The 55,572-nt window shown below is 61.8% G+C and carries 57 protein-coding genes, 1 tRNA gene and 1 pseudogene (2 of these 59 only partly in view); 30 read left to right on the forward strand and 29 right to left on the reverse strand.

The genetic code is table 11. The features are described 5' to 3' along the window. The 10 genes from HAQ05_RS08010 to flgA all read right to left on the reverse strand — a co-directional run. Positions 1–370, reverse strand: the 5' portion of a protein-coding gene (locus HAQ05_RS08010; protein ID WP_190419194.1) for a flagellar basal body rod protein FlgF. Its footprint begins 371 nt before the window's first position; 370 of the gene's 741 nt are visible here — the first part of the coding sequence; its start codon is at positions 368–370; its stop codon lies off the left edge, out of view. Positions 371–573: 203 nt separating this feature from the next. Further along, a complete protein-coding gene (locus HAQ05_RS08015) occupies positions 574–831 on the reverse strand; it encodes a hypothetical protein (protein WP_190419464.1) in 258 nt (85 codons plus the stop codon). Positions 832–835: 4 nt separating this feature from the next. Next, complete coding sequence (flgE, locus tag HAQ05_RS08020) at positions 836–2,134, reverse strand: flagellar hook protein FlgE (RefSeq protein WP_194718521.1); 1,299 nt, start codon at positions 2,132–2,134, stop codon at positions 836–838. A gap of 29 nt (positions 2,135–2,163) precedes the next feature. Next, positions 2,164–2,889 (reverse strand): flagellar hook assembly protein FlgD, encoded by a 726-nt coding sequence (gene flgD, locus HAQ05_RS08025; protein ID WP_190419196.1) that lies wholly within the window; start codon positions 2,887–2,889, stop codon positions 2,164–2,166. A 15-nt stretch (positions 2,890–2,904) separates the two neighbouring features. Next, a complete protein-coding gene (gene flgC, locus HAQ05_RS08030; protein WP_190419198.1) occupies positions 2,905–3,348 on the reverse strand; it encodes a flagellar basal body rod protein FlgC in 444 nt (147 codons plus the stop codon). Between the two features lie 3 nt (positions 3,349–3,351). Beyond that, on the reverse strand, positions 3,352–3,762 hold the full coding sequence (flgB, locus tag HAQ05_RS08035; protein ID WP_190419444.1) for a flagellar basal body rod protein FlgB: 411 nt from the start codon (positions 3,760–3,762) through the stop codon (positions 3,352–3,354). Between the two features lie 440 nt (positions 3,763–4,202). Further along, positions 4,203–4,949, reverse strand: coding sequence for a flagellar regulator YcgR PilZN domain-containing protein (locus HAQ05_RS08040; RefSeq protein WP_190419200.1), 747 nt, complete (start codon positions 4,947–4,949; stop codon positions 4,203–4,205). Positions 4,950–5,030: 81 nt separating this feature from the next. Beyond that, a complete protein-coding gene (locus tag HAQ05_RS08045; RefSeq protein ID WP_190419202.1) occupies positions 5,031–5,498 on the reverse strand; it encodes a flagella synthesis protein FlgN in 468 nt (155 codons plus the stop codon). A 51-nt stretch (positions 5,499–5,549) separates the two neighbouring features. Next, a complete protein-coding gene (gene flgM, locus HAQ05_RS08050; RefSeq protein WP_190419204.1) occupies positions 5,550–5,861 on the reverse strand; it encodes a flagellar biosynthesis anti-sigma factor FlgM in 312 nt (103 codons plus the stop codon). Positions 5,862–6,045: 184 nt separating this feature from the next. Continuing rightward, entirely contained in the window at positions 6,046–6,795 is a 750-nt protein-coding gene (gene flgA, locus HAQ05_RS08055; RefSeq protein ID WP_190419206.1) for a flagellar basal body P-ring formation chaperone FlgA, read from the reverse strand. A gap of 92 nt (positions 6,796–6,887) precedes the next feature. Between flgA and HAQ05_RS08060 the strand changes: the two genes are divergently transcribed. From HAQ05_RS08060 to pdeM, 12 genes are all read left to right on the forward strand, one after another. Next, complete coding sequence (locus tag HAQ05_RS08060) at positions 6,888–7,814, forward strand: chemotaxis protein CheV (RefSeq protein ID WP_190419208.1); 927 nt, start codon at positions 6,888–6,890, stop codon at positions 7,812–7,814. A gap of 169 nt (positions 7,815–7,983) precedes the next feature. Beyond that, positions 7,984–8,811 (forward strand): protein-glutamate O-methyltransferase CheR, encoded by an 828-nt coding sequence (cheR, locus tag HAQ05_RS08065; RefSeq protein ID WP_190419446.1) that lies wholly within the window; start codon positions 7,984–7,986, stop codon positions 8,809–8,811. Positions 8,812–8,886: 75 nt separating this feature from the next. Continuing rightward, entirely contained in the window at positions 8,887–10,224 is a 1,338-nt protein-coding gene (locus tag HAQ05_RS08070) for a nitrate regulatory protein (protein WP_190419210.1), read from the forward strand. Positions 10,225–10,427: 203 nt separating this feature from the next. After that, on the forward strand, positions 10,428–11,660 hold the full coding sequence (locus tag HAQ05_RS08075) for an acyl-CoA dehydrogenase family protein (RefSeq protein WP_190419212.1): 1,233 nt from the start codon (positions 10,428–10,430) through the stop codon (positions 11,658–11,660). 52 nt (positions 11,661–11,712) lie between these two features. Further along, entirely contained in the window at positions 11,713–13,410 is a 1,698-nt protein-coding gene (locus tag HAQ05_RS08080; RefSeq protein WP_190419214.1) for an ATP-dependent DNA ligase, read from the forward strand. A gap of 244 nt (positions 13,411–13,654) precedes the next feature. Continuing rightward, positions 13,655–14,437 (forward strand): transporter substrate-binding domain-containing protein, encoded by a 783-nt coding sequence (locus HAQ05_RS08085; RefSeq protein WP_190419216.1) that lies wholly within the window; start codon positions 13,655–13,657, stop codon positions 14,435–14,437. Positions 14,438–14,504: 67 nt separating this feature from the next. After that, complete coding sequence (locus tag HAQ05_RS08090; RefSeq protein WP_190419218.1) at positions 14,505–15,233, forward strand: ABC transporter permease; 729 nt, start codon at positions 14,505–14,507, stop codon at positions 15,231–15,233. Then, entirely contained in the window at positions 15,230–15,940 is a 711-nt protein-coding gene (locus HAQ05_RS08095; protein WP_190419220.1) for an ABC transporter permease, read from the forward strand. The genes HAQ05_RS08090 and HAQ05_RS08095 overlap by 4 nt, the downstream gene beginning before the upstream one ends. Before the next feature lie 11 nt (positions 15,941–15,951). Then, entirely contained in the window at positions 15,952–17,082 is a 1,131-nt protein-coding gene (locus HAQ05_RS08100) for a succinylglutamate desuccinylase/aspartoacylase family protein (RefSeq protein WP_190419222.1), read from the forward strand. A gap of 13 nt (positions 17,083–17,095) precedes the next feature. After that, complete coding sequence (locus HAQ05_RS08105) at positions 17,096–17,860, forward strand: ABC transporter ATP-binding protein (RefSeq protein WP_190419224.1); 765 nt, start codon at positions 17,096–17,098, stop codon at positions 17,858–17,860. A gap of 132 nt (positions 17,861–17,992) precedes the next feature. Next, positions 17,993–20,461 carry a ligase-associated DNA damage response DEXH box helicase gene (locus HAQ05_RS08110; protein WP_190419448.1) on the forward strand — a complete coding sequence of 823 codons (2,469 nt, stop codon included), beginning with the start codon at positions 17,993–17,995 and terminating at the stop codon, positions 20,459–20,461. Then, entirely contained in the window at positions 20,458–21,114 is a 657-nt protein-coding gene (gene pdeM, locus HAQ05_RS08115) for a ligase-associated DNA damage response endonuclease PdeM (RefSeq protein WP_190419226.1), read from the forward strand. Before HAQ05_RS08110 ends, pdeM begins: the two co-directional genes overlap by 4 nt. Before the next feature lie 216 nt (positions 21,115–21,330). On the opposite strand, the gene HAQ05_RS08120 is transcribed toward pdeM, so the two are convergent. Both HAQ05_RS08120 and dcd read right to left on the reverse strand, forming a co-directional pair. Further along, positions 21,331–21,564, reverse strand: a complete 234-nt coding sequence (locus tag HAQ05_RS08120; RefSeq protein WP_190419228.1) for a hypothetical protein — start codon at positions 21,562–21,564, stop codon at positions 21,331–21,333. A 115-nt stretch (positions 21,565–21,679) separates the two neighbouring features. Next, positions 21,680–22,246, reverse strand: a complete 567-nt coding sequence (dcd, locus tag HAQ05_RS08125) for a dCTP deaminase (RefSeq protein WP_190419230.1) — start codon at positions 22,244–22,246, stop codon at positions 21,680–21,682. A 260-nt stretch (positions 22,247–22,506) separates the two neighbouring features. Between dcd and HAQ05_RS08130 the strand changes: the two genes are divergently transcribed. After that, positions 22,507–22,716 (forward strand): cold-shock protein, encoded by a 210-nt coding sequence (locus HAQ05_RS08130; RefSeq protein ID WP_190419232.1) that lies wholly within the window; start codon positions 22,507–22,509, stop codon positions 22,714–22,716. Between the two features lie 135 nt (positions 22,717–22,851). Here HAQ05_RS08130 and apbC read toward each other — a convergent pair whose 3' ends face one another. Next, the gene (gene apbC, locus HAQ05_RS08135; RefSeq protein ID WP_190419234.1) at positions 22,852–23,946 is read right to left on the reverse strand and encodes an iron-sulfur cluster carrier protein ApbC; all 1,095 of its coding nucleotides are present in this window, start codon (positions 23,944–23,946) and stop codon (positions 22,852–22,854) included. Between the two features lie 122 nt (positions 23,947–24,068). Between apbC and metG the strand changes: the two are divergent. The 4 genes and pseudogenes from metG to HAQ05_RS08155 form a co-directional block, all read left to right on the forward strand. After that, positions 24,069–26,117, forward strand: a pseudogene (gene metG, locus HAQ05_RS08140) (methionine--tRNA ligase); the annotation flags it as partial. Between the two features lie 46 nt (positions 26,118–26,163). Next, a complete protein-coding gene (locus HAQ05_RS08145) occupies positions 26,164–27,114 on the forward strand; it encodes an RnfABCDGE type electron transport complex subunit B (protein WP_190419238.1) in 951 nt (316 codons plus the stop codon). Then, positions 27,111–27,749 carry an endonuclease III gene (gene nth, locus HAQ05_RS08150; protein ID WP_190419240.1) on the forward strand — a complete coding sequence of 213 codons (639 nt, stop codon included), beginning with the start codon at positions 27,111–27,113 and terminating at the stop codon, positions 27,747–27,749. The genes HAQ05_RS08145 and nth overlap by 4 nt, the downstream gene beginning before the upstream one ends. Before the next feature lie 103 nt (positions 27,750–27,852). Beyond that, on the forward strand, positions 27,853–28,032 hold the full coding sequence (locus tag HAQ05_RS08155; protein ID WP_190419242.1) for a PA3496 family putative envelope integrity protein: 180 nt from the start codon (positions 27,853–27,855) through the stop codon (positions 28,030–28,032). Positions 28,033–28,394: 362 nt separating this feature from the next. Here HAQ05_RS08155 and HAQ05_RS08160 read toward each other — a convergent pair whose 3' ends face one another. Further along, positions 28,395–29,024, reverse strand: a complete 630-nt coding sequence (locus tag HAQ05_RS08160) for a response regulator transcription factor (protein WP_190419244.1) — start codon at positions 29,022–29,024, stop codon at positions 28,395–28,397. A 367-nt stretch (positions 29,025–29,391) separates the two neighbouring features. Here HAQ05_RS08160 and HAQ05_RS08165 point away from each other — a divergent pair, with 367 nt between their 5' ends. Then, complete coding sequence (locus HAQ05_RS08165) at positions 29,392–29,817, forward strand: hypothetical protein (protein WP_190419246.1); 426 nt, start codon at positions 29,392–29,394, stop codon at positions 29,815–29,817. A 91-nt stretch (positions 29,818–29,908) separates the two neighbouring features. Here HAQ05_RS08165 and HAQ05_RS08170 read toward each other — a convergent pair whose 3' ends face one another. Further along, positions 29,909–31,126 carry an argininosuccinate synthase gene (locus HAQ05_RS08170; RefSeq protein ID WP_190419248.1) on the reverse strand — a complete coding sequence of 406 codons (1,218 nt, stop codon included), beginning with the start codon at positions 31,124–31,126 and terminating at the stop codon, positions 29,909–29,911. Positions 31,127–31,354: 228 nt separating this feature from the next. Continuing rightward, on the reverse strand, positions 31,355–32,335 hold the full coding sequence (locus tag HAQ05_RS08175) for an OmpA family protein (protein ID WP_190419250.1): 981 nt from the start codon (positions 32,333–32,335) through the stop codon (positions 31,355–31,357). A gap of 127 nt (positions 32,336–32,462) precedes the next feature. Between HAQ05_RS08175 and pyrC the strand changes: the two genes are divergently transcribed. The 4 genes from pyrC to bfr all read left to right on the forward strand — a co-directional run bounded on the left by pyrC (position 32,463) and on the right by bfr (position 35,271). Further along, complete coding sequence (pyrC, locus tag HAQ05_RS08180) at positions 32,463–33,509, forward strand: dihydroorotase (RefSeq protein WP_190419252.1); 1,047 nt, start codon at positions 32,463–32,465, stop codon at positions 33,507–33,509. Further along, the gene (gene rnt, locus HAQ05_RS08185; protein WP_190419254.1) at positions 33,506–34,183 is read left to right on the forward strand and encodes a ribonuclease T; all 678 of its coding nucleotides are present in this window, start codon (positions 33,506–33,508) and stop codon (positions 34,181–34,183) included. The genes pyrC and rnt overlap by 4 nt, the downstream gene beginning before the upstream one ends. A gap of 188 nt (positions 34,184–34,371) precedes the next feature. Beyond that, positions 34,372–34,593, forward strand: a complete 222-nt coding sequence (locus HAQ05_RS08190; RefSeq protein ID WP_190419256.1) for a bacterioferritin-associated ferredoxin — start codon at positions 34,372–34,374, stop codon at positions 34,591–34,593. 198 nt (positions 34,594–34,791) lie between these two features. Then, positions 34,792–35,271 (forward strand): bacterioferritin, encoded by a 480-nt coding sequence (gene bfr, locus HAQ05_RS08195; protein ID WP_190419258.1) that lies wholly within the window; start codon positions 34,792–34,794, stop codon positions 35,269–35,271. Positions 35,272–35,364: 93 nt separating this feature from the next. Here the strand turns inward: bfr and grxD are convergent, their stop codons facing one another. The 4 genes from grxD to HAQ05_RS08215 form a co-directional block, all read right to left on the reverse strand. After that, complete coding sequence (grxD, locus tag HAQ05_RS08200) at positions 35,365–35,709, reverse strand: Grx4 family monothiol glutaredoxin (RefSeq protein ID WP_190419260.1); 345 nt, start codon at positions 35,707–35,709, stop codon at positions 35,365–35,367. An 85-nt stretch (positions 35,710–35,794) separates the two neighbouring features. Then, the gene (locus tag HAQ05_RS08205; protein ID WP_190419262.1) at positions 35,795–36,091 is read right to left on the reverse strand and encodes a hypothetical protein; all 297 of its coding nucleotides are present in this window, start codon (positions 36,089–36,091) and stop codon (positions 35,795–35,797) included. Positions 36,092–36,304: 213 nt separating this feature from the next. Further along, positions 36,305–36,703: a response regulator gene (locus HAQ05_RS08210; protein WP_190419264.1), complete on the reverse strand. Its 399-nt coding sequence runs from the start codon at positions 36,701–36,703 to the stop codon at positions 36,305–36,307. A 46-nt stretch (positions 36,704–36,749) separates the two neighbouring features. Then, positions 36,750–36,893 carry a hypothetical protein gene (locus HAQ05_RS08215; protein WP_190419266.1) on the reverse strand — a complete coding sequence of 48 codons (144 nt, stop codon included), beginning with the start codon at positions 36,891–36,893 and terminating at the stop codon, positions 36,750–36,752. A gap of 616 nt (positions 36,894–37,509) precedes the next feature. Here HAQ05_RS08215 and argF point away from each other — a divergent pair. Both argF and HAQ05_RS08225 read left to right on the forward strand, forming a co-directional pair. Continuing rightward, positions 37,510–38,430, forward strand: coding sequence for an ornithine carbamoyltransferase (argF, locus tag HAQ05_RS08220; RefSeq protein WP_190419268.1), 921 nt, complete (start codon positions 37,510–37,512; stop codon positions 38,428–38,430). Then, the gene (locus tag HAQ05_RS08225) at positions 38,427–39,476 is read left to right on the forward strand and encodes an ABC transporter ATP-binding protein (protein WP_190419270.1); all 1,050 of its coding nucleotides are present in this window, start codon (positions 38,427–38,429) and stop codon (positions 39,474–39,476) included. Before argF ends, HAQ05_RS08225 begins: the two co-directional genes overlap by 4 nt. Here HAQ05_RS08225 and HAQ05_RS08230 read toward each other — a convergent pair. Both HAQ05_RS08230 and ybaK read right to left on the reverse strand, forming a co-directional pair. Continuing rightward, positions 39,418–40,248 (reverse strand): PhzF family phenazine biosynthesis protein, encoded by an 831-nt coding sequence (locus HAQ05_RS08230; protein WP_190419272.1) that lies wholly within the window; start codon positions 40,246–40,248, stop codon positions 39,418–39,420. The genes HAQ05_RS08225 and HAQ05_RS08230 overlap by 59 nt on opposite strands. Positions 40,249–40,284: 36 nt before the next feature. Further along, positions 40,285–40,755: a Cys-tRNA(Pro) deacylase gene (gene ybaK / locus HAQ05_RS08235; RefSeq protein ID WP_190419274.1), complete on the reverse strand. Its 471-nt coding sequence runs from the start codon at positions 40,753–40,755 to the stop codon at positions 40,285–40,287. Between the two features lie 252 nt (positions 40,756–41,007). Here ybaK and HAQ05_RS08240 point away from each other — a divergent pair, with 252 nt between their 5' ends. Both HAQ05_RS08240 and glpK read left to right on the forward strand, forming a co-directional pair. After that, positions 41,008–41,859, forward strand: coding sequence for an MIP/aquaporin family protein (locus tag HAQ05_RS08240; protein WP_190419276.1), 852 nt, complete (start codon positions 41,008–41,010; stop codon positions 41,857–41,859). A 44-nt stretch (positions 41,860–41,903) separates the two neighbouring features. Beyond that, complete coding sequence (gene glpK / locus HAQ05_RS08245) at positions 41,904–43,394, forward strand: glycerol kinase GlpK (protein ID WP_190419277.1); 1,491 nt, start codon at positions 41,904–41,906, stop codon at positions 43,392–43,394. An 869-nt stretch (positions 43,395–44,263) separates the two neighbouring features. Here the strand turns inward: glpK and HAQ05_RS08250 are convergent. Next, positions 44,264–44,353, reverse strand: a tRNA-Ser gene (locus HAQ05_RS08250). 200 nt (positions 44,354–44,553) lie between these two features. On the opposite strand from HAQ05_RS08250, the gene HAQ05_RS08255 reads away from it, so the two are divergent. From HAQ05_RS08255 to HAQ05_RS08265, 3 genes are all read left to right on the forward strand, one after another. Beyond that, positions 44,554–45,249 (forward strand): crotonase/enoyl-CoA hydratase family protein, encoded by a 696-nt coding sequence (locus HAQ05_RS08255; RefSeq protein ID WP_190419279.1) that lies wholly within the window; start codon positions 44,554–44,556, stop codon positions 45,247–45,249. 67 nt (positions 45,250–45,316) lie between these two features. Then, on the forward strand, positions 45,317–46,060 hold the full coding sequence (locus HAQ05_RS08260) for a lysophospholipid acyltransferase family protein (RefSeq protein WP_190419281.1): 744 nt from the start codon (positions 45,317–45,319) through the stop codon (positions 46,058–46,060). A 30-nt stretch (positions 46,061–46,090) separates the two neighbouring features. Continuing rightward, complete coding sequence (locus HAQ05_RS08265; RefSeq protein ID WP_190419283.1) at positions 46,091–47,062, forward strand: magnesium and cobalt transport protein CorA; 972 nt, start codon at positions 46,091–46,093, stop codon at positions 47,060–47,062. An 81-nt stretch (positions 47,063–47,143) separates the two neighbouring features. Here HAQ05_RS08265 and HAQ05_RS08270 read toward each other — a convergent pair whose 3' ends face one another. The 6 genes from HAQ05_RS08270 to HAQ05_RS08295 all read right to left on the reverse strand — a co-directional run bounded on the left by HAQ05_RS08270 (position 47,144) and on the right by HAQ05_RS08295 (position 52,782). Further along, a complete protein-coding gene (locus HAQ05_RS08270) occupies positions 47,144–47,866 on the reverse strand; it encodes an amidotransferase (RefSeq protein WP_190419285.1) in 723 nt (240 codons plus the stop codon). Positions 47,867–48,327: 461 nt separating this feature from the next. Then, complete coding sequence (locus HAQ05_RS08275) at positions 48,328–49,116, reverse strand: transglutaminase family protein (RefSeq protein ID WP_190419287.1); 789 nt, start codon at positions 49,114–49,116, stop codon at positions 48,328–48,330. Further along, positions 49,113–50,063: an alpha-E domain-containing protein gene (locus HAQ05_RS08280; RefSeq protein ID WP_190419289.1), complete on the reverse strand. Its 951-nt coding sequence runs from the start codon at positions 50,061–50,063 to the stop codon at positions 49,113–49,115. The genes HAQ05_RS08275 and HAQ05_RS08280 overlap by 4 nt, the downstream gene beginning before the upstream one ends. Positions 50,064–50,104: 41 nt before the next feature. Further along, entirely contained in the window at positions 50,105–51,514 is a 1,410-nt protein-coding gene (locus HAQ05_RS08285) for a circularly permuted type 2 ATP-grasp protein (protein WP_190419291.1), read from the reverse strand. Positions 51,515–51,863: 349 nt separating this feature from the next. Further along, positions 51,864–52,205, reverse strand: coding sequence for a ribonuclease E inhibitor RraB (locus HAQ05_RS08290; protein WP_190419293.1), 342 nt, complete (start codon positions 52,203–52,205; stop codon positions 51,864–51,866). A gap of 340 nt (positions 52,206–52,545) precedes the next feature. Next, positions 52,546–52,782 carry a hypothetical protein gene (locus tag HAQ05_RS08295; protein ID WP_190419295.1) on the reverse strand — a complete coding sequence of 79 codons (237 nt, stop codon included), beginning with the start codon at positions 52,780–52,782 and terminating at the stop codon, positions 52,546–52,548. 304 nt (positions 52,783–53,086) lie between these two features. On the opposite strand from HAQ05_RS08295, the gene HAQ05_RS08300 reads away from it, so the two are divergent. Then, positions 53,087–55,572, forward strand: partial view of a penicillin acylase family protein gene (locus tag HAQ05_RS08300; protein ID WP_190419297.1) — the 5' portion only. It continues 49 nt past the right edge of the window; 2,486 of the gene's 2,535 nt are visible here — the first part of the coding sequence; its start codon is at positions 53,087–53,089; its stop codon lies beyond the right edge, outside the window.

Here is a 55,572-nt window from a genome sequence, read left to right on the forward strand (position 1 = left end):
TGCCCAGCACCGGCATGCCGGTGCTGGTGCGCAGCACGCCCAGCGCGTCGATGTTCAGGCTGGCGGTTTTGGTATAGGCCTCGGACCCGTCCGGGGCCTGCACGGCGATCCACCCTTCGCCACCGATGGCCACGTCCAGGTCACGGCCGGTTTCGATCATGGGGCCAGCGTCCATGTCGGTGGCCGGGTTCTCGGTCATGGCATAGGCGCGCGACGGAAACGTATCGCCGAACACCGGCATGGAACGGGCCTGTTCCAGGTCTTTCTGAAAGCCATTGGTTGAAACGTTGGCCAGGTTGTTGGCATGGGCCTTTTGCGCGTAGGCGTTTTGGCTGGCCCCGGTCATGGCCACGAAAAGCATCTTGTCCACTGGTGGTCTCCCTCGACGAACCCTTGCCGCTTGACTGTAAGTTGCTATGGCTTTAGCAAGGGCCGGGCCAACTTCAGGTTTATTCCTAAAGGCCTTGTATCACGGGGGCTACAGCCGGGCGGGAGAAAATTGACGCGAGCAAGGCGCCGAAAAGTCGGCGCGGATTTGCCGCTGTAAGGCAATGGCGTAAGGCAGGAGGTTCGTCAGCGCCGGCAACCGGCATTGCGGAAGGGGCCGGCAAAACGAATAAATGGCGGCCCAGGGTCGGTCTGGGCGCAGATCACATGGTTATCGGCCAGGCTGCGGTAGCTGTACCAAGGCGCGGGAGCAGCCTGAACGGTAGCGGCGGCCAGTGCCAGGGCAATGGCCGCTAATCGACGAAGAAATAACCCGGCGACCACCCTAAAACCTCCCCCGCCGCGTGCCACACCGTCGGCGATGCGGCATCCTTGCCGCGTCACGGCATCAGGTCATCTGGATGATGGTTTGCATGATGGTGCTTTCGGTGGAAATGGTCTTGGCGTTCGCTTGGTAGTTGCTCTGCGCCTTGATCAAGTTCACCAGCTCCGCGGTCAGGTCGACGTTGGAGTCCTCCAGGGAGCCCGCGGTCAAGCTACCGAGGGTGCCGCTGCTCGGCGTGCCGACCACCGGCACACCTGAAGCACTCGACTCACGCCAACCGGTATCGCCGGCGGGGGTCAGGCCTTGCACGTTGGCGAAGTTAGCCAACGCGACTTGGCCGATGTTCTTCGACTCGCCATTGCTATAGGTGCCAAACAAATTACCTTGGTCGTCGATGCTCAGCGACGACAGGGTGCCGGTGGCATAGCCGTTCTGGGTTTTGGCGGTGACCGCCGACGTGGTGTTGTACGAGGTGGTGCCGGTCATGTCCAGCGTGACCCCGGCGCTCGCCGCGACGGCACCGTTGCTGGCCATGACGCCACTGGCATTCTGCGCCGCCGGCACCCAGTTGGTCAGGGTGAATTTGCCGGTGTCGTCTACCGTCAAGTCGGTGCTGCTGGTACCGGTCAGCGAACCGTCCGAACCGAAACTCAAGGTAGCTGTGTAGGGCGTGGTGGACGTAGGGTCGGAGGGGTTAACGCCATCGACGGTGGTATACATCGTCCACTGGTTGGTGTCGTCCTTCACGAAGTACTGGGTCATGGTATGGGAGTTACCCTGACTGTCGTAAATGTCGGTGCTGAACGTGTAGTTGTAAGTGTCGGTGTCAGAGGCATCGAACGGGGTCACCGTGGGCGTGGTGGCGCTAGAGTTTAAGTTAAGCGTTTCGGACATCGCGTCGGTCGGGCTCGGCGCCAGGGCCGAGGTGTCGACCGTCAGATTGGTCAGCACGCCGTCGATAATGTTGCCATCTTTGTCGGCGGCATAACCCATCAGGTTGTTGCCACTGGCGTCAACGATGTTACCGGAGCTGTCCGTGCCGAATGCGCCGGCACGTGTGTACACGAGCGAGCCATTATCGCTGGTGATGAAAAAGCCATTGCCATCAATGGCCATGTCGAGGCTGGCGCCGGTGCTGGTGATCGTGCCTTGAGTGAACTGCTGGCTCACCGCCAGGGTGTCTACGCCAGAGCCCACGCTGGCACTATTGCCACCGAGCAACAGCGAATTGGAATACACATCGCCAAACTCGGCGCGCGAAGACTTAAAGCCAGTAGTGGCCACGTTGGCAATATTGTTGCCGGTGACGTTAAGGGCGGTGTTGGCAGCATTAAGCCCGCTGAGGCCGACGTTGAACGACATGATTGACTCCTAGGTGCCGATAAGCCGGCTTACAGTCCGATAGTGGTAACGTCCGACAGCTTCACACTGGAGCCGTCGGCTAATTTGAGGGTCATGTCACTTGCCGTACTTCCCAGGGTCACACTGGTGACGGTAGAAGGCAGGTAAGTGGTTTGCGCAACTTCGCTACCGTCGACCGTGGCATTGGCGGCAAACGTGTAGGTTCCCGAGGCCAGCGTATTGCCGTCGTTGTCGGTACCGTCCCAGGTGAAACTCACCGTCCCGGCGCTTTGCGAGCCCAAGTCGATGTTCTTGACCAGCGTGCCGTCCGCGTCATAGACGCTCACACTGGCATCGGTTGTGGCCGAACTCACGGCCACTTGGCCGGTCAACCCGCTGCTGGTATCTACAGCGGCACTGGTCGCCTCGGCCAGCACGCTGTGGCCCACCAGCGACGAAGCCTGCAGCGCCTGCGAAGAGGTGTAGTTACTGGCCAGGCTGTCGACGGTGTCGTTGAGGGTATTGATGCCTTCCAAACTGCTGAACTGGGCCAACTGCGCGACGAATTCGGAGTTATCCTGCGGGTCGAGCGGGTTCTGGTTTTGTAGCTGGGTCACCAGAAGCTTCAGGAACGTGTCCTCGCCCAGCGAGTCGGTGCCGGTGGAAGAAGAACTCGACGAACTGGAGGTGCTCGAAGTACTCGAGGTGCTCGAGGAACTGAGCGCATACTGCGACAGTATCGACGATGCGCTGGTGCTATCAGAGGTAGTGGTCATGGTTTATCCGTCCGGTTACTGACCCAGCGTCAGTACTTTTTGCATCATGGTTTTGGCGGTGTTCATGATGTCGGCGTTGGTCTGGAAAGACCGGCTCGCCGAGATCATGTCGGCCATCTCTTCAACGGTGTTCACGTTCGGGTAATACACATACCCGTCTTTGTTCGCCGCCGGATTGCTCGGTTCGTAGCGTGCTTCGAGGTTGCTCTGGTCTTCGACGATACCGGCCACTTGCACACCCTGACCGCCATCGCCACCGTCATCGAACAGCGAGCCGCTATCACCGCTGGCCTGGCCGGCCAAAACGGTAGAAAACACCGGGTGGCGGGCACGGTAGGTCTGGTCGAGGCTCGAAGACACCGTATCGGCGTTGGCCAGGTTGCTCGCCACGGTGTTCAGGCGGGTGGTCTGGGCGCTCATGCCGCTGCCGGCGATGTTGAAAACATTGGAAAGCGACATGGCTTATTCTCCTCGGATGGCCGTGACCAGCCCTTTGAACTTGCTGTTGAGCAGCGTGAAGCTGGCCTGGAAATCGACCGCGTTCTGCGCGTAGTTAGAGTTTTCGATCTGAGCATCGACGGTGTTCTGGTCGAGCGATGGCTGCGTCGGTACCCGGTACTTCAGGGTACTGTCGGCGCTGTCGTCAAAACCCTCAGCCGCGATATGCCGCGTATTGGTCCGCTCCAAGGAAAACGAATCGCCTGCGGTTTTTTGAGCCTGGGCGGCCAGCACGGACGAAAAGTCCAGGTCGCGCGCCTTGTAGTTAGGGGTGTCAGCGTTACTGATGTTATTGGCCAGCACCTCAGCGCGCTTGGCTCTGAAGTCCAAGGCTTGCTCGTGCATACCGAGCGCCTGGTCGAAACTGATGCCCATGGTCGGAAAACCTCTGACGGCGGAAATTCGTATCACTGCAAAAGTATTAGCAAAGGCTGTGCCATCTTTATAAGCATATTGATTAATAACGTTTTTATTGTTTATGAACGCCATATCTGCCAGAAAAGCGGCAAGGCTTTTCCGCGACGGCGGCAAAAGCGGCAATGCCTGCGCCGACCGCCCAAAGGGGGCGGCGATAAGCGCCACGGAGGTAAAGAGGGTTGCCCAGCAGGGCCCAGCCAGGCGGCGTAAAACTCAAGGCGGCGTAGTGTGTTGTTTCAGACATTCACGTAAGCATTGGCGGGTGAATGTTGCCGTTTAAAGGCACCGTGACGCGCCATAGCCGGGCTATGGCGAGGAGCGGCGACACCGCCCAGCAGCAAAAAGCACCGCCAAAAGGGTCCAGTTAACTTCTGAAACACCACACTGGGGGCCGCCGCTTAGAAAACGTCTTTGTCGAACCGGCGCGCTTCACGCTGCAGTTGGTAAACGAAACGCTCGACGTTACGCCCCGCCAAACCGCTCATGTTATGGAAGCGCACACCGGCAAACGTGGCATCCAGGCGTTCTTCAAAGTGCAAATAGCGCAGTTCGACCGCCGTGGTGATGGGGCCGAACGGCAAGGCAGCGCTAAAGCGTTCGTAGACCTGGCCTAATTGCAGGCGCTCACTGAGGTCACCGTCGAAGCGCAGCTTGCAGCCAGTGGCAGAGAGGTCGAGTAACTTGCCACGCAGGGTTTGTGCCGGCAATTTGTCGCCGGCCAGCGCCACATCGACCAGGGCCGAGAGCTTTAACGGGGCACGAAAGGCATTGCGCCGTTGGTGGTAGATAATTGCGCTGGGTAGCCGGCCTTGGTAGCCGCGGCCATTGTCGTTGTCGACCAGGGCGATGGGGCCCACGGCGTCCCAAGCAATGCGTACCCCATCGTGAAACCCTTCGACCTTGAAGGGCTCGCCGGCGAGCAGATAACGCTCGCCCTCACGGGGGATCATTTCATCCAGCACCAAGCTCCCGGCGTCGCGGTCAATGCCGATCACGTAGCTCTGAAAACGCTGGTTTCGCTCGGCGAAGGTGATGATCAGGGGATCGCGGCCCTCCTGAAGCGAACGCAGGTTGGCGATGATTTCCAGGGGGGTGGTCAGCACCTTGGGAGGGTGCGCAGCGTCATCGGCCGAATGGTTGAACACGATGTAGAAACTCCAGGCTGAACGCGACGCATGCGCCCATAGCAATATGCCACCTTTGTAGCATGTGAGAGTACCGCCCCGTCAAGCTTGGCTGAAAGCGCGAAGGGTCCCCAGCTTGGAGGTAGCACCACGCGCGGTGTACAGCGACGGTGCCTCGCCCCCGTTGAGAATGCGCAACTGGTTGGCCGTGGCGTGCTGCTGCAGGCGGATGGCTTTGCCGTTTTCTTCATTGGCCTGCTTGCACTGGCCCAGCAGGTCATTGAGCTGGTCGCCCTTGGCCAACAATTCGGCACCTATCGGGGAGACCTTCGCCAATTGCTGCAAACCTTCGCGGTCAGTGCTCATGCCCAGTAGCGCCAGCGCCTGGCTACGCTTGCGGCCCTGTTGCTGCAACTGCACGATCAGCGATTGCTTCTGCGCCAGGATATTCTCCAGCAAGGCCATGTCCCGCCCACGCAGTGCATGGCCCTCCAGCCGCAGCCATTCAAGCAGTTGCTGGGCCGGGCCGAGGTCGCTTTCGATCAATTGAAGCAATGCGGTGTCTTGCATGGCGGCTTGAACTCAGTGGTGGATACCAGGAAGCCTGGCAAGGCACGCGCCTTAGCGGTCGGCTTCGAACTTCAGTATGTTGCCGGCAGTTTTCGTCGGGTCGACGTTATAGCTGCCATTGGCAATCTTTTCTTTAACTTCGGCCACTTTCGCGCTGTCGACCACAGGCTGGCTCTGCAGGTCACTGCTCACCTTTTGCAGAAATTGCGCGCTGTCGCTCAGGTGCACGGTGTCACCGGCGGCGCTGCTTTTGCTTACGCTGGTGTCGGTGCTTGCCGCCTCGGTGGTGCGGGTGTTGCTGGTACCGGTAGTACCGGTAACGGGCGTGGTGCCGCCGTTCACCCGATTGAAATCGATAACCATGATGTAAAAACCTCTGGGATTCTGGACGCTTGCCCTGTTTTCGGCGCCGGGGCGAAAACCTTTAGTTTTTTTTCGCCATAGCCTGCAACGCGGTCGAACAGGGCCAGAGTATAGTGCGAGGCGCCATACATTGGCTGCAATTTAGGCGACGCTGCCGGGTTGCGGTGCAGCCCAGCCTGCGGCTTTACATCGCTACCTCCACTTGCCCAGGCCCCGTTACCCGGGCTTTGACCACACGGTTTGAGCGCAAGTTGCGCACCCGTATCTGCTCACCCTCGCCGCCGTCGGCCAATGCCTCGCCCGGCATGCGCACGGCGATCCCGGCGTTACCGGCACTGATCACCACCTGGTCGCCCTTGCGGATCACCTCGGGCCGCTCCACCTGCACCGGCGACAACACCTGGTCCATCACCGCGGGCCTGGTGAGCTTCAGGCCCAGCGCTTGGTCCAACTCGGTCAGGTAACCCTGGCTGAGCGGGCCGACATCGCGCTCGCGCAGCGCCACGTCACCCTGGCCGATCACATCGTTACGCTTCATTGGGCGCGTAGCAGTGACCACTTGGCGAAACAAATGCACCTGGGCCGGCACGAATACCGTCCAGGGTGTCGGCCCTTCACAGCGAACCTTTACCACTACCCGCCCAACGGGCGTGGCCGGGCTTTGCAACGACGCGGCCAAAGGCTGCTCGCAGCCGGGCAGGCTTAACCGCGGGTCAAGGTCGTTAACTTCCACCTGCGGCCGGCCTTCGATTTGCGCGGTGGCCAAATAATCTTCGACCGTGAACTCAAGAAACCCCTGGGTGGCACCGATAAGCTGTTCGGGTAATGTGGCTTCATCGGCGGGTAAGCGCCCAGAACCGAAGAGGCACAGGGCGGTAACCAGCCCGGACAGCGCATGTAACAGGTGTCGTGAAAATGGCGTTTTTACGTTCATGGCAGGGCCTGAGCAAAGCATGTGCCAAGTTGCCCTAAGAGCTGGCCAGCGGCATACCGCCGGCCCGACAGTTTAATGCGGAGGTTTCGAACATGGCTGGTGTGATGGATGCAGTGAACCGGCGCACGCAATTAGTAGGGCAAAACCGCCTTGAACTGTTGTTGTTCCGTCTCAACGGCCAGCAGTTGTATGGTATCAACGTGTTCAAGGTCCGCGAGGTGCTGCAATGCCCCAAACTGACCCTGCTGCCCAAGGCCAACCCTGTGGTGCGCGGTATCGCCAACATACGCGGCGCGACCATCCCGATCCTCGACCTGGCCCTCGCCACGGGCGGGTGCAGCCTCGAGAACAGCAGCAATGCGTTCGTGATAATTACCGAGTACAACACCAAGGTTCAGGGGTTTTTGGTGCATTCGGTGGAACGTATCGTCAACATGAACTGGGAGTCGATACACCCGCCACCCAAAGGCACCGGGCGTGACCACTACCTTACCGCGGTCACCCGGGTCGACGAGCGGCTGGTGGAAATCATCGACGTGGAGAAAATCCTTTCGGAAGTGGCGCCGATGTCCGAGAGCATCAGCGCTGGCGTGATAACCGAAGAGGTACAACGAAAAGCGGTATCGCTGCGGGTACTGACGGTCGATGACTCCGCTGTGGCGCGTAAACAGGTTACCCGCTGCCTGGAAACCGTCGGGGTTGAGGTGATCGCACTCAATGACGGCAAGCAGGCACTGGACTACCTTAACAACATGGTCGCCGAGGGGCAGGACCCTTGCCAGCAGTTTCTGATGCTGATTTCCGACATCGAGATGCCCGAAATGGACGGTTATACCCTGACCGCCGAAATACGTAATAACCCACGGCTGAAAGACCTGCACATCGTGCTGCACACCTCACTGTCGGGGGTGTTCAACCAGGCGATGGTGAAAAAAGTCGGTGCCGATGATTTTCTCGCCAAATTTCGCCCCGATGATCTCGCCTCGCGGGTTGTCGACCGCATCAAGGCACGGGGTTGAGTGCCTGGCATGGTGCTCCCGCGGCTCTCACAGGCGTTGGCGCATAATTTTTATTGCCGGCCCAGCAAAAGGCGCCGCCAAAATTGGGCAGCCCGCGGTTGCAACACCACACCCGCTTCACGCCAGGGGCTTGGCCCCGGCTACATTCACGACTCAAGGGGCACCCATGTTGTCAACGGCCAACTTGGATTTCGAACACTTCCGGGTTTTCCTGGAAAAAGCCTGTGGCATTTTGCTGGGGGATAACAAACAGTACCTGGTGTCCAGCCGGCTCAATAAACTGATGGAACAAAACGGCATCCTGTCTCTGGGTGAATTGGTGCAACGCATTCAAAGCCAGCCACGCAGTGGCCTGCGCGAACAGGTGGTCGACGCCATGACGACCAACGAAACCCTTTGGTTTCGCGACACCTACCCGTTCGAAGTGATGAAAAGCCGAGTGATCCCGGAGATGCTCAAGGCATCCCCCGGCCAGCGCTTGCGGGTGTGGTCAGCCGCCTGTTCATCGGGCCAGGAACCCTATTCGTTGTCGATGACCTTCGACGAATTCGAACGCAGCAACCCGGGGCAACTGAAGGGGGGGGCCCAAATCGTCGCGACCGACTTGTCCCCCTCGATGCTCGCCAACTGCAAGAGCAGCGAGTACGACAGCCTGGCCATCGGCCGTGGCTTGTCGCCAGAACGCCTGCAACGCTACTTCGACGCCAAGCCCGGCTCACGCTGGGCGGTCAAGGCGCCGTTGCGCGCCCGGGTGGAGTTTCGCCCATTCAACCTGCTGGACAGCTACGCCGTGCTGGGCAAGTTCGACATCGTGTTTTGCCGCAATGTACTGATCTACTTTTCGGCCGACATTAAAAAAGACATCCTCACACGCCTGCACGCTGTCCTCAAACCGGGCGGCTACCTGTTCCTTGGCGCCTCCGAGGCACTCAATGGCCTGCCGGACCTTTACCGCATGGTGCAGTGCAGCCCTGGCATCATCTACCAGGCCAAATAGCCGCAAGGCGAGCTTGCGGGCTGGCCGCGTACAGCCGAAACTTTAGGGGCGCCCCCCTGCCCGCCGGAGCCCTCGATGCCCGACCGCCCTATGCCCCCTGCCCTTCACTTCATGCTTGCCGCGCGGCGCATGGAGCTCTGCGGCCTCGAAGGCCTGGCGTTCACTTGCGAACTGGTGACCCAGATCAGCCAATTGGTCCACGCCCTGCAACGCGAGCGTGGCTACTCCAATTTGTTTCTGGGCACCCCCGACCAGGTTCATCTGGGCCAGCTCGAACGGCTCAGCGACCAGGCGTTGGCCATCGAACAGGCGGTGTGCGCGCGTTTCGAGGCCATGGACCTGGACACCAGCAGCGCGGTAGACCGGGCGCGTTTGTTTACCCGCATCGCTTACGTGTTGCACGGGCTGCAGGAACTGCCACGGCTGCGCCGGCGCATCCGTGAACACCGCATCGTGGCGTTGCACGCCACCGCCGCCTTTACCCGGCTGATCGGCGGGCTGCTGGCGGTGGTGTTCGAAGCGGCCGACACCGCCGCGGACCCGGCGATCACCCGCTTGCTGGTGGCGATGTTCAACTTCATGCAAGGCAAGGAACTTGCCGGGCAAGAGCGTGCCACCGGGGTGGCCGGGTTCTTGGCCGGCTACTTCGACAACGGCCTGCGCCAACGTTTCGAACAGTTGGCCCATGCTCAGGACCGTTGCTTTGAAACCTTTGCCGACTTCGCGGGCAGCCACGCCCTGGCCATGTGGCAGGCGCTACTGGCCCATGAATGTACCGGCCAGGTACAGCGCCTGCGCGCCCTGGCCAGCGGTACCCACAGCCAGGCGCAGGTAGACGCGGGGCTGTCAGAGCTGTGGTTCGAGATCACTACCCAACGCATCGACATGATGAAGGCAATTGAAACCCATTTGGAGCAAAGCCTGCTCGATGCCTGCCAACGCAGCATCCAGGCAGCTCGCCTGGACCTGGAAAACCACCGCCGGCTGGTCAATCGCCTGGCGAGCCTGGACCCCGCTAGCGACACGGAGCAGCAGCCACAGTTGCAGCCGCACTTGCCGCCGCACTTGCCGCCGCACTTGCCGCCGCGCTTATTCAACATCCAGGCCAGCGACCTAGAAAGCACCCTGGCTGCCGACACCTTGGCACCCCACTTGGGCCGGTCGGTGCTGGACCTTTTACAGGCGCAAACCCAGCGCCTGGCCGGCGTGACCGATGAACTTGAACAGGCACGGCAGGCCTTGAACGACCGCAAAGTGGTGGAACGGGCGAAAAAATGGCTAATGGACCAGCATCAGTTAAGCGAACCGCAGGCCTATGCACGGCTGCGCCAAGCGGCCATGGATCGGGGGCAACGGTTGGTCGAGGTGGCCCACCAACTATTGGCCCAAGCTCAGCCTACCCCGCGGGCATGACCCCCGCCGCTATCGCCGGCCCGCGGGTGGCCAGCAGCCGGCACTGCGCGTTCAAAGCATGAGCTCATGCCGAATCGGTATTTAACGCACGCCCATGCAATCGTTTAGCGTCCCGCCCCATCCCATTCGCCCGGCACCTGGCCCCGCACACCCCGTTGCCCGGCACGCCGCTTCTTACCGATGAACAGCACGAAGGCCCGTTTATGCCAGCATTTACCCCCGACTCCCCTACCGCCCAAGCCTGGGGTGCACCGCCTTCGGCACGCTATGAGCGCTTGGCCGCGCCGTTTCGGCCATTGTTCGCACGTATCGGGGCCGGGGCGGTAGAGCGCGAGGTCAGCCGCCGGCTGCCCGCGACGGAACTGGGCTGGCTCAAGGACAGCGGCTTTACCGCGCTGCGTGTGCCGGTCGAGTTTGGCGGTGCCGGGGCAAGCCTTGCAGAACTGTTCGCCCTGCTCACTGAACTGGGCCAGGCCGATTCGAACCTGGTGCAGGCGTTGCGCAGCCATTTCGGTTTCGCCGAAAGCATCCTCAATAGCCGCGACGTGCAGCGCCGCGAGCGCTGGCTGGAGCGCCTGGGCCGGGGTGAAACTGTGGGCCCGGCCAATAGCGAAACGGGCGATGCCAAGCGCGAGGCATTTTCCACCCGCCTGCTGGCCGATGGCGCGAACTGGCGCCTGGAAGGCAGTAAGTTCTACACCACCGGGGCGTTGTTCGCCGACTGGATCGATGTCGGCGCCACCACCCCAGACGGTGCCCGCGTCACTGCCACGGTGCGCCGTGACGCGCCGGGGGTGGAAGTGGTTGACGACTGGAACGGCTTCGGCCAAACCCTGACCGCCAGTGGTACCGCGCATTTTCGGGAGGTGGCGGTCAAAGCCGACGAGGTCATCGACAAAGACCAACGCTTCGCCTATTCGCCAGCCTTCTACCAATTGTTTCACCTGGCCAACCTGGCCGGTATCGGCCGCGCGATGAGCGATGAAGTGGCGCGGGCAGTGGCGGCGCGCACTCGCACCTTCAGTATTGGCAACGCCGACCGGGTGGCCCAAGACCCGCAGATTCTCGCCGTGGTAGGCCAGGTACGTAGCGCGGCCTATTGCGCAGGCGCCATCGCCACACAGAATGCCTTGGCCCTGGAGCGGGCCTTCGAGGCGCGGCACAGCCCCGAGCAGGAACAAGCGGTGGCCATCGCGGAATTGGAAGTGTGCCAATCGCTGAATGTGGTCAGTGACCTGATCATCGACGCCGCCGGGCGGCTGTTCGATGCCCTGGGCGCGTCGGCGACCCTGCGGCCCCAGGCCCTCGATCGCTTCTGGCGCAATGCCCGTACTCTCGCGTCCCATAACCCGCGGGTGTACAAGGCCCGCATCGTGGGCGACTTCGCGGTCAACGGCACCGCGCCGCCGGAGCAGTGGAAAATCGGCACCGTGTGAGCAAACCCGGCCCGGGCGGGGTCCAGATCAGTAAGCACGCCCGGGACGCCCCATGAAAGCCTTTGCCGACCTCTACACGCGCCTCGATGCCACGACGTCGAGCAATGCCAAACTGCAAGCCTTGGAAAGCTATTTTGCCCAGGCCCCGGCCGAAGATGCGGCCTGGGCCGTGTACTTTCTCGCCGGTGGGCGGCCACGGCAACTGGTGCCCAGCCGGGTGCTAAGGGAGGTGGCGCAGGGGCTGGCGGGGCTGCCGGAATGGCTGTTCGAGGAAAGCTACCAGGCCGTGGGCGACCTGGCCGAGACGGTATCGCTGGTGCTGCCGGACGCGCCCTATAGCAGTGATCAGGGGTTGGCCTGGTGGGTAGAACAGGCCCTGTTGCCGCTGCGTGGGCAACCTGCGCAGGTGCTGCACGAGCGGCTGCCGCCGCTATGGCAATTGCTCGACCGGCCGAGCCTGATGCTGTGCGTGAAGCTGATCACTGGGAGCTTTCGGGTCGGTGTGTCGAAGTTGCTGGTCACTCGCGCCCTGGCGCAGTTGGCAGGGCTCGACAGTAAGCGCGTGGCCCAGCGCCTGGTCGGTTACACCGACCTTTCGCACCGCCCCAGCGCCGCCAGTTATAAAAAGCTGATTGCCGCCGAAAACGGCGACGAGCACGCCCAGCGTGGCGGCCAACCCTACCCGTTCTTTTTGGCCCATGCGCTGCAGCAGCCGGCTGAGCGCTTCGATGAATTGCTCGGCCCCATCGAGCAGTGGCAAGCCGAATGGAAGTGGGACGGTATCCGCGCGCAGTTGGTCAAGCGTGACGGCCAACTATGGCTATGGTCGCGCGGCGAAGAATTGATCACCGAGCGCTTTCCCGAATTCCAGGCGCTGCTGGCTCTGCTACCCGATGGCTGCGTATTGGATGGCGAGTTGGTGGTGTGGCGCGAGGCACCGGTGGACGGGGCCGTGCCGGGCACCGGCAGGCCCGATGATGCGCCGTTTCGCCCGGGTGTGCAGCCCTTCGCCTTGTTGCAACAGCGCATTGGCCGTAAAACCCTCGGCAAGAAGCTGCTTACCGACCTGCCGGCGGTGCTGTTGGCCTACGACCTGCTCGAATGGCAAGGCCAAGATTGGCGCAGCCGGCCCCAGGCCGAGCGCCGGATGCAATTGGATACCCTCGTGGCGCACACCGCCTCGCCGCTGCTGCGCCCCTCGCCGGTGTTACACGCCGCAAGCTGGGCGCAACTGGCGGCCCAGCGCGAGCAGTCACGTGCCTTGGGCGTGGAAGGGATGATGCTCAAGGCCGGTGATGCCCTGTACGGCGTGGGCCGCACCAAAGACATGGGCACCTGGTGGAAGTGGAAGGTGGACCCGTTCAGTGTCGACGCGGTGCTAATTTACGCCCAGGCTGGCCATGGCCGGCGCGCAAGCCTTTATACCGACTATACCTTCGCGGTATGGGATGGGCCTGTAACCCAGCCTCAGCGCCAACTGGTCCCTTTCGCTAAAGCCTACTCGGGCCTCACCGATGCCGAGATGCACCAAGTTGATGCGGTTATCCGCCGTACCACGGTCGAGAAATTTGGCCCGGTCAGAAGCGTTACCCCCACCCTGGTGTTCGAATTGGGCTTTGAGGGCATTGCCTTATCAAAACGGCACAAAAGCGGCATTGCCGTGCGCTTTCCGCGCATGTTGCGCTGGCGCCACGACAAGTCCGTGGCTGAAGCTGATACCTTGGCGACGTTACAAGACCTGTTGAGTTGAGTCGATTTGCGCACCACAATAGCGCCCTTTCGAAAACCGGCCCGTTTCGAGGCACCCCCGTGCCCAGAGCGTGAGCGAAATTTAGCCGTTCGGTCAGAAGTGCGACGTAAAGGGATTGCCAAGCGCCCATTGCCAGCGGTTTACGCAACGATGGTGCGAAATTTGCTATTAGCATGATCTCTGGCACCTGCCGGTAACGAGCCCGCGTGACACCCACGCATCTTTGTCTTTTAAGGATTGCACAATGAAAAAAGCATGGCTGACCCTTTCCGCATTGGCACTTTGCTTGTCCGCAGGCTCTGCCCTGGCCAAGGAATATAAAGTGCTGCGCTTTGGCGTCGACCCGTCCTATGCGCCGTTCGAATCCAAGGCCGCCGACGGCAGCCTGGTGGGCTTCGACATCGACCTGGGCAACGCAATCTGCAAGGAGCTGAAAGTCACCTGCAAATGGGTCGAAAACGATTTCGACGGGATGATCCCTGGCCTGAACGCCAATAAGTTCGACGGGGTGATTTCCTCGCTGACCGTAACGCCGGCCCGTGAAAAAGCCATCGACTTTTCTGATGAACTGTTTTCCGGCCCTACCGCGCTGGTATACAAAAAAGGGTCCGGGCTGAGTGACGACGTGGCCAGCCTCAAAGGCAAAACCGTAGGCTATGAACAAGGCACCATCCAAGAAGCCTATGCCAAGGCTGTGCTGGACAAAGCCGGGGTGACCACCAAGGCCTATCAGAACCAAGACCTGGTCTACGCCGACTTGGTTTCCGGCCGCCTCGATGCCTCCTTGCAAGACATGCTGCAAGCCGAGCTGGGCTTTCTGAAGTCGCCGCAGGGTGCCGAGTATGAAGTGTCCAAACCGTTCGAAAGCGACTTGCTGCCGGCCAAGACCGCCGTTGGCATCAAGAAGGGCAACAAGGACCTGCAAACCTTGCTGAACAAAGGCATCAAGGCGCTGCACGACGACGGCACCTATGCTGAAATCCAGAAAAAGCACTTCGGTGACCTGAACCTGTACAGCGGCAAGTAAGCTGCCCCACCGGCGCCCGCGCCCCACAAGGGCGCGGGCGCTTTATTGGCCGCATAAGGGTTGATCCATGCTCGACCAATTGTTGCAGGGCCTAGGGCTCTCGGCATTCAGCTTGAAAGGCTTCGGTCCCCTGCTGCTGCAGGGCACCTGGATGACCCTCAAGCTCTCGCTGCTGTCGCTGGCCGTAAGCGTATTGCTTGGCCTGCTCGGCGCTGGCGCCAAGTTGTCCCGGATGGCCCCATTGCGCCTCATCGCCCAGTGCTACACCACGTTGATCCGCGGCGTGCCAGACCTGGTGCTGATGCTATTGATTTTCTACAGCCTGCAGATCTGGTTGAACTCGTTCACCGATGCCATGGGTTGGGACTATTTCGAGATCGACCCGTTCATCGCCGGGGTGATCACCTTGGGCTTCATCTACGGGGCTTATTTCACCGAAACCTTTCGCGGTGCGATTCTCGCCGTACCCCGTGGCCAGGCTGAGGCGGCCACCGCTTACGGCCTGGGCCGCTGGCAGCGCTTTCGCTACGTGGTATTCCCGCAAATGATGCGCTACGCCCTGCCGGGTCTGGGCAACAACTGGATGGTGATCCTCAAGGCCACCGCCCTGGTGTCGATCATCGGCCTGGCCGACGTGGTCAAGGCAGCGCAGGACGCCGGCAAAAGCACCTACCAGTTGTTCTATTTCCTGGTGCTCGCGGCGTTGATCTACCTGGTGATCACCAGCGCCTCGAACCTCATGATGCGCCGGCTCGAACGGCGCTTCAATGTGGGTACCCGGGAGGCGCTGCGATGATCGAGCTGCTGCAAGAATATTGGCGCGCCTTCCTCTACACCGACGGCAACAATATCACCGGCCTGGCGATGACACTGTGGTTGCTGCTCGCCTCGGTGGGCATCGGTTTCGTGCTGTCGATTCCGTTGGCCATCGCCCGCTGCTCGCCACGGCACTGGCTGCGCTGGCCAGTACAGTTCTACACCTATGTGTTCCGTGGCACGCCGCTGTACATCCAGCTACTGATTTGCTACACCGGCATCTACAGCCTGGAGGGCGTGCGCAACCAGCCGCTGCTCAATGAGTTCTTCCGCGACGCGATGAACTGCACGCTGCTGGCGTTTGCACTCAATACCTGCGCTTACACCACCGAAATCTTCGCCGGCGCCATTCGGAACATGGCCCATGGCGAGATCGAGGCGGCCAAAGCCTATGGCCTGTCCGGTTTCAAGCTATACGCCTATGTGATCATGCCGTCGGCATTGCGCCGGGCGTTGCCGTATTACAGCAATGAAGTGATCCTGATGCTGCATGCCACCACGGTGGCCTTTACCGCCACGGTGCCGGACATCCTCAAGGTCGCCCGGGACGCCAATTCCGCCACCTACATGACCTTTCAGTCGTTCGGCATCGCAGCGGTGCTGTACCTGGCCATCACCTTTTCACTGGTGGGCTTGTTCCGCTTGGCCGAGCGCCGTTGGCTGGCCTTCCTTGGCCCGGCCCGATAGGACGCCCCCACATGCAGCAGCAAACCCACGCTTTACTGGCGCCGGTGCCCGGCACCAGCCGGCAACTCGAAAGCTTTCACTTCGGCCCGGCGCCTGGCAGCGGCGAAAGCGCCGGCAAGGTCTACATCCAGGCCTCGCTGCACGCCGATGAGTTGCCCGGCATGCTGGTGGCCTGGTACCTCAAGCAGCGCCTGGTGGAACTGGAAAACGCCGGGCGCCTGCGCCACCACATCGTGTTGGTACCGGTGGCCAACCCCATTGGCCTTGAGCAGGTGCTGATGGACACGCCGCTGGGGCGCTACCAACTGGAAAGCGGCGAGAACTTCAACCGCCACTTCATCGACCTGGCCGGGCCGGTGGGCGATGCCGTGCAAGCCCAACTGGGCGCAGACCCGGCACGCAACCAGGCGTTGGTGCGTGCCGCCCTGCGCGACGCGTTGTTGGCCGAGCGGCCCACTACCCAACTGCAGGCCCAGCGCCTGGTGCTTCAGCGCCTGGCGTGCGACGCCGACGTGGTGCTGGACCTGCACTGTGACTTCGAGGCGGTGGAGCACCTGTACACCACCCCCGAAGCCTGGCCGCAGGTCGAGCCCCTGGCACGTTACCTTGGCGCCCAGGCGAGCCTATTGGCCACCGACTCGGGGGGGCAGTCGTTCGATGAGTGCTTCACCCTGGTGTGGCACACACTGGCACAACGTTTCGCCGGGCGCTTCGCCATCCCCATGGGCAGCTTCTCTGTCACCCTGGAGCTGCGCGGCCAAGGTGATGTGAGCCATGCGTTGGCCAGCCGCGATTGCCAGGCCGTGCTGAATTACCTGATGCACCGTGGCGCCATCGAGGGCGCCCCGGAAACCCTGCCGCAGTTGCTATACCCAGCCAGCCCCCTGGCGGGCGTCGAACCGGTAGCCACCCCTGAGGGCGGGGTGCTGGTGTTCTGCGCGCTGCCGGGTGAATACCTGGAAGCCGGCCAATTGATCGCTGAAGTGATCGACCCGCTGACCGACCGCGTGACCCCAGTACGCAACCGCCGGCCCGGGCTGCTATATGCCCGCGCCCTGCGGCGCATGGCCACCGCCGGCATGGTTATCGCACACGTCGCCGGGGCTGAGGCCTACCGCAGCGGCTATCTACTTTCACCGTGAGGGCGCTTTGCGCATGTACAAACTGACCATCGAAGGGCTGCACAAGCGCTACGGCGACAATGAAGTGCTCAAAGGTGTATCGCTGCGGGCCAACAGCGGCGACGTGATCTGCCTGATCGGCGCCAGCGGCTCAGGTAAGAGCACCTTCTTGCGCTGCATCAACTTCCTGGAAACCCCCAATGACGGCGCCATGACCCTGGACGGCAAAATCGTCCGCATGGTCAGTGACACCCACGGCATGCGCGTAGCCGACGCCGATGAACTGCAGCGCCTGCGCACGCGCCTGGCCATGGTGTTTCAGCACTTTAACCTGTGGAGCCACATGACCGTGCTGGAAAACATAACCCTGGCCCCCCGGCGGGTATTGGGCGTGAGCAAACAGGATGCCGAACAACGTGCACACCGCTACCTCGACAAAGTGGGGCTGCCGGCACGGGTCGCCGGCCAGTACCCGGCGTTTTTGTCTGGCGGCCAGCAACAGCGGGTGGCCATTGCCCGTGCCCTGGCAATGGAACCGGAAGTGATGCTGTTCGACGAACCCACCTCCGCACTGGACCCAGAACTGGTCGGGGAAGTGCTCAAGGTGATCCACGGGCTGGCCGAAGAAGGCCGCACCATGATCATGGTCACCCACGAGATGGCCTTCGCCCGGCAAGTGGCCAGCCAAGTGATGTTCCTGCACCAGGGCCGGGTCGAGGAAGAAGGCACACCGGACCACGTACTGGGCAACCCCAAGAGCGAGCGGTTGCGGCAATTCTTGAGCGGCAACTTGAAATAACGGCCGCGCTTGCGCGGGTGGGTAAAAAAGCCGGCGTTGGGTGCTTTTGCTCGCCGGCTGAAACTTGCAACTGGGCAGGGCGTGGCGTTGTCTTCCTGTTACACCCTCGATGCCGGAATGCCCGCCGCGCCCATGCCCTGCCCCGATTACGCCAAACGCTGGTTTGCCGCCCGTGCCTGGAAGCCGTTCCCCTTTCAGCGCGCGGTGTGGCGGGCGCTCTCGCGTGGGCAGTCGGGGCTGCTGCATGCCAGCACCGGCGCCGGCAAAACCTATGCGCTGTGGTTTGGCGCGCTAAACGCCTGGGCCAAACCGCGGCCCGCCGCCAGCGACAAGCGCCGCCCCGCCATGGCACCCCTGACAGTGCTGTGGATCACCCCGATGCGCGCCCTGGCGGCCGACACCTTGCGCGCCCTGCAGGTGCCGGTAGACGAGTTGGACCTGGGCTGGAGCTTAGGCCTGCGCACCGGAGACACCAACAGCGCCGAACGGGCGCGGCAAACCCGGCGCCTGCCTACGGTGCTGGTCACGACACCGGAGAGCCTATGCCTGATGCTGGCCCGCGAGCAGGCCCAAGTAGAGCTGGCCAGCCTGCGCTTGGTGGTGGTGGATGAATGGCACGAACTGTTGGGTAACAAACGCGGGGTGCAGGTGCAATTGGCCCTCGCCCGCCTTCGGCGTTGGCAGCCGCAGCTTATTACCTGGGGCATTTCCGCGACGCTGGGCAACCTCGACCATGCCCAGCAGGCGCTGATGCCGGAGGGCATCCGCGTACAAGGTGCCAACGACAAAACCCTGAAGGTCGACACGTTGTTACCGGCATCGGTGGAGCGCTTTCCCTGGGCTGGGCATTTGGGCCTGCGTATGCTGGAGGCAGTGGTGGAGCAGGTCGAAGCCAGCCACAGTTGCTTGTTGTTCACCAACACCCGCGCCCAGAGCGAAACCTGGTACCAAGCCCTTTTACAAGCGCGGCCCGATTGGGCCGGATTGATTGCCCTGCACCATGGTTCGCTCGCCCGCGAGGTGCGCGAATGGGTGGAGCTGGCCCTGAAGCAAGGCCAGCTCAAGGCGGTGGTATGCACCTCGAGCCTGGACTTGGGCGTAGACTTTTTGCCGGTCGAGCGGGTATTGCAGATCGGTTCGGCCAAGGGCGTGGCGCGTTTGATCCAACGCGCCGGGCGCTCCGGCCACGCGCCCGGCAGGCCCTCGCGCGTGACCCTGGTGCCCACCCACAGCCTGGAGTTGGTGGAGGCCGCCGCCGCCGAACAAGCGGTGGCGGCGCGGCGTATCGAGCCGCGGGTGTCGCCGCAGCAACCTCTGGATGTGTTGGTCCAGCACTTGGTCACCCTGGCCTTGGGCGGCGGCTTTCGCCCAGACGACGCCTTGGCCGAGGTACGCGGCGCCTGGGCCTACGCCACATTGGGCGAAGGTGCTTGGCAATGGGCGCTGGCATTCATCCGCCACGGCGGGCTGTCGTTGCTGGCCTACCCCGATTACCGCCGCGTGGAGCCCGACGAGCACGGCGTGTGGCGGGTTCCGGACGCCCGCCTGGGCCGGCGCCACCGGTTGAACATCGGCACCATCGTCAGCGACGCAGCGTTAAACGTGAAGTTTTGGAGCAAAGGCGGCGGTGGCAAGTCCCTGGGCAGTATCGAAGAAGGTTTTATCGCCCGACTGCGCCCCGGCGAGCTGTTTTTGTTCGGCGGGCGCACGTTGGAACTGGTGCGGGTCGAGCAAATGACCGCCTATGTAAAGCGCAGCAGCGGCAAGAAGCCGGCCGTGCCCCGCTGGAACGGCGGGCGCATGCCGCTTTCCAACGAACTGGCCGAGGCGGTGGTAGAGCAGTTCGAGGCCGCGGCACGGGGCGACTACCACAGCGCGCCGCTCAGGGCCGCGAAGCCTTTGTTGCAGGTTCAGCAGGCTTGGTCGGCCCTGCCTGGGCGTAACCGGCTGCTGCTCGAACAGCTTAAATCCCGCGAGGGCTGGCACCTGTTCCTCTACCCCTTCGCCGGCCGCCTGGTGCATGTGGGCTTGGCCAGCCTGCTGGCCTGGCGGCTGAGCCAGCGGGCACCGGCGAGCTTTTCCATGTCGGTGAACGATTACGGCCTGGAGCTGCTCAGCCCGAGTGCCGTGAACTGGCAGGCAGCATTGGACGGCGGCCTGCTCAGCCCCGCTAACCTGGTGCACGATGTGCTCGCCAGCCTCAATGCCGGGGAGCTGGCACAGCGGCGCTTCCGGGAAATCGCCCGCATCGCCGGGCTGGTATTCGCCGGCTACCCCGGCGCGCAAAAAAGCACCCGCCAGGTACAGGCCTCCAGCAGCCTGTTTTTCCAGGTGTTTCGCCAATACGACACCGGCAACCTGTTACTCAGCCAGGCCGAGCACGAAGTACTTAGCCAAGAGCTCGACGTGGTGCGCCTGGCGCACACCCTGGAACATATCCACGGGGGCGCGCTCGACCTGCGGGTGATCGGGCGCCCTACCCCGCTGGCGTTTCCGTTACTGGTAGAGCGCATGCGCGAAAGCCTGAGCTCGGAAAAACTCGCCGATCGCATTGCACGCATGGTCGGCGATTTAGAACGTGCCGCAGGGCCGGCCGCGTGAACCCGTGGCTGGCGGTCAGCGTGGCCGGGGCCGAGTTGTGGCTGCTGGCGGAAAAAGCCGTGTACTGGCCAGCCGAACGGGTGTTGCTGGTAGCCGATGCGCATTTCGGTAAAGCGGCGGTGTACCGTGCCCTGGGCCAACCGGTGCCGCACGGTACCACCGCCACCAACCTGGCGGTGCTCGATACCCTGCTGGCGCGCCACTGCTGTGAGGAGTTGATTTTTCTCGGTGACTTTCTCCATGGCCGTGCCGCACAGGGCAGTGCCAGCCTCGACGCGTTGCTGGCCTGGCGGCACAGCCAACCCCACCTGCGCATGACACTGATCCGCGGCAACCACGACCAGCGCGCCGGCGACCCACCGGCCGCATTGCGCATGGCGGTGGTGGACGAGCCCCTATTACGTGGGCCTCTGGCCCTGCGCCATGAGCCGGCATCCCACCCCACGCACCACGTACTGGCCGGGCACTTGCACCCGGTGTACCTGCTGCGCGGTGCCGGCCGCCAACGCCTGCGCCTGCCGTGTTTTCAGTTGGGCCGGCAGGTCACCCTGCTGCCGGCCTTCGGGGCCTTCACCGGCGGCTTTGCCGTCACGCGCAAGCCCGGGGTTCAATTAGTGCTGGCCAGCGCGCAGGGCGTTTGGGCATTGCCCTGATAGCTGCCTGCTAGCGTGTAATCGCCAGCCCTGCTAACCCGCGCGTGGCCAAGCGGGTTATCGGCGGCCGCAACGGGTGGTTTGGGCACTGTCGCGAGGAAGGCAACGGCCTCGCCTGTGCTTGAGGCGAGATAGGGCAGGGCTTTTGGGGTGCAGGTACCGCAAAGCCCTGCTTGACGCAGGGCTTTACCGAAGTACCTTAGCGCAAGGCCGCTTTTATGCCACTGGCGCGGGCGGTGGTGTGTCAGGAATCGTCGGTTCGCCTGGCTCCGTTGGCTCGCCTGGCTGCTCGGGCTGAGGGGAGTCTGGGTCGGGCTGGCCCGGCATCCCGCCCGCCTGCACCGCATAAGCTTCGGCAAACGGGTTGGCCAGTAGCGTCCAGGCCAGCCTACCGATCTGGTTCGGCTGCAAAGCGGCCAGCATGGCGCTGATGTTCGGGTCTAGCTTCATAAGCACTCCTGGGCATTGGCCCGCTGAACCCTGGCGGTATCCAGAGCAAAAACACGGGGAGTTCAACCGATAGAGTGCCAAATGCAAGGCAAATTCCGTCGCTTCGTCGGCTCACTCACGTGCGTGGCAAGGTCACCCCACGCTGGCCCTGGTATTTACCACCCCGGTCCTTGTACGACACTTCACAGGTTTCGTCCGATTCCAGGAACAACATTTGCGCCACCCCTTCGTTGGCGTAGATCTTCGCCGGCAACGTGGTGGTATTGGAAAACTCCAGCGTCACGTGGCCTTCCCACTCAGGCTCCAGCGGCGTCACGTTGACGATGATGCCGCAGCGCGCGTAGGTGCTTTTGCCCAGGCAAATGGTCAACACGTTTCGCGGAATGCGAAAATACTCTACGGTGCGGGCCAAGGCGAAGGAATTGGGCGGGATGATGCACACGTCGCTCTTGATGTCGACAAAGCTCTTGGCATCGAAATGCTTGGGGTCGACGGTGGCCGAGTTGATGTTGGTGAACACCTTGAATTCAGCGGCGCAGCGCACGTCGTAGCCGTAGCTGGACACCCCGAAGGAAATCACCCGCTGGGCCTCTTCACCGCGTACCTGGCGCTCCACGAAAGGCTCGATCATGCCGTGCTCTTGCGCCATGCGGCGAATCCACTTGTCCGATTTGATGCTCATGGCAGGTCCTGAAATACGTAGAGTTAGCCGCGCATATTACCGGGGGCGGGCGGCCGGATCAAAACGAGGTTGTACAAGGCCATTGGCAGGCGCGGTGAAAACGGGTAAGGTGGCACCACTGCGCTGCTTTTGTCGCCGAGAATGACTGCACGATGCTAGATTTCGATCCAACCATCTACAAGAATTTTTACGCTCTTTGCGCTCAGTCTCGGTTTGGGATATTCCAAACCGGTGTCAACTTTGTCCAAGGAGACTAAAACATGTCCAATCGCCAAACCGGTACCGTTAAGTGGTTCAATGATGACAAAGGCTTCGGCTTCATCACCCCACAATCCGGTGACGACCTGTTCGTACACTTCAAAGCTATCCAATCCGACGGGTTCAAATCCCTGAAGGAAGGCCAGCAGGTCACTTTCGTCGCTACCCGCGGCCAGAAAGGCATGCAAGCCGAAGAAGTCCAAGTTGCTTAAACAACCTGGGCTTTAAAAAAACCCGCCTGATGGCGGGTTTTTTTATGCCTGAAGGTTATACCTGGCAGCGCTTCAGTCTGTGGCCGCACAACGTTGTGCGGCCACACATAGGCCCAGCATGCCGGTGGCGGCCGGTCAGTCATCACTCACGGTAATACTGGGCAACGGCGGTGCGGCCGCCGCTTGCTGGGCGATGCGCGCGCCGACCCGGCGCGCCAACTGCTGGTAAAGCATGGCGATAGGGCTGCTGGGGTCGGCGATGGCCGTAGGGCAGCCACCATCGGCCTGTTCACGGATGGCCATGGCAAGCGGCAACGAGGCGAGCAGATCCACGCCATACTGGGCGGCGAGCTTTTCGCCCCCGCCTTCCCCGAACAGGTGCTCGGCATGGCCGCAGTTCGAGCACACGTGCACGGCCATGTTCTCGACCACCCCCAGCACCGGAATATTGACCTTACGGAACATCTCCACGCCCTTTTTCGCATCCAACAGGGCCAGGTCTTGCGGGGTGGTGACCACCACCGAACCCGCCACGGGCACCTTCTGCGCCAAGGTCAGTTGGATGTCGCCCGTGCCCGGTGGCAGGTCGACCACCAGGTAATCGAGATTATCCCAGGCGGTTTGTGTGATCAACTGCATCAATGCACCGGAAACCATCGGCCCGCGCCACACCATCGGGGTGTTGTCGTCGGTGAGAAACGCCATCGACATCACGTCTACCCCATGGGCGCGAATCGGTATGAACCACTTTTGCTCCCATACGCGCGGCCGGGTGCCCTCGGCGATGCCGAACATAATGCCCTGGCTTGGCCCATAGATATCCGCGTCGAGGATGCCCACCCGGGCGCCTTCCCGGGCCAAGGCCAAGGCGAGGTTGGCGGCGGTGGTCGACTTGCCGACCCCCCCCTTGCCAGAGGCCACGGCGATAATGTTCTTCACGTTGGCCATCGCCGGCACCTGGCCCTGGGCCTTGTGCGCGGCGATATCCGTGCGCACGCTGACCCGGGCGCTGGCCACCCCCGGTAGCGCTTCGATGGCATTTTGCAGGGTCTGTGCCCAACCGGCGTGGAATAAACCCGCCGCATAGCCGAGGCATAGCGCTACCTCTACCCGCTCGCCCTGCACTTCGATGCGTTCGACACAACCCGCGCTGACCGGGTCTTGGTCAAGGTACGGGTCGGTGTACTGGCGAAGGACCGCTTCCACCGCGGCCTGAGTGACGGCGCCCATGGCAACTCCAAAAAAGTGGTAATAGCCACCTATGCTAACGCCAAAGCCGCCGCACGCCTGCCCCACGGGGTGAAAAAAAAACGCCAGGGCTATATAGTTGCGAGTTCACGTTCCACACCACAGTAGCCGCCTCCATGCCCGAGCCCCGCCAGATACTCGTTACCAGCGCCTTGCCCTACGCTAACGGTTCCATCCACCTTGGCCACATGGTGGAGTACATCCAGACCGACATCTGGGTGCGGTTCCAGAAGATGCGCGGCAACCAATGCTATTACGTGTGCGCCGACGACACTCACGGCTCGGCCATCATGCTGCTGGCCGAGAAGCGCGGCATCAGCGCCGAGGCGCTGATCGACGGGGTATGGGCCGAGCACACCACCGATTTTGCGGATTTCCTGGTGGAGTTCGACAACTACTACTCCACCCACTCGCCAGAGAACCGCACCCTGTCGAGCGAGATTTACCGGCGCCTGCGCGATGCCGGATATATCTCCACCCGTTCGGTCACGCAGTACTTCGACCCGGAAAAAAACATGTTCCTGGCCGACCGCTTCATCAAGGGCGATTGCCCCAAGTGCGGGGCCGAGGACCAGTACGGCGACAACTGCGAAAAATGCGGCGCCACCTATGCCCCCACTGAATTGAAGAACCCGCGTTCGGCGGTGTCGGGTGCCACGCCGGTGTTGCGCGACTCCGAGCACTTTTTCTTCCGCCTGCCAGCGTTCCAGGCCATGCTGCAGGCATGGACCCGCAGCGGCACGCTGCAAGACGCAGTGGCCAACAAACTGGCCGAATGGCTCGACAGTGGCCTGCAGGAGTGGGACATCTCCCGCGACGCCCCCTACTTCGGCTTTGAGATACCCGATGCCCCGGGCAAGTATTTCTACGTATGGCTCGATGCACCGGTCGGCTACATGGCCAGCTTCAAGAACCTCTGCAGCAAGCGCCCCGAGCTGGACTTCGATGCATTCTGGGGCAAGGACTCCACCGCCGAGCTGTACCATTTCATCGGCAAGGACATCGTCAACTTTCACGCCCTGTTCTGGCCCGCCATGCTCGAAGGGGCCGGCCTGCGCAAGCCTACGGCGCTGAACGTGCACGGTTACCTCACGGTGAACGGGCAGAAGATGTCCAAGTCGCGCGGCACCTTCATCAAGGCCCGTACCTACCTGGACCACCTGTCGCCGGAGTACCTGCGCTACTACTATGCGGCAAAGCTGGGCCGTGGCGTCGACGACCTCGACATGAACCTTGAAGATTTCGTGCAAAAGGTTAATTCCGACCTGGTGGGTAAGGTCGTCAACATTGCCAGCCGTTGTGCCGGTTTCATCCATAAGGGCAACGGCGGCCGCCTGGTCGCTGGCAATGCCGCGCCGGAGCTGAGCGACGCTTTCCTGGCCGCCGTGCCGTCGATCACCGACGCCTATGAGAACCGCGACTTTGCACGGGCCATGCGCGAGATCATGGCACTGGCCGACCGTGCCAATGCCTGGATCGCCGATAAGGCCCCGTGGGCCCTGGCCAAGCAGGAGGGCCGCCAAGCCGAAGTGCAAGCCATCTGTGCGCTGGGGATCAACCTGTTCCGCCTGCTGGTGGTCTTCCTGAAGCCCGTGCTGCCGAACCTGGCGCGCGACGCCGAGGCCTTTCTCAATGTTGCGCCGCTGCGTTGGGATGACCTCAACAGCCTGTTGCAGGACCACCCGCTGAACCCCTTCAAGCCGTTGATGACGCGCATCGACCCGGCCAACGTCGACGCGATGGTAGAAGCCTCGCGGGAAAACCTGGCGGCCACCGACAGCAAGCCTGCCGGCAATGGCGAATTGTTGGCCGAGCCGCTGGCGGCACAAATCGACTTCGAGGCCTTTGCGGCGGTGGACCTGCGCGTGGCGAAGATCCTCAAGGCCGATGCCGTGGACGGTGCCGACAAACTGTTGCGGCTCACCCTCCACCTGGGCGACGAGCAGCGCAACGTGTTCTCCGGGATCAAGAGCGCTTACCCGGACCCGGCGGCACTGGAGGGGCGGCTAACCGTGATGATCGCCAACCTCAAGCCGCGCAAGATGCGCTTTGGCGTATCGGAGGGCATGGTACTGGCCGCCGGCCCTGGCGGGGCAGACATTTACCTGCTCAGCCCAGACAGCGGCGCCAAGCCCGGGCAGCGCATCAAGTGATACCCGCCCCGGCACGGGCCGGGGCTTTTCCGTTGGCACGAGCCTCATGAACCTGATCCAACGTATCGATGCCCTGCTGCCGCAAACCCAATGCGGCAAATGTGGGCACCCAGGCTGCAAACCCTATGCCGAGGGCATTGCGCGCGGTGAGCCGATCAACCAGTGCCCGCCCGGGGGTACGGAAACAATTGTGGCCCTGGCACACCTGCTGCAGGTTCCGGTATTGCCGCTGGCCCCTGGGCGTGGCGATGGGCCCGCACAAGTGGCGTTCATTCGCGAGGCCGAATGCATTGGCTGCACCAAATGCCTGCAGGTGTGCCCAGTCGATGCCATCGTCGGCGCGGCAAAACTGATGCACACGGTGCTGATAGATGAATGCACCGGCTGTGACCTGTGCCTGGCGCCCTGCCCAGTCGATTGCATCGACTTGTTACCCCTGGCGAGCAGTACTGCCGCGCCTCTGGTGGGCGGCAGCGCCCACACCCCGGCCGAATACCAAGCCCGCGAACGCCGCCGGCAACGGGCGCGGCTGCGCTTCGAGCAACGCAACGCACGCCTGCGCCGTGACGAAGAGCGCATACGCGCCGAACGCGCGGCCCGTGTTGCCCCGCCTGCGGCCGCCGTACCGGCGGCGGCCCAGCAGGCCAGCAAACAGGCCAAGGTCGATGTGGCGATGGGCCGGGCGCAACTGTCACGCGCACAGAAAGCCTTTGGGGCCACCCCCAGCAGCGACCAACAGGCCATGCTCGCCAGCCTCGAACAAGCCCTGCAGCAGGCCGAGCAGCGGCTGGCCTCGCTGCAGGCCGCCCCCTCGCCCAACAGTGCCGCGCCCAGCGGGGTGGCCGACAAACGCGCGAAGGTACAACTGGCAATGGCCAAGGCCGAGCTGGCGCGCCTACAGCGCCAAGGCGCGCCGGCCGAACAGCTTGAACAGGCCCGGCAAACCCTTGCCGCCCTGGCTTTGCAGGCCGCCCCCCGTGTGAGTACGCCCCGATGAACGCCGCCAAACGCTTGGAAATCTTTCGCCGCTTACGCGAAGACAACCCAGAACCCAAGACAGAACTGGCCTACAGCACCCCCTTCGAGTTGCTGATCGCCGTGATCCTCTCTGCCCAAGCCACCGACGTGGGTGTGAATAAAGCCACCGCCAAGCTGTTCCCAGTAGCCAACACCCCCGCCGCGATCTACGCCCTGGGCGTGGAAGGGCTCAGCACATACATCAAGACCATCGGCCTGTACAACAGCAAGGCCAGGAACGTGATCGAAACCTGCCGTATTCTGCTGGAGCAACATGGCGGCGTGGTGCCCGACCAGCGCGAAGCCCTTGAGGCCCTGCCCGGCGTTGGGCGCAAAACCGCCAATGTGGTCCTTAACACGGCGTTCCGGCAACTGACCATGGCCGTGGACACGCATATCTTCCGTGTGGCCAACCGCACACGTATTGCCCCCGGCAAGAACGTGCTGGAGGTCGAAAAAGCCTTGCTTAAGTGCATACCCAGGGCCTACTTGCTCGACGCCCATCATTGGCTGATCCTGCACGGCCGCTACGTGTGCCAAGCGCGTAAACCGCGCTGCGGCAGCTGCCGCATCGAAGACCTATGCGAGTACACGGCCAAGACGTCCTATGATTGATTTCACCTTCGTTTTTTAACAAAACCGATTGAAAAAATCTTTTGTACCAGTTCGTTATTTGTCGCTATAAGGTGCGCCATCGGCACCGTGCCTGGAGCGGCCAATGAGCACTGAAAAAAGCGATATCGATGTGGATGAAGACTTCTCGCCCCTGGAAAGCGACGAAGCCGAGGCCCCCGTGGAAACGGCCAAAACCAACCTTAGCAAGCGGCGCACCATTGATAACCTGCTCGAAGAGCGGCGCCTGCAAAAGCAGCTGGCCGACTACGATTACGACCTTTAGGCTCGAGTGAGTGTTGCAAGCGCTGGCTGCGCCCTGTTGGCGCTGCCTCTCGTGCCGGGCAACAGTGCCGCCCGGCGCCGTAGCCCCGCTATGACGCGTCGCGGCGCGTTGACCGACAAGTAAACCTCGCCCCAATGCTTGCGCGAAGGCCTAGGCTCTGTACGAGATGTATCTGCGCTCAGTGATGCTGCGTTGAAACAGGTACCGATGTAATCACGGATGTAAATCACGAAATGCGCATGTACAACCAGTAAACCCGGATGCAGGCCCCCGTCCGCCTCCTCGCCGCCTTGCCTCACCTTCGCTCGAAAACATGTCGTACAGAGCCTAAAGCACCACACTAGCCAGTAGCGGCGCGGCCCTTAGACGATGCCGTTGCGCTGCGCCAAATCGATCAGGTCGACCAGCGAGCGGGCGTTGAGCTTCATCAGCAAACGGGTTTTGTAGGTGCTCACGGTTTTGTTCGACAAGAACATGCCTAGGGCGATTTCCTTGTTGCTCTTGCCCACGGCCAATTGCTGCAACACCGATAATTCCCGCGCCGAAAGCCGTTTGAGCAGGTCTTTTTCACCGATGTTGCCCATGCTGGAGCGCACCGAGTGCAGCGCCTGATTGGGAAAGTAGCTATAGCCCGAGAGCACAGCCTTGATGGCGCTGAGTAATTCGGTGAGGTCTTGTTGCTTGCACACGTAACCCGCCGCGCCGGCCTGCATGCAACGCATCGAGAAATGCCCCGGCGATTGCGACGTAAGCACCAGTACGCGGCAGTGCGAACCCGCCGCAGCATTGAGCCTGGCCACCACTTCCAGCCCGTCTAGCCGGGGAATGCAGATGTCGAGGATGACGATATCGGGTTGGTGTTCACTCGCCAGCCGCAAAGCGTCGGCACCATTGTCGGTTTCAGCGACCACGTCGTAGCCATGGCGCTCCATGAGCATTCTGACGGCGAGGCGTATGACCGGGTGGTCGTCCACGACCAGCACTTTATCCATAGTAAATCGCTACCACTTTTTAATTATTAAACCAGCCAGAACAAAAACCGGGGCTCTCATGAGCAACTGATAGTTACACAGACCTTGAAAGAAATACCCCATATAATTTCGGAAACTTCCTACAAGCAACGAAATGAAATAATTCACCTGCGCTGGCACCGCAGGTGCGCACCTTGCGCTCTAGCACAGTAGATCCTTACACAAAGCCACTAGGGCAGCAATCAGCCAATTCGCGACAAAATGATATTTCCCAGGTTCTGAGGTGGCCCGCTTAAGACAACTACATAATTACCCGAGCTCACAACATGGTTAATTTAGTCTTAAGCCGTTCCTCGCCCGACATCCAAGATTCACAAGGAGGCTTGAGATGTTAAACACCCTTCCGGTCAAAAACCCGCTGGCCATTATCGCGATCTTCGCGGGTATGATCGAAGCGTCGGCCTTGGCCAGCCTGCCGCTGCTCGATCACGAAGGTAAGCGGTTGTACGTTTGGTTTCTCATTGGTTTCCCACCGTTTCTGACGCTGCTTTTTTTTGTGACGTTGAATTTCAACCACAGGGCGCTGTATGCCCCTGACGAAACTCCAACCTTGGCAACGCCGGCCGTGGAGCTGGCTGGCAGTGACGCTTTGCCGGCCGGGCCACGGATACGGCTGGATCACCGCGCCGATGAAGCGCCGGACGTGGTGCTGGGCAATATTTCACAGGCGTTGGCATTGCTACAGCACCAAAGCCGGCGCACACCAGGGCACTGCTGCACACTCGTGGTGGTGATCCAGGCCGCGCCGGCCTAATTGCCCTCCCCCCGTGTCGCGCAGGCTTGGCTAATAAAAAGCCCGGCACGAAGGCCGGGCTTTCATGGGGGCAGCCCCTTATAGGAAGCCCTTACAGGAAAGAGCGCCCCTTGTTGGCAGCAATGCGCAGGCGCAGTGCATTGAGCTTGATGAAGCCGGCAGCGTCGGCCTGGTTGTAGGCGCCACCATCCTCCTCAAAGGTCGCGATGTTGGCGTCGAACAGCGAATCGTCAGATTTACGCCCCACGACCATCACGTTGCCCTTGTACAGTTTCAGGCGTACCACGCCGTTCACATTTGCCTGCGAGGCGTCGATCATCTGCTGCAGCATCAGGCGCTCCGGGCTCCACCAGTATCCGGTGTAGATCAGGCTGGCATAACGCGCCATCAGCTCATCCTTCAGGTGGGCGACCTCGCGATCCAGGGTGATCGACTCGATAGCCCGGTGCGCCTTGAGCATGATGGTGCCGCCGGGGGTTTCGTAGCAGCCACGGGACTTCATGCCTACGTAGCGGTTTTCGACGATGTCGAGGCGCCCGATGCCGTTTTCACCGCCGATGCGGTTGAGGGTAGCCAACACGGTGGCAGGCGACATGTCGACGCCGTCGAGCGCCACGATGTCACCGTTACGGTAGGTCAGTTCCAGGTAGGTTGGCGCGTCGGGTGCCTTCTCCGGTGAGACGGTCCAACGCCACATATCTTCTTCGTGCTCGGTCCAGGTATCTTCCAACACCCCGCCTTCATAAGAAATGTGCAGCAGGTTGGCGTCCATCGAGTAAGGCGATTTCTTCTTGCCGTGGCGTTCGATCGGGATCGCGTGTTTCTCGGCATAGTCCATGAGTTTTTCCCGCGACAGCAGGTCCCACTCGCGCCATGGGGCAATCACCTTAACGCCGGGCTTGAGCGCATAGGCGCCCAATTCGAAACGCACCTGGTCGTTGCCCTTGCCGGTGGCGCCGTGGGAAATGGCGTCGGCCCCTGTTTCGTTGGCGATTTCGATCAGCCGCTTGGCGATCAACGGGCGGGCAATGGACGTACCGAGCAGGTACTCGCCCTCATAGACGGTGTTGGCACGGAACATCGGGAACACGAAATCGCGAACGAACTCTTCGCGCAGGTCATCGATGTAGACTTCCTTTACGCCCATCGCGTGGGCCTTGGCACGCGCGGGTTCGACCTCCTCGCCCTGGCCCAGGTCAGCGGTGAAGGTCACCACTTCGCAATTGTAGGTGTCCTGCAGCCACTTCAGGATCACTGAAGTGTCCAGGCCGCCGGAATACGCCAGAACGACCTTTTTTACGTCCGCCATGCCATCACTCCACGGGGTTGTACGGAAAACCCGTGATTCTACCCCTGGCCCCACTGCTTTTACAGGGCCGCGACAGCAAATGTTAACCAAGCGACGCCGGTGTGCTGTTTCAGAAGTTGACTGCGCAAGGTGTGGCCGTCCCTTTTTTGCCACGCTGCGTTGCCTGATAACAACTTCGCCCTTCAATACTTGTGCGAACGCCTGAAACACCACCCGCGCATAGCGCAGTCAGGCCCGGGGCGCTGCCACAGCGGCCGGTGCGGGTGCGTTGGGTCCGGCTGCGGGCGCCGGGGCCGGCACAGCAGTGGCGGCTGGCGCGGGCGCGGGCGCGGGCGCGGCGGGCTGCACCGTAAGGCGATCGAGCTGAATGTTCACTCGGCGGTTACGGGCGCGGTTGGCGGGGGAATTGTTCGGCACCACCGGGTACTGTTCACCATGAAAGCGCACTACCACCTGCGAATCCGGTACACCGTGTTGGGTCAGGTAGTCAGCCACGGCCAACGCCCGCCGGCGCGACAATTCGCGGTTGGCCAGGCGGTTGCCACTGTTGTCGGAATGGCCGTCGAGCTCCACATGGTTGACGCTAGGGTCGGCCTTCATGTACGCAACCACGGTGTCCAGGCGCTTGCGCCCGGCCGTGTCGAGCTCGACCCCCGAGGGAAACGCCACCTGGCTCAGGCGCACTTGGTCAAAGCTCATCGGCAGTAACTTGGTACTGCAGGCTTGGTAGTCGGCCCAGGCCTGGGTGAACCTGACCGGCAGCACGCGCACCTCCATGGGCTTGCCGGTGTCGCTGGAGAATGCCCGCACCACGCTGCTACGGCCTTCGAGCAGGCCATTGATCAAGCCGGCGGCCTGGCTCTGGCTGCTGGCTAGCACCACCTCGCCACTGGCCAAGCGCGCGCCGCCCAGGTTCACGTCGCCACGCCCCGGCTGCCAGGGCGCGGCGGCTGCCAGCAAGGTGGCGTTGCCGGTGCCCAGCAGGGGTGTGTCGGCGCGCAGCCGGAACACGGCTTTTTCCCCGGCCCGGCGCAGGAACTCACCGCTGCCAAAGCCCTCGATCGGCTGGGTAAGCCGGCATTCGAATTGATCGCCTTCGACCTTCCACTGAACGTTTTCCAGCCGAGACTGGAACGTGAACGCCCCTGCAGGCGCCGTGACCAGGCCGGCGGCGAACAAGGTAACAAGGGCGAGGTAAGGCTGGCGCACGGCGGGCTCCCAGGTAATGGCTGTGTACCTGTTGGGTATCGGTTGGCACCGGGAAAACTTGATAGCGGATGCCGGCGGTGGCCTTTTCCGGTAGCATTCGACCCTAGTTTGCCCCTGGGTATTTTCCATGACCGACCGCCTCACCCTTTTGCGCCCCGACGACTGGCACATCCACCTGCGCGACGGCGCGGCGCTGCCACACACCGTGGCGGACGCTGCGCGCACGTTCGCCCGGGCGATCATCATGCCGAACCTGGTGCCACCGGTGCGCAATGCCGAGCAGGCCGCCGCCTATCGCGAGCGGATCCTCGCCGCACGCCCGGCTGGCAGCCGCTTCGAACCGCTGATGGTGCTGTACCTGACCGACCGCACGCAGCCGCAAGACATCCACGATGCCAAGGCCAGCGGTTTCGTCCACGCCGCCAAGCTGTACCCGGCAGGTGCCACCACAAACTCCGACTCCGGGGTTACCCGGCTCGAGCTGATTTTCCCGGTCCTCGAAGCCATGGCCGAGGTGGGCATGCCGTTGCTGGTGCATGGCGAAGTCACGCGCAGTGAAATCGACCTGTTCGACCGTGAAAAAGCCTTCATTGATGAGCACCTGCGCCAGGTCGTCGAACGCTTCCCTACCTTGAAGGTGGTATTCGAGCACATCACCACCGCCGACGCCGCGCAGTTCGTCAGTGAGGCCCCGGCCAACGTGGGCGCGACCATTACCGCGCACCATTTGCTTTATAACCGTAACCACATGCTGGTGGGCGGTATTCGCCCGCATTTGTACTGCCTACCGGTGCTCAAGCGCAATACGCACCAGCAAGCGCTGTTGAACGCAGCTACCCGTGGCAGCGGCAAATTCTTCCTCGGCACCGACTCGGCCCCACATGCCCAGCACGCCAAGGAAGCCGCCTGTGGCTGTGCCGGCTGCTACACCGCCTTCGCCGCCATAGAGCTGTATGCCGAGGCCTTCGAGCAACGTGGTGCATTGGACAAATTGGAAGGCTTCGCCAGCCTGCATGGGCCAGCCTTCTATGGCATGGCGCCGAACAACGAGCGTATCACCCTGGTGCGCGAGCCTTGGCACGTGCCGGCCAACCTGCCGCTGGGCGAGCACAGCGTAGTACCGCTGCGCGCCGGCGAAACCCTGCGGTGGCGCTTGTTGGAGGCTGTGGCGTGAGCGAAGACCTATACGACGACGAACTCGAACCCTCCTCTGGCGGCGGCGGCACCCGCCACCCTATGGCAGCACGCTTTCGTGGCTACCTGCCCGTGGTGGTGGATGTCGAAACCGGTGGCTTCAACAGTGCGACCGACGCCTTGCTGGAAATCGCCGCCACCGCCGTGGGCATGGACGAAAAAGGCTTTTTGTTTCCCGAACACACCTGGTTTTTCCGGGTTGAACCGTTCGAAGGCGCCAACATTGAAGCGGCCGCGCTGGAGTTCACCGGCATCAAGCTCGACCACCCATTGCGCATGGCGGTCAGCGAAGAAAGCGCCTTGGCCGACATTTTTCGCGGCGTGCGTAAAGCGATCAAGGCCAATGGCTGCAAGCGGGCGATTCTGGTGGGGCACAACAGCAGCTTTGACCTGGGCTTCCTGAATGCGGCAGTGGCGCGTCACGACCTCAAGCGCAACCCGTTTCATCCGTTCTCAAGCTTCGATACCGCCACGTTGGCCGGCTTGGCCTATGGCCAAACGGTACTGGCCAAGGCCTGCCAAAGCGCCGACATCGACTTCGATGGACGCGAGGCGCACTCTGCCCGCTACGACACGGAAAAAACCGCGGAATTGTTCTGCGGCATCGTCAACCGTTGGAAGACGCTGGGCGGTTGGCACAGCCACGACCTATAGCGCGGCGCCAGTCTTCTGCCCTCCGAATACCGGCCCTCGTGGCCGGTTTTTCGCGTTGGCATTGGGCCCTCATTCCCCCGCCAACCATTCGTCGGCATTATAAGGATCGGCCTATGGCAATTTTGACAAGCATTCTCATTACCATTAAGATCCTGGCATCGACAGCCTAAAGCGACGGTAGCCGCGCCATGTATGTATGTCTTTGCCAGGGAGTCACAGACGGTCAGATCCGCGATGCGATCTACGACGGATGCTGCAGTTACCGGGAAGTACGTGACGCCACCGGTGTTGCTAAACAATGTGGTAAATGCGCATGCCTTGCCAAAGAAGTGGTTCGTGGCACCCTTGCAGAATTGCAAACAGCGTGCAATGCCGCGTTGCCCTACCCTGCGGAATTTACCGCGGCGTAATAGGCGTATTTCAACAAAACCGGGCCTAGCCCGGTTTTTTTATGCCTGTAATTCAATAGTTTAGGCCCAAGACGCGAGACTCAAACATTCTTATTCCCATTAAAATTCACTTATTATTCAAACACTTAGGTTTGACAGCCGTCACCCGTCAGCGCACACTGCGCCCATCGACACTTTGCACACGGACTGGGTACCTTCATGAAAGGCGATATCAGCGTCATTCGGCATTTGAACATCATCCTCGGCAACGAGCTGATCGCCATCAACCAGTACTTCTTGCATGCGCGCATGTATGAAGACTGGGGCCTGAACAGGCTCGGCAAGCATGAGTATCGCGAGTCGATCGACGAGATGAAGCATGCCGACAAGCTGATCAAGCGTATCCTGTTCCTGGAGGGCCTGCCCAACCTGCAGGAACTGGGCAAGTTGCTGATTGGCGAACACACCCGGGAGATGCTGGAGTGCGACCTGAAGCTCGAACAAAAAGGTTTGGCCGACCTTAAAGCGGCCATCGCCCATTGCGAGCAAGTCGGCGACTTCGGCAGCCGCGAGCTACTCGAAGACATCCTCGAATCCGAGGAAGAACACATCGACTGGCTTGAAACCCAGCTCGGCCTGATCGACAAGGTGGGTATCGAAAACTACCTGCAGTCGGCTATGGGTGAAGAGGCGCCCTGATTGGGCCGACTATACGGCCTAACCGCGCGCTCCATTGAAAAGCCCCGCCATCATCGATGCGCGGGGCTTTTCCGTTTAACGCGCAGGCTGAGCTCAGGCGTTGCTTTCAGCACCTGCGGTGGCTTTTTCCACCGCGGCCTTGATCAGGGTCTGCAACTCACCGTTGGCCGCCATCTCGGCGACGATGTCGCTACCACCGACCAGTTCGCCACCTACCCACAACTGCGGGAAGGTCGGCCAATTCGCGTACTTGGGCAAGTTGGCGCGGATTTCCGGGTTCTGCAGGATATCGACATAAGCGAATTTCTCGCCGCACTGCATCAGCGCCTGTGCGGCGCGTGCCGAAAAACCGCATTGCGGCGCGTTCGGCGAACCTTTCATGTACAGCAGGATCGTGTTGCTGGCAATCTGATCTTTGATGGTTTCGATAATATCCATGGGGACCTCGGCTAGAACGGTATACGTCGACACGGTAGCCAAGTGTAACGGAAACCCGACTGCGGTGCTTGGTCATTGCGTTCATTCACGAATTGAACGGCACCACCGGTGGGGAGCCGAGCAGTTGGATCTCAGTGATCGTTTCGACCTGCTCTTGGCTCAGGTGCTGGCCGGTAAGCTCGCCGATCAACTGCCAATGGCCATCGAGCTCGGTACTGATGGTCGCCATGCGGTCGATCATCCGCTTGCCCGCCGCGCGGGTGACGTCGTCGTCGCTTCGCAGCAACTCAAACGACATGCTCGTCATCGCTGCGGTGAGATGGGTCAGCGTGCGGGCAGTCAGCCCGAGCAGCTCCATCAACTGTTGTTCCTTTGCTTCCATTGCGTGACTCCCTGTATCGCATGGGAACCATTATCGCCCACGCCATGGATTTGTGGAATGCGCCACTGCGTGTCTGCTTGCCATCTATCGCTCGGCAGTGGCCACTTATGTAAAGGACACGTGGTGCGCAAGCAGAGTTCACGGCAGCGGCGACGAATGGCCCGGCCTGTCCCAGGCCTAGCCAATAGCGGTGGCTGCCCGCAATACCGGCAACTATGCCCGTTGCTTTAGCGCCAAGCCGGTGACCATCGCCTCGAAATGCTCCAAGGACCACGGTTTTTGCAGAAACCCCGAATTCGTCGGAAGCTGGTCGGCAGGGTTGGCCAGATAACCGCTCATCACCAGCACCTTCAGATTAGGCCGGCTTTTGTAAACTTCCCACGCAACGTCACACCCCGTGGAGGTTCCGGGCGTAGTGACGTCGGTAATCACCAAATGCCAACACCCCACATTCACGTTGTAAGCCGCAAGGCCTTCGTCTGCCGTGCAGGCAGCCAATGTGCTATAGCCGAGGCCTTCGAGTACCTCTGTTGCAAGCACCCTCAGCGCCTCTTCATCCTCTATGAGAAGGACACGAGGTGGGCTGGCAGAAGGGGTAGCGTCTAGTTCCATGGCGCAATGTTCACTGTATCCGTCGGTTAAGCATGAACGGGTAGACTCACTTCAGGCGTAAAGGCTTCGGGGCGCCGATGAAACGCTGGGTTTGTACATATTTTTTCGATGAAGCTTTATTCAGGTAGGGGCCTGTATAGGTTTCCCTCGCCGTTGCCACACGCAGTTGCATGAGCAGCGCCTGCATCATCACGTGCTCTGGCCATTCGATAAGCTGTTCAAAGGTAATCGACAGGATGTACCTGACGGGGGTGTGGCTACCCTGCGCCGCCTACCCTCCCGGCGTTTGCTGACGGCGGCAGGTACTGCCCATCACACATCAAAAAACCGCCGTGCCCGTGCGCGGGGATTGGGCCTTATCAGGGTCCGGTAGGCATCGGGCGAGAGCCCAAGGCACGATAGGTTGCCTTTAGCTCAACTGCCCTGCGGTATAGATATACAGCCGATATCGCCCCACCCGAAGGTAAACCGCCCCTATTGGCGGGTTCGTGATACAACCTGGCTGGCATTAATTGCCAACCCGCATGGCCGCAGTGTACAAGTGTTTGCGGTCGACCTGCGCAACGTGGCTGAGCAGTGGGCCCGGCTGCAGAAATTGGCGAAGCGATGAAGGACCCAGAACCGGACCCAGCGCGACCAGCCCTTACCTGAAAACCCCGGAAACACACCCCACACTTGAAACCACGCGACATTTTTTTATAGCATCGCGTCTTTCCCCCTGTACTTTGCCGCCTGAAGCGGCCTTCGTCGCGGGTCTTGCCGTTCGCGAAGATCTCCGCGGTCCGTTGCAAAAAAGGTAGTTAATGATGAGCGCTAGGCACTTTCTCTCCCTGATGGATTTCACGCCGGACGAATTGGCCAGCGTGATCCGCCGAGGGGTGGAGCTCAAGCACCTGCGTGACCAGAGTGTGTTGTTCGAACCCCTCAAGGGGCGGGTGCTGGGCATGATCTTCGAAAAATCCTCGACCCGCACGCGGCTGTCGTTCGAGGCTGGCATGATCCAACTCGGCGGCCAGGCGATCTTCCTTTCGCCGCGCGACACGCAGTTGGGCCGCGGCGAGCCGATCGGCGATTGCGCTATCGTGATGTCGCGCATGCTCGATGCGGTGATGATCCGCACCTTCGCCCACGGCACCCTCACCGAATTCGCCGCCAATTCCCGAGTGCCGGTGATCAATGGGCTATCCGACGACCTGCACCCCTGCCAACTGCTGGCCGACATGCAAACGTTCCTCGAACATCGCGGCAGCATCCAGGGTAAAACGGTGGCCTGGGTCGGCGACGGCAACAATATGTGCAATACCTATATCGAAGCGGCCATCCAGTTTGGCTTCCACCTACGCATTGCTTGCCCGCAAGGGTACGAGCCCAGCGCAAGGTTCCTGGAAATGGCCGGTAACCGCGTGACAGTGCTGCGCGACCCGTACGAAGCGGTGGCTGGGGCGCACTTGGTCAGCACGGATGTGTGGACGTCCATGGGCCAGGAAGAAGAAACCGCCCAGCGCCTGGCACGCTTCGCGCCTTACCAGGTAAACCGAGCCCTGTTGGACCACGCTGCTGGCGATGTGCTGTTCATGCACTGCCTGCCGGCCCACCGCGGCGAGGAAATCAGCCACGACCTGCTCGACGACCCGCGCTCGGTCGCCTGGGACCAAGCAGAAAACCGCCTGCACGCGCAAAAGGCCCTGCTCGAGCGCTTGGTCGCCCCTGGCTATCGCCCCGCATGAGCGCGCTGCTGACACTGCGCGGGTTGGCCTGCAGCTACGCCGGTCAACCGGTGGTGAATGGCCTATCGCTAGCCCTGCAACCCGGTGAGATCGGCTGCTTGCTGGGCGCCTCCGGGTGTGGCAAAACCACCACCCTGCGCGCCATCGCCGGCTTTGAAACGCCCACCGCCGGTGAGATTACCCTGGCCGGCGAGTGCCTGGCCAAACCGGGCTACAGCCTACCGGCGGAACGACGCAAGGTAGGCATGGTGTTCCAGGACTACGCCTTGTTTCCGCACCTGAGCGTGGCACGGAACATCGCCTTTGGCCTGCGCGGGCACCGCTCACCCAGCGCCGTGGTCAGCGATTGGCTGGAGCGGGTGAACCTGCAGGGTTTGGGTGAACGGCGCCCCGATGAACTCTCCGGCGGCCAGCAGCAACGGGTGGCGCTGGCCCGCGCGCTGGCGCCGGAGCCGCGCCTGCTGCTGCTCGACGAACCGTTCTCGAACTTGGACGTAGAACTGCGCCGGCGCCTCAGCCTGGAAGTGCGCGAGGTGCTGAAAGCGCGCGGCATCAGCGCGTTGCTGGTCACCCACGACCAGGACGAAGCCTTCGCCGTCAGCGACCGGGTCGGTGTGATGCGCCGAGGGGTACTGGAGCAATGGGCTACGCCCCATGAGTTGTACCATTGCCCAGCCACGCGCTATGTCGCGACATTCGTCGGCCAGGGCTACTTCCTGCCTGGGCGGGTAGGCCAGGGCGAGCTGCACACGGAACTGGGCACGTTTGCACTGCCCGCTTCAATGGCCCATCTGCCCGGTGAAACCGCGCAATTGTTGTTACGCCCCGAACACCTACAGGCTGAGCCAGGCGGCCTGCCTTGTACAGTGCGCCAGCGTAGCTTTATGGGCGGCCATACCGCCTACCGGGTCATCACGCCCCAGGGCACGGCACTCGAAGCGCTGGTACCCAGCCAGGTAGACGCCGCCGTGGGTACCACCCTGCGGCTCAGCCGGATGGCGGCGCCGGCCACGGTGTTCCACCCTGCGGCCACGGCAACCCCGTGAGCAATTGGCCCTTGGCCACCAAGGTAGCGTCACCGCCCACGATCACCCGCTCGCCCTCCAGCCGGCACCACAGCTCCCCGCCGCGCGCCGAACATTGCCGGGCGCGCAGGCTGGTCTTGTTCAGGCGCTCCGACCAGTATGGCACCAGCGCGCAATGGGTCGAGCCCGTGGCAGGGTCTTCAAAGATTCCCAACTGCGGCGCAAAATAACGCGAAACGAAGTCGTGTTGCTCGCCCCTGGCGGTCACGACCACCCCCGGCCAGGGCAGTTGCGCGATGGCGCCGAAATCGGGGCGGCACGCTAGCACATGCTGTTCGGTGGGCAACACCACCACCAGGTTCTTGCCGTCCAATACATCGACGATATCGCCCCCCAGCGCACGCTGCACGCCCAGTGATACCCCCTTTTCGGCGAGCGTTTCGGCTGGCATGTCGAGCCACAGCCGGCCGCGTTCTTCGCTCACCCGCAATTCGCCGCTACGGCTTTGGAAAACCATCGGCGCAATGTCGGCATGGTGGATTACCCGCAACACATGTGCGGCAGCCAGCGTGGCATGGCCGCACAGCGGCACTTCAACCACTGGGGTGAACCAGCGGATCCGCCACCCAGCGCCCTCCGGCACCACGAACGCGGTTTCAGCCAAGTGGTGCTCGTTGGCGATGCGCTGCATAAGTCCATCGCCCAGCCAACTGCCGAGGCAATAAATAATCGCCGGGTTACCGGTAAAAGGCGTATCGGTGAACGCATCGACTTGGTAGAAATCCAGTTGCATGGCGCGGCCTCTAGACCAGACTGCGTTGAGCTTAGCTCAGGGCCGGCCGATGTCGGCAAACGTTGCCTGGGTGTGTTCGGCCAGGACGCTGGCCGCCAGTTCGACGTCCAGCCCGCGCCGGCCGGCACTCACGTAGATACTGGGAAAGGCCTCTGCGCTGCAGTCGATAAAGGTGCGCAGGCGTTTTTTTTGCCCCAGGGGGCTAATGCCGCCGACCAGGTAACCGGTGCTGCGTTGGGCGTGCGCGGGGTCGGCCATTTCGCACTTTTTAACACCCGCGGCCTGCGCCAGGGCCTTGAGGTCCAACGAACCCGCCACGGGCACCACCGCCACCAACAATTCGTGGCGTTCGCTGGCCGCCAGTAACGTCTTGTACACCCGCGTGGGGTCCAGCCCCAGCTTTTCAGCGGCCTCCAAACCATAGGAATGCGCCTTCGGATCGTGTTCATAAGCCAGCACGTGGTGGGGGGCGCGGGCTTTTTTAAGCAATTCCAGGGCAGGTGTCACAGGTGAACTCCAGTGGGCAGCAACGGGGCGCCACCATTCTACCCATCGGGGCCGCCCACCGTGGGCGTTTCAAGCTTGGACAGATTTTGTTCATTTTCGACCTTTGACAGCATCACTTTATGTCTATATTTTTTCGTTTGCGAATATAACGCAGTTGATCGGCCCTAAAAGGTGCGGTTTCGCCAGCCCGCACACCTAGGCTGAGCACTCAAGACCCAACGGCGTAAACAAAAACAACAAGCGAGATACGGGATGACAATTACGCAATCACGACCTACCTTAGCCGGCCAATGTTTGGCCGAATTCCTCGGTACCGCGTTGCTGATCTTCTTCGGTACTGGCTGCGTGGCGGCGCTGCAGGTGGGCGGTGCCAGCCTCGGCCTGTGGGAGGTCAGTATCATCTGGGGGGTGGGGGTCAGCATGGCCATTTACCTCACCGCTGGGGTGTCCGGTGGCCACTTGAACCCCGCTGTCAGCATCGCCCTGTGGCTATTTGCCGGCTTCGAGCGGCACAAGCTGCCGTTCTACATCGTGGCCCAGGTGGCCGGCGCGTTCTGCGGCGCGGCGCTGGTGTACACCCTCTATAGCAGCCTGTTCTTCGAATACGAACATGTTCACCAAATGGTGCGTGGCAGCCAGGCGAGCCTGGAACTGGCCGCGGTGTTCTCCACCTATCCGCACCCGGCGTTGTCCACTGGCCAAGCCTTCGCGGTGGAAGCGGTTATCACCACCATCCTCATGGGGGTGATCATGGCGCTCACCGACGATGGTAACGGCTTGCCGCGTGGGCCGATGGCACCGTTGCTGATCGGTTTGCTTATTGCGGTGATCGGCAGTGCCATGGGTCCGCTCACGGGCTTTGCAATGAACCCAGCGCGGGACTTCGGCCCCAAGTTGATGACCTTTTTCGCCGGCTGGGGTGAAATCGCCTTCACCGGCGGGCGAAGCCTTCCATACTTCCTGATACCGATTTTCGCCCCCATCCTCGGCGCCTGCCTGGGTGCTGGCGGCTACAAGCTGCTGATCGCGCGGCAATTGCCTGGCAGCGCAGCGGCCAGCAGCCAAACCTGCAGCGAAGAAAAAGAAGCCGACGTACGCGCCTGAGCGCCCTCACCCGCCACCTCGAACGACAACAAAGGCCCTACGCCATGACCGAAAAACAGTACATCATCGCCCTAGACCAAGGCACCACCAGCTCCCGCACCATCATTTTCGACCGTGACGCCAACGTGGTCGGCGTTTCGCAGCGCGAGTTCGCCCAGCACTACCCACAGCCGGGCTGGGTCGAGCACGACCCGATGGAAATCTTCGCCACCCAAAGCGGCACCATGGTCGAAGCCCTGGCCCAAGCGGGCCTCAGCCATGCCCAGGTAGCCGCCATCGGCATCACCAACCAGCGCGAAACCGTGGTGATCTGGGATAAGGAAACCGGCCGCCCGATCCATAACGCCGTGGTGTGGCAGTGCCGGCGAAGCACCGAGATCTGCCAGCAGCTCAAGCGTGACGGCTTGGAAGATTACATCCGTGAAACCACGGGCCTGGTGATCGACCCGTACTTTTCCGGCACCAAGGTCAAATGGATTCTGGACCATGTCGAAGGCAGCCGCGAGCGCGCCCGCCGCGGTGAGCTGCTGTTCGGCACGGTCGATAGCTGGCTGATCTGGAAATTTACCGGCGGCAAGGTGCACGTTACCGACTACACCAACGCCTCGCGCACCCTGATGTTCAACATCCACACCTTGCAATGGGACAAGCGCATGCTCGAGGTGCTCGACATCCCCGAGCAGATGCTGCCCCAGGTGCGCTCATCCTCGGAAGTTTATGGCCACACCAAAAGCGGCATCGCCGTGGCCGGTATCGCCGGTGACCAACAGGCTGCGCTGTTCGGGCAGATGTGCGTGGAGCCGGGCCAAACCAAGAATACCTATGGCACCGGCTGCTTCATGCTGATGAACACTGGCCAGCAAGCGGTGGCCTCCCGCCACGGGCTGCTCACCACCCTGGCTTGCGGCCCCAAGGGCGAGGTGGCCTATGCCTTGGAAGGGGCCGTGTTCAATGGCGGCTCTACCGTACAGTGGCTGCGCGATGAAATGAAAGTGATCAACGATTCGTTCGACACCGAGTATTTCGCCACCAAGGTCAAGGACAGCAATGGCGTTTACCTGGTGCCGGCTTTCACCGGCTTGGGCGCGCCGTACTGGGACCCCTACGCGCGTGGCGCGCTGTTCGGCCTGACCCGCGGGGTCAAGGTCGACCACTTGATCCGCGCCGCCCTCGAATCGATTGCCTACCAGACCCGCGACGTGCTCGAGGCCATGCAGCAAGACGCCGGTGAGGCGCTCAGCACCTTGCGTGTAGACGGTGGGGCGGTGGCCAATAACTTCCTGATGCAGTTCCAGGCGGACATCCTTGGCACCCTCGTAGAGCGCCCGCAAATGCGCGAAACCACCGCCTTGGGCGCGGCGTACCTGGCGGGCCTGGCCACTGGATTCTGGAGCAGCCTGGATGAAGTGCGTGAAAAAGCCGTGATCGAACGCGAGTTCGCTCCGCAGTTGGCGGCCGACGATCGAGCCCGGCTGTACCGCGGGTGGAAAAAAGCCGTAAGCCGCACCCAAGGCTGGGCCGAGCCGGAGGCCTGAGCCCATGGCATTCCCCCGCTGCGCCCAGCGCAACGGGGGTTTTACAGATTTTGCAGCACTTGATCGATAGCCGCCGCGTTCGGCCAGCGATAACGTGGCTACCCCTTATGAAGATGGAAAACCACGATGCGCCTGCGCTTCACGCTGCTACCCCTGCTGTTGTTGGCCGGTTGTTCGGCACCGGCACCGGCGCCGATACCAACACCGCACGACTACTCACCTGCCCTGGGCCCAGCCGTGCGCGTGCTGCCGGGTACCCCTTCCCCCAGCCGGGCACAACGAGAATGGGCCCTTTGCCAGAAGGTTAGTTGCTGACCATTGGCGCACGGCACTCACCACGAGGGTGGTTAAACAATGGAGACCCAGCCATGAACCACCGTTGACGCCATCCTTGTTAAGGAAATATTCGCAAGGTGACGAGAGGGTTTCGTGATCGCACGTGCTCACTGCGCCACCATCAGCTCCCTCGCGACCCGGCCTTTGAATTGTTGAGCCGTGCAGCCGAATGCCCGTTTGAACATCACCCTGAACGTGCGCACGTCGGAATAGCCCAGCTCACGGGCCACTTCATTGACTGGCTGGCCCTCACAGCCCACGACAATGGGTTGCCGCGACGTTGATCCCGCCCCATTCAGCCCGTTGCGGGTCAGCCTGGGGCCGGGTAGCCGCCTTGTTTCTCGGTGCCATGGTGACCACGGTGCAGCAGTCGCATATCTAGAGTATCGGAGCCCTGGCTCAGCAAAGCTGGGGTACCGGCAGTTGTTGAACGCGCCGCGCCGCTGGAGCCTGCCGGCAAGCGCGCGGCAGTGCCCTGACGCCGGGGAGAAAAACCAAAAAGCCCCGCAATGCGGGGCTTCAAGGATAAAGAATGGCGGTGAGGAAGGGATTCGAACCCTTGATACAGTTTCCTGTATACACACTTTCCAGGCGTGCTCCTTCAACCGCTCGGACACCTCACCAGACCCGACAGCGTTACAGCCTGTCGAGGCGCGCTAATGTAGTCGAAAGCCCCACGCTTGGCAAAGGTTTTTTTGCAGAATTTTCATGCGGTTAACCGGGCGGCGCGGTTAGCCGCCGTGACCGTGCAGTCAGCCGCGGCGCTTTACCGCACCGGCCCCCGCAGGTAAGGTCTGGCACCATCACAACAACGGATTCTCCCATGAGCGACTTAATCACCTACCAACTCGATGATGGCGTGGCCACCCTGGTGATGTGCAGCGGCAAGGTCAATGCGCTGTCGCCGGCGTTGCTCGAAGCCTTCAACCAATGCCTGGACCGTGCCGAGCAGGATAAGGCGGTGGTGGTAGTGACGGGGCAGCCAGGGGTGTTCTGTGGCGGCTACGACCTGAAGGTGATGGGTAGCGGCCCAGAACAGGCGATCAACTTGGTGGCTGCGGGCTCGACGCTGGCCCGGCGCATGCTTGCCCACCCCTTCCCCATCGTAGCGGCCTGTAGCGGCCATGCTATCGCCAAAGGCGCGCTGCTGTTATTGGCAGCCGATTACCGCCTGGGGGCAGAAGGCCCGTTCCAGGTCGGCCTGAACGAAGTGCTGATCGGCATGACGATGCATCACGCCGGCATCGCCCTGGCGCGGGATCGCCTCACCGCCGCCGGCTTGCAGCGGGCAGTGAACAATGCCGAGATGTTCAACCCGGCCCAGGCCCTGCAGGTGGGTTTTTTCGACCAACTTGCCAGCCCCGACACGCTGTTGGCCGAAGCGCACACCGTGGCGCGCAAACTGGCGACGTTGAACATGCCGGCACACGCGGCGACCAAACGCAAAGTGCGCAGCCCCTTGCTCGATGCACTGGCGCAGGCCATCGCGCTCGACCGCAAGCACTTGCTGATGGCTTAGGTGCATTTGCGATGGGCCCCACCAGGCCTTTACACTCGCTGCCTTCAGAACAAAGGTAGCTCGGCCGATGCTCTATCTGCTGCGGATGGTCCTGGTGGGCCTGAATTTTCTTCTGGTGGGCGTGTTGGGCCTGTTGGTAGGCCTGGCGCGGCCGTTCAACCCCGACAACAATCGCATCTTCGCCCGCATGTATAGCTACCCGGCGCTGCGGATACTGGGGCTGAAGCTTCACGCTGAAGTCGGCCCGCTGCTGGACCACCCCCCGGGGTGCGTGATCATCGCTAACCACCAGTCCAACTGGGACGTATTCCTGCTCGGGGCGGTTGTGCCGCCACGCATGGCGTGCATTGGAAAACAAAGCCTGAAATGGGTACCGCTGTTCGGCCAATTGTTCTGGCTGGGCGGCAACGTGCTGCTGAACCGCGAAAACGCCTACCAGGCGCGGCGCTCGCTGCAGACCACCTCGCGGATGCTCGCCGAGCAAAACACTTCGATCTGGATTTTCCCCGAAGGCACCCGCAACCCGGGCGACACATTGTTGGCGTTCAAAAAGGGGGCCTTTCAAATGGCCATCGAAGCCGGCGTACCCATCGTGCCGCTGTGTGTGAGCCGCTACAGCGGGCGGCTGAACTTCAACCGCTGGTACAGCGGCGAGTTGCGCGTGCGCTCGCTGCCGCCGATCCCCACCAAAGGGTTGACCAGCAAAGATATTCCCGAGCTGATGCACCGCTGCCGCGAGCAAATGCAACACTGCATCGATTCACTGAGCAGCGACAACTTACAGAACTCCCCGGCACCGGTTAGATCATAAACTGCACAATAGGGTAAAGGCATTGATGCCATGGGTAGAGTCGTCGCCTCAGCGGTCTATGCCGGGGGCAAGAAGGTACGCGATATCCCTCTGGAAGAGGGGCAGCACTGGGCCAGCAAACCTGGGCATTTCGTGTGGATAGGGCTGGAAGAGCCGGACGCCGACACGCTGAACACGCTCAAGGCGCAATTTGGCTTGCATGAACTGGCCATCGAGGATGCATTGGAGCGGCATAGCCGGCCAAAGCTCGAAACCTTTGGCGATGCCTTGTTTATCGTGATCTACTCGCCAGTGCGCCAGCAGGGCAAACTGCAATTCATCGAAACCCACATCTTTGCCGGCAAAGGCTATGTGGTCACCTGCCGTAACGGGCACTCGGCCTCCTATCGCCAGGTGCGGCAAAGCTGTGAGGCCCGCCCTTTGCTGCTTGAGCATGGGGAAGATTTCGTGCTTTACGCGCTGCTCGATTTCGTGACCGAGAACTTCCAACCGGTGACCGAAGCCATCCACGGTGAAATCGAGCTACTGGAACAGCGGGTGCTCAGCCGGCACATGCAAGAGGCGGACATCCGGCGCCTGCATACCCTGCGCCGGGAACTGTTGCAGCTGCGCCATTATGTGGCACCGATGGTGGAGATCAGCGAAGAGCTGCAACGCCTGGACTTCCCCTTCATCGATAAGAACATGCGCCCGTACTTTCGCGACGTGCAAATCCACGTTAACCGGCAAATGGAAGACTTGGCGGGCGTGCGCGACATTGCCAGCCAAACCATTGAAATCGGCATGCTGCTCGAATCAGCCCGGCAGAGCGTGACGCAGCGCAAGTTCGCCGCGTGGGCGGCCATACTCGCGCTGCCCACGGCGATCGCGGGTATCTACGGCATGAACTTCAAATTCATGCCGGAGCTTGAGTGGCATTATGGCTATTTCGCCGTGTTGGGGGTGATCGGGGCGGGTTGCGCGGGCCTGTATGGTATTTTCAAGCGGTCGGGGTGGTTGTAACGCCGCCGCTAACCGGCGGGTGGGTGGCCGCAGCCATCGCCACGGCGCGCAGCCGGCTTCTGAAACACCCTCCCGGTTTGCTCACTTCGTATTCGCAGCCTGCGCCACGAAGCGCATCATCCATTCGGCTACCGTGGCGCCGTCGTGATCGCGGGCCAGGCTTTCGACACCCGCCTGGTACACCTCGTCGCCCAGGTGCGCCTGGCGCAATTCCAGTAACGCCCGTGAGTAGTCGTGCACGAACTCCGGGTGGCCCTGGAAGCACAGCACCTGGTCGTTGATCTGGTAGGCGGCGAACGGGCAGAACGCGCTGGAGGCTACCACCGTGGCGCCCTCGGGCAATGCGGTAACTTGGTCTTGGTGGCTGATCAACAAGGTGACGCCCTGGGCAGCGGGGCTCATCCAAGGGGCTGAGGCGACAACCTTATAGGGGTGGGTGCCTACGCCCCAGCCCTGTTGGGCGCGCTCGGCCTTACCACCGAGCAGCAGTGCCAGCAACTGGTGGCCAAAGCACACGCCCAGCAGTTTCGCGCCTTCGTTGTAGCGCGCCAGTAAAAATGCCTTAAGCGTCTCGATCCACGGGTCGGTGGCGAACGAATCGGCCTTGCTGCCGGTAACCAAGTAAGCGTCGTAACGTTCGCCGGGCGCGGGGTAGTGGCCATCGACCACGTTGAAGGTATCGAACGTGGCCGGTACCGGCTGGCGCTCGAACAATTGCTGGAACATACGGCCATAGCCCTGGTAACGCGCCACCAGTTCCGGGCGCAGGTGGTCGGTTTCCAGAATACAAATACGCAACGGCATGGGGCAGAATCTCGGCTCATGGCAAATAGGGGTAAGCGCAAAAGCCTGCATCGAAACAGGGCTGGCTGGCAACCCCTGACGAACGGCGGTGGGCCCGTTGATGTCTGCGCAACGAGTCTAGCGCGCGGCACTGAAACGATAATGCGAAAGTTCCATGCAGGTTATTCATAAAAAATGGAATAACTACAACGAAACCGCTCTAAGCAAAGGAGGAATCCGGCTTACAGTAAAACAAATGGAGGCCGCGCGCACTGTGGCCCGCAGTAAGGCCAAACTGACTACGCTCTATCCCTTTTGGGTTACCAAGCACCCGCGGTAGGTACGAGCGATAACAACAATGAAGGCGAGCAGCCATGTTCAAGCATTCCAAAGTCCGCCAGGCGAGCCTGATCGTGTTCGCCACCACCCTGTTGCTGATATTGCCCAATCTCGGCCGCTGGTTCGGCTGACCCGGGAGCGGCTCACTGATCGAGTACGGTCGGGGTCACCACCACCTTGGCGTGCATCTGCGCGAAACCACCGCCGCGGCGTACACCGCGCACCGGGCAGGCATCCAGGTAGTCCAGCCCCACGGCGATCTTCAAGTGGCGCTCTGGGCGGGCCAACCGGTGGGTCACGTCAAAACTGTACCAGGCACCTTCCAGCCAGGCTTCGGCCCAGGCATGGCACTCCAACTGTTCGCTGCCCGGAGTGAACAGGTAGCCGGCGGCAAAGCGGGCAGGCACGCCCAAGCTGCGGGCACAAGCGATGAAGGTGTGGGCGTGATCTTGGCACACGCCCTTGGCACCGGCAAAAGCCTGCGCCGCGGTGGTGTCGATCTCGGTGGCTCCCGGGCTGTAGAGGATGTGATCACCCAGGGCGTTCATCAGCGCGATCAACCCGGCCCGGTCGCCCTTTGCGCCATGCCGGCGCGCAAAGCTGATGAGGGCGTCGTCGGCCTCGGTCAAGCGGGTGAACCGCCGATACGGCAACGGCGAGCCGTCTTCGTGCTCGGCCTCGCGTTGTTCGTCGATATCAACCTGCCCACGGGCGCTGATCACAATGTGATCATGGGGCCCTTCGAGGGTGAGCACGTGTAGGATATTGCCGAACGCATCGACCTGTGCCCGCACCGGCTTGGGTAGGTCAAGGTGCCAGCTCAGCACGTGCTGGCGCTCGCTGTCATGTGGGGTCAGGCGCAGGTACTGGATGCTCGCACGCACTTCGTCATCATAGTGGTAAGCAGTTTCGTGGCTGATCGAGAGTCTCATACGACCTCCAGGTAGGACGTGTGGATCGCGGCGCCCAACTCGCGAATCGAGGCAATAAACGCATTGAGCCATTCATGCAGGCCGGCTTCGAGGATCTCGTCGATGCCAGTGTAGCGCAGCCGCGCGTCCATCTCGGCGACCCTGCGCTGGGCGGGCCGTCCGTTAATGCCTGGCAAAACCGAAAGGATCCGGTTGATTTCGTCGGTGCAGGCGCGCAACGAGCGGGGCACGTCGGCCCGTAGCAGCAGCAACTCGGCCACCGGGCGCGCCGCCGGTGCATCGCGATACACCTCGGTATAGGCCTCGAACGACGACAACGCCCGCAACAAGGCGCTCCACTGGTAGTAGCTCCAGGCCGATTCGTCATCGACGCTGTCCAACGCCTTGATGCTCATCATTTCGTAACGGGCATCGAGCAGCCGCAACGTGTTATCGGCGCGCTCGATGAACGTACCCAAGCGGATGAAGCGGAACGCATCGTTGCGCATGATCGTGCCATAGGTGGCGCCGCGAAACAGGTGCGAGCGCTCCTTGAGCCATTCGCAGAAGCGGCTCATACCGTAGCGGTTCAGGCCCTGCTGGGCGATACCGCGGATTTCCAGCCAAGACGCATTGATGTTTTCCCACATGTCGGCGGTGATTCGCCCCCGCACCGCATGGGCGCTGGCTCGGGCCGCGCCCAAGCAGCTGTAGATGCTCACCGGGTTGTCGGCGGCCAACGCGAAGAAGTCCAGCATCCGCTCGGCATGCATTTGCCCATGGCGGCCCAGGTAATCCTCCAGGGTGCCGGTGATCAGCAGCGGCATGGCGATTTCATCGAGGCCGTCACGGCCATCCTGGGGCATCATCGACAACGAATAACTTACATCCAGCATCCGCGCCATGTTCTCGGCACGTTCCAGGTAACGCGACATCCAGTAAAGATCTGAGGCAGTTCTACTTAACATGGGGAGCTTTCCTTACACGAGTTCCCGACTTAGTCCCCGACCTAGTCCTCGACCACCCAGGTGTCCTTGGTACCACCACCTTGGGACGAGTTGACCACCAATGACCCTTCGCGCAGGGCTACGCGGGTAAGCCCACCGGGCACTACCCGGGTTTCCCGGCCCGAAAGTACGAACGGGCGCAGGTCGATGTGGCGCGGGGCGATACCGCTCTCGACGAACGTGGGGCAAGTCGACAGCGACAATGTCGGCTGGGCGATGTAGGCATGGGGCTTGGCCTTCAGGCGAGCACGGAAGGTGTCGATTTCTTCCCGCGTGGCGGCGGGGCCCACGAGCATGCCGTAGCCGCCGGAGCCTTGGGTTTCCTTCACCACCAGTTCCGGCAAATGCGCCAACACATGAGACAACTCCTCGGGCTTGCGGCATTGCCACGTGGGTACGTTCTTCAGGATAGGCTCCTCGTCGAGGTAGAAACGGATCATGTCGGTCACGAACGGGTACACCGACTTATCGTCGGCTACCCCCGTGCCGATGGCGTTGGCCAACACCACGTTGCCTGCCCGGTACGCCGATAACAGCCCGGGCACACCGAGCATGGAATCGGGGTTGAAGGCCAGCGGGTCGAGGAACGCGTCGTCCAGGCGGCGGTAGATCACGTCTACCGGTTGGGGGCCATCGGTGGTCCGCATGAACACCTTGTCGTCACGTACGAACATGTCCGCGCCTTCGACCAGTTCCACGCCCATTTCCCGAGCCAAAAACGCATGTTCGAAGTACGCGCTGTTGAAGCGCCCAGGCGTCATCACCACGACGCTGGGGTTATCCAGCGGGCTGGAGCTTTTGAGGGTATCGAGCAACAGGTTGGGGTAATGGTCGATCGGCAGCACGCGCTGGGCCGAGAACAGCTCGGGGAACAGCCGCATCATCATTTTGCGGTCTTCGAGCATGTAGCTCACGCCGCTGGGCGTGCGCAGGTTGTCTTCGAGCACATAGAACGTGCCATCGCCGTCCCGCACCAGGTCTACGCCTGAAATATGCGAATAAATGCCCCGGTGCAGATCCAGGCCCTGCATCGCCAGTTGGTACTGCTCGTTGGCCAGCACCTGGTCGGCCGGGATCACCCCGGCCTTGATAATGCGCTGGTCATGGTACAGGTCGGCCAAAAACAGGTTCAGCGCCTTGACCCGCTGAATGCAGCCCTTTTCGACCACCCACCACTCGCTGGCTGGAATGCTGCGCGGGATGATGTCGAACGGAATCAGCCGCTCGGTGCCTTGTTCATCGCCATATAAAGTGAAGGTGATACCGGCGCGGTGAAACAGCAGGTCAGCTTCACGCCGGCGCTGCGCCAGGGTTTCCTCGGGCGTTTCCGCGAGCCAACGCGCGAATTCGCGGTAATGCGGGCGAACCTGGCCATTGGGGTCGTACATTTCATCAAAAAAGATCTGGCTCATGCCGCACTCCTTGCCACCTGGACCATGGACCCGTCGCAAGGCCCGTGCCACCGGCATAAACCTATAAATATCAATGCCTTGATAAAAACAACAAGAGACCGCGCACCGAAATGGGGCGCATGCGCAAAACGCTCAACCGCCTGCGCCTCATTGCGAAGCGGCCCATTGCGGTCACGTTCTATGGCCAGCATAGCCGGCTTCCACGGCGATACGTCGCAGCTCAATCATCTTTCCTAACTACCGGGTGGGCGGTTCAGCCCCCACACGTTGGCGGCCAACCACCCGCTTGGCGCGGTGTTTTATACGTATGAAAAAGGCCAGCCGAAGCTGACCTTGTAGGGCGGCGCCTTCATGCGTTGAGCTTACGAACGCGCTGTTTTACACCCCAGCCTTCGAACTCCCCCCCCAGCGGGCGCACAACTGAGGCGAAATCATGTTCGAACTCATCAATGCCCGTATGCGTGGCATACATCAGTTTCGACAGTTCCAAGTGCCAGGCACCGTCGTCACGCTCACTCACCTGCGCGTTAAGCGACTCACCGCGGAACTGGCCGGCGGCCGCACGCGCACCGCCTTCGTCGGGGAACACTGCGTAAAACTCAATGGGGTGGATGCGGGCAAAATCGAAGCCGCCTTCTTTCATACGGCGCAGCACGGTGGTGCTGATATCTTCCTGGTAGGCATTGCTCATGAAACGTCCTCCTCATTGGCGATGGATAGACTTTCCGTGTTTCAAAGACCTCCTATGGCCAGCGCCCTCAGCAGTACCTACCCGCTCGGCCCCGGCAGCATGATGCCAACAACCCACTGCGCCCCGCGGCGTTGCGCGGGGCTCGTTGCAGAGTAGGGGAAAAGCCCGCCGGGCACCAGAGGGCCGCTGCCGAACGCCCTGAACGGTGTGTTTCAAAAATTGGGCAAGCATTGGCGGGGGCATATGGACGCCACCCGGCGCCACAGCGCACCCCTGTGGCGGCAACGCCGCTTGGCAACCTGATTGCTGGCACTGGGCCGCCAACCGTTGGCATAGCCCTTTAGGCTAGCGGGGTGATAGCCGTGATCTTCACGCCATTTTGCTCCTCCAGCCATTTGGCCGTGGGTGAGCTGGCGCGCCCCTGGAAGTCGTTCAGGTCCACCTTGTCGATCACGGGGAACAGATGCGCTCGGATCAAGCGCGCCGCCTCTTCGTCACTGGGGCAGTGTTCCGATAAAATAGGCAAGCGAGTGGGTACGCCGTTTTGATCGACGAAGGTGACTTCCCACTGTTTCATTGGCGGCTCCCTCAAGACGGTGAACAGATAGGGCGCATAGTGCACCACCCTGCACTACTCTTGACCCGCCGCCCACCGCCTCGTTCAGCTTTTCGTCGGCGCTGCCAGCGAAACGGGAGCCGAGCTGCATTCGCCGGTTACAAGCGAGTGTGGTGTTTCAAAAGTTCGCTGCACATTGTTGACGGTGCCCTTTGCTGCCGGGCTGCGTGGCCGCTCCTCGCCCGCGGCGTGAGGCTGAAGCTTGCAGCTTTGCCCCTACCTCACTACCTTAGCGCCTTTCCGTTGCCTGCATGCAGGAGTAGCCATGGCATCGCCCGTTTCGCGCCCTCTTCTTCCCCGGCTGGCCATGGCCACCGCCGCCGCCAGCCTGCTTGGTTTGGGCGGCTGCCAAAACTGGCTCGACGACCGTTACAGCAACAGCCTGCCGCCCACCCGTGGCGTGCAGCCCCTCATGGGGTTGGCGCAGAACGTGTCGGTGCGGCGCAATGAACTGGGCATGCCGCTGATCGAAAGTAGCAACTTCCATGATGCGCTGTTCGCCCTGGGCTACGTACATGCCAGCGACCGTATCAGCCAAATGGCTAGCATGCGCTTGCTGGCCGAAGGGCGGCTGGCCGAGTTGGCCGGGCCGGCGGTACTGGATGTAGACCGTTTCATGCGCACGGTAGACCTGAAGGGCCGCGCCGATGAACTGTACGAAGCCGCCTCGCCACGACTGAAGCAGTTTTTCGAAATCTACGCCCGTGGCGTCAACGCTTGGCTGTACCGTTACCGCGACAAGCTGCCAATGGACCTGGCGCAATCGGGCTATTCGCCCGAATACTGGAAACCTCAGGATTCGGCGCTGATTTTTTGCTTGATGAACTTCAGCCTGTCGAGCAACCTGCATGAAGAAATCAACGCGTTGATACTGGCGCAGAAGGTCGGCGCAGACAAACTCGCCTGGCTGCTGCCCATCTACCCCGACGAAGCCTTGCCGTTCAGCGAGGCCGACAAGCTCAAGGGCTTGAACCTTTCCGGCGGTTTCGCAGGCCTGGATAACGTGAGCGAGCAATTGGCGGCGTTAGGCCAGCAGGGCTTTGCCGCCTCCAATAACTGGGCCTTTGCGCCAGCCCGTAGCCGCAGTGGCAAAAGCCTGTTCGCCAACGACACGCACCTGCCGCTGGGCATCCCCTCGGCGTGGAATTTCGTGCAGGTCCGCGCCCCTAAATACCAGGCTGCCGGGGTTTCCCTGGCCGGCATTCCCGCGGTGGTCGCAGGCTTCAATGGCCAGGTGGCCTGGGGCATGACCATGGTAATGGGCGACACCCAAGACCTGTTCCTGGAGCAGCTCAAGCGCGAGAACGGCACCCTTTACTACCTCGAAGGCGGTAAATGGCAGCGGGCTGGAGCGCGCAACGAGACGTACTTCATCAAGGGCCAGCGCCCGGTACGCGAGGTGGTGTATAGCACCGCCCACGGGCCGTTGCTCAATACCGCGCTGGGCGAGCAGAAACTGGCCCTGCAGCCGTCGCCGCTCACCAGTGGCTACGGCCTGGCGCTGAAAATGCCAGACTTCAAGGGCGATAAAACCCTGGATGCGTTCTTCGACCTTTCCCGCGCCAGCAGCGTGGAAAAAGCCTTCGACGCCAGCCGCGAGATTCGCGCCATCGCCCTGAACATGGTGTTCGCCGATGCCCACAGCATCGGCTGGCAAGTCACCGGTCGTTATCCCAACCGCAAGGACGGCAAGGGTCTGGTGCCTTCGCCGGGCTGGAATGGCCAATATGACTGGGATGGTTACGCCGACCCGATGCTGCACCCCTATGACCAAGACCCGCCTCAAGGTTGGCTGGGCACCGCCAACCAGCGCACCGCGCAGCCGGGCTACGGCATGCAGTTGTCCAGCTCTTGGTATTCGCCGGGGCGTGCCGAGCGCCTGGCGCAGTTGGCGGCCACTGGCAAGCAGGACGCACGCGGCATGATCGCCATGCAATACGACCAAACCACCACTTTTGCCGCCAAGCTCAAAACCATGTTCCAGGCGCCAGGCATGGCCGCCCCGCTGAAAAAAGCCATCGACGCCCTGCCCGATGCCGAGCGCGCCAAAGCGCGGGAAGCGCTGAACCGGCTGTTGGCCTTCGACGGCCGACTTAGCGCTACGTCTGCGGATGCGGCGCTTTATGCACTGTTCTTGCAACAGAGTACGCGGCAGATTTTCCTCGATGAATTGGGCCCGGAAGACAGCCCAAGCTGGAAGGCCTTCGTCGCCAACGGCGATGCCAGCTATTCGGCCCAGGCCGACCACCTGCTGGGGCGCGATGACAGCCCGTTCTGGGATGATGTGCACACCCCGCAAAAAGAAGACAAGCCGGCTATCCTCGCCCGCAGCCTGGCTGCCGCCGTCAGCGCCGGCGAAGCGCAATTGGGCAGCGACCACGCGGCTTGGCAGTGGGGCAACTTGCACCATTACACCTTCACCAGCGAGAGTACCAAGCTGGCGCCCTGGCTAGACGCCGGCCAGCGTGCGGGGCTGGCCGCCCTCAAGGGTTACCTGGACCGTGGCCCGTACCCGGCCGGCGGCGACCATGACACCCTCAACGCCGCGGCGTACCATTGGGGCGGCAGCGACTTCGAGACCTGGCTGGCCCCGGCGATGCGTATCGTCGTCGACTTCGGCCAGGCCGAGCCAATGATCGGCCAGAACAGCACTGGGCAGTCCGGCAACCCCGCCAGCCCCCACTATGCCGATGGCATAGATGCCTGGCTCAAGGGCCGCTACGTGACATTCCCGATGCAGCCGCAAAACTT

The sequence above is a fragment of the Pseudomonas typographi genome, assembly GCF_014694385.1.
Classification (GTDB): domain Bacteria; phylum Pseudomonadota; class Gammaproteobacteria; order Pseudomonadales; family Pseudomonadaceae; genus Aquipseudomonas; species Aquipseudomonas typographi.

What these genes read in the sequence shown, in the direction of transcription:
- HAQ05_RS08190 (WP_190419256.1), top strand. Translation starts at nt 34,372, where the DNA reads ATGTATGTATGTCTTTGCCAGGGAGTCACAGACGGTCAGATCCGCGAT.
- flgD (WP_190419196.1), bottom strand. Translation starts at nt 2,889, where the DNA reads ATGACCACTACCTCTGATAGCACCAGCGCATCGTCGATACTGTCGCAG.
- HAQ05_RS08095 (WP_190419220.1), top strand. Translation starts at nt 15,230, where the DNA reads ATGATCGAGCTGCTGCAAGAATATTGGCGCGCCTTCCTCTACACCGAC.
- HAQ05_RS08120 (WP_190419228.1), bottom strand. Translation starts at nt 21,564, where the DNA reads ATGAAGCTAGACCCGAACATCAGCGCCATGCTGGCCGCTTTGCAGCCG.
- HAQ05_RS08160 (WP_190419244.1), bottom strand. Translation starts at nt 29,024, where the DNA reads ATGGATAAAGTGCTGGTCGTGGACGACCACCCGGTCATACGCCTCGCC.
- HAQ05_RS08090 (WP_190419218.1), top strand. Translation starts at nt 14,505, where the DNA reads ATGCTCGACCAATTGTTGCAGGGCCTAGGGCTCTCGGCATTCAGCTTG.
- HAQ05_RS08265 (WP_190419283.1), top strand. Translation starts at nt 46,091, where the DNA reads ATGGGTAGAGTCGTCGCCTCAGCGGTCTATGCCGGGGGCAAGAAGGTA.
- HAQ05_RS08210 (WP_190419264.1), bottom strand. Translation starts at nt 36,703, where the DNA reads ATGGAACTAGACGCTACCCCTTCTGCCAGCCCACCTCGTGTCCTTCTC.
- pyrC (WP_190419252.1), top strand. Translation starts at nt 32,463, where the DNA reads ATGACCGACCGCCTCACCCTTTTGCGCCCCGACGACTGGCACATCCAC.
- HAQ05_RS08155 (WP_190419242.1), top strand. Translation starts at nt 27,853, where the DNA reads ATGAGCACTGAAAAAAGCGATATCGATGTGGATGAAGACTTCTCGCCC.
- apbC (WP_190419234.1), bottom strand. Translation starts at nt 23,946, where the DNA reads ATGGGCGCCGTCACTCAGGCCGCGGTGGAAGCGGTCCTTCGCCAGTAC.
- HAQ05_RS08100 (WP_190419222.1), top strand. Translation starts at nt 15,952, where the DNA reads ATGCAGCAGCAAACCCACGCTTTACTGGCGCCGGTGCCCGGCACCAGC.
- flgB (WP_190419444.1), bottom strand. Translation starts at nt 3,762, where the DNA reads ATGGGCATCAGTTTCGACCAGGCGCTCGGTATGCACGAGCAAGCCTTG.
- nth (WP_190419240.1), top strand. Translation starts at nt 27,111, where the DNA reads ATGAACGCCGCCAAACGCTTGGAAATCTTTCGCCGCTTACGCGAAGAC.
- HAQ05_RS08255 (WP_190419279.1), top strand. Translation starts at nt 44,554, where the DNA reads ATGAGCGACTTAATCACCTACCAACTCGATGATGGCGTGGCCACCCTG.
- HAQ05_RS08145 (WP_190419238.1), top strand. Translation starts at nt 26,164, where the DNA reads ATGAACCTGATCCAACGTATCGATGCCCTGCTGCCGCAAACCCAATGC.
- HAQ05_RS08285 (WP_190419291.1), bottom strand. Translation starts at nt 51,514, where the DNA reads ATGAGCCAGATCTTTTTTGATGAAATGTACGACCCCAATGGCCAGGTT.
- HAQ05_RS08225 (WP_190419270.1), top strand. Translation starts at nt 38,427, where the DNA reads ATGAGCGCGCTGCTGACACTGCGCGGGTTGGCCTGCAGCTACGCCGGT.
- grxD (WP_190419260.1), bottom strand. Translation starts at nt 35,709, where the DNA reads ATGGATATTATCGAAACCATCAAAGATCAGATTGCCAGCAACACGATC.
- HAQ05_RS08260 (WP_190419281.1), top strand. Translation starts at nt 45,317, where the DNA reads ATGCTCTATCTGCTGCGGATGGTCCTGGTGGGCCTGAATTTTCTTCTG.
- HAQ05_RS08290 (WP_190419293.1), bottom strand. Translation starts at nt 52,205, where the DNA reads ATGAGCAATGCCTACCAGGAAGATATCAGCACCACCGTGCTGCGCCGT.
- HAQ05_RS08130 (WP_190419232.1), top strand. Translation starts at nt 22,507, where the DNA reads ATGTCCAATCGCCAAACCGGTACCGTTAAGTGGTTCAATGATGACAAA.
- HAQ05_RS08080 (WP_190419214.1), top strand. Translation starts at nt 11,713, where the DNA reads ATGAAAGCCTTTGCCGACCTCTACACGCGCCTCGATGCCACGACGTCG.
- HAQ05_RS08170 (WP_190419248.1), bottom strand. Translation starts at nt 31,126, where the DNA reads ATGGCGGACGTAAAAAAGGTCGTTCTGGCGTATTCCGGCGGCCTGGAC.
- flgM (WP_190419204.1), bottom strand. Translation starts at nt 5,861, where the DNA reads ATGGTTATCGATTTCAATCGGGTGAACGGCGGCACCACGCCCGTTACC.
- HAQ05_RS08110 (WP_190419448.1), top strand. Translation starts at nt 17,993, where the DNA reads ATGCCCTGCCCCGATTACGCCAAACGCTGGTTTGCCGCCCGTGCCTGG.
- HAQ05_RS08230 (WP_190419272.1), bottom strand. Translation starts at nt 40,248, where the DNA reads ATGCAACTGGATTTCTACCAAGTCGATGCGTTCACCGATACGCCTTTT.
- HAQ05_RS08280 (WP_190419289.1), bottom strand. Translation starts at nt 50,063, where the DNA reads ATGTTAAGTAGAACTGCCTCAGATCTTTACTGGATGTCGCGTTACCTG.
- HAQ05_RS08295 (WP_190419295.1), bottom strand. Translation starts at nt 52,782, where the DNA reads ATGAAACAGTGGGAAGTCACCTTCGTCGATCAAAACGGCGTACCCACT.
- dcd (WP_190419230.1), bottom strand. Translation starts at nt 22,246, where the DNA reads ATGAGCATCAAATCGGACAAGTGGATTCGCCGCATGGCGCAAGAGCAC.
- HAQ05_RS08060 (WP_190419208.1), top strand. Translation starts at nt 6,888, where the DNA reads ATGGCTGGTGTGATGGATGCAGTGAACCGGCGCACGCAATTAGTAGGG.
- HAQ05_RS08045 (WP_190419202.1), bottom strand. Translation starts at nt 5,498, where the DNA reads ATGCAAGACACCGCATTGCTTCAATTGATCGAAAGCGACCTCGGCCCG.
- flgE (WP_194718521.1), bottom strand. Translation starts at nt 2,134, where the DNA reads ATGTCGTTCAACGTCGGCCTCAGCGGGCTTAATGCTGCCAACACCGCC.
- HAQ05_RS08165 (WP_190419246.1), top strand. Translation starts at nt 29,392, where the DNA reads ATGTTAAACACCCTTCCGGTCAAAAACCCGCTGGCCATTATCGCGATC.
- HAQ05_RS08075 (WP_190419212.1), top strand. Translation starts at nt 10,428, where the DNA reads ATGCCAGCATTTACCCCCGACTCCCCTACCGCCCAAGCCTGGGGTGCA.
- HAQ05_RS08215 (WP_190419266.1), bottom strand. Translation starts at nt 36,893, where the DNA reads ATGATGCAGGCGCTGCTCATGCAACTGCGTGTGGCAACGGCGAGGGAA.
- argF (WP_190419268.1), top strand. Translation starts at nt 37,510, where the DNA reads ATGAGCGCTAGGCACTTTCTCTCCCTGATGGATTTCACGCCGGACGAA.
- flgA (WP_190419206.1), bottom strand. Translation starts at nt 6,795, where the DNA reads ATGAACGTAAAAACGCCATTTTCACGACACCTGTTACATGCGCTGTCC.
- HAQ05_RS08270 (WP_190419285.1), bottom strand. Translation starts at nt 47,866, where the DNA reads ATGCCGTTGCGTATTTGTATTCTGGAAACCGACCACCTGCGCCCGGAA.
- HAQ05_RS08105 (WP_190419224.1), top strand. Translation starts at nt 17,096, where the DNA reads ATGTACAAACTGACCATCGAAGGGCTGCACAAGCGCTACGGCGACAAT.
- HAQ05_RS08070 (WP_190419210.1), top strand. Translation starts at nt 8,887, where the DNA reads ATGCCCGACCGCCCTATGCCCCCTGCCCTTCACTTCATGCTTGCCGCG.
- bfr (WP_190419258.1), top strand. Translation starts at nt 34,792, where the DNA reads ATGAAAGGCGATATCAGCGTCATTCGGCATTTGAACATCATCCTCGGC.
- HAQ05_RS08205 (WP_190419262.1), bottom strand. Translation starts at nt 36,091, where the DNA reads ATGGAAGCAAAGGAACAACAGTTGATGGAGCTGCTCGGGCTGACTGCC.
- HAQ05_RS08240 (WP_190419276.1), top strand. Translation starts at nt 41,008, where the DNA reads ATGACAATTACGCAATCACGACCTACCTTAGCCGGCCAATGTTTGGCC.
- flgC (WP_190419198.1), bottom strand. Translation starts at nt 3,348, where the DNA reads ATGTCGCTTTCCAATGTTTTCAACATCGCCGGCAGCGGCATGAGCGCC.
- glpK (WP_190419277.1), top strand. Translation starts at nt 41,904, where the DNA reads ATGACCGAAAAACAGTACATCATCGCCCTAGACCAAGGCACCACCAGC.
- HAQ05_RS08275 (WP_190419287.1), bottom strand. Translation starts at nt 49,116, where the DNA reads ATGAGACTCTCGATCAGCCACGAAACTGCTTACCACTATGATGACGAA.
- HAQ05_RS08085 (WP_190419216.1), top strand. Translation starts at nt 13,655, where the DNA reads ATGAAAAAAGCATGGCTGACCCTTTCCGCATTGGCACTTTGCTTGTCC.